A 57,671-nucleotide genomic window follows, 5' to 3' on the forward strand; every position below is an offset into this window, starting at 1 on the left:
CACCCGAGCGGAGCAGCCCGTCCGTCTCCTCTGCCGGGACCTGGACGAGGGCGAGCGGGATGTCCGGCCGGCGCTCGTTCCAGATCCGCGCCCATTTGGCGGGCGTCACTCCGGGTACGTACGCGAGCCGGAACGACGGTGTTTCCTCCGAGCCTGTCACCAGGCCAGGTTACCGGCCGTGGTCGGATCCCTCGCACGCGGCCGATACTCTTGACCTCATGAGTTCGCAGCAGAGCAGCCAGACGATGAAGCCCGCCACCGCGGCGAAGAAGCTGGGTGTGTACCTCCCCGCCACCCCCGCAGCATTCCAGGAGGGTGTCGTCTCGCGCGCCGAACTGAACGAGCTGCAGAGCAACCCGCCCGAGTGGCTGCGCGAGCTGCGGGAGAACGGCCCGCACCCGCGTCCGGTCGTCGCCGCCAAGCTCGGTGTGTCCATCGCCGGCCTGGCGCGCGGCGGTGTCACCGAGGCGCTGACCACCGAGCAGATCGAGGCGATCAAGCAGGAGCGGCCCGAGTGGCTGGAGAAGGAGCGCGCCACCCAGGCCGACGTCCGCAAGGAGACCGTGCGGATCAAGAACCAGAAGAAGGAGCAGCAGGAGAAGGGCTCCGAGCAGGACTGACGCCTCTCGGCTGATCCGGGTGCCCCTTCCCCCACGCGGGGCGGGGGCCCTCGTCTTTTCCCCGGCCGGCGCACTCAGGGGCTTTCCCCGATCGGGGCGCTCAGGGGCTTTCCCCGGGCAGGGCGCTCAGGGTCCTTTCGCGGGGCCGGACACGCACGGTCTCCTCACGGGGCCGGCCGCTCCGGGCCGGTCGCACGCCTTCCGGGCGGAACCCCCGCACGGACGCGCGAAGTTGTGTCCCCCGACCGCACGACCCGCGTCACGCGGAACGGTCCCCACCCCGCTGTGTACGGCGGCACCGGACGGTGATTGGCTGTCCTCGTTCTCCGTCGATCACTCCGTCCATGGGAAGGGCCCGCCAATGAGCAACCCCGCCGCTGTCGAGTACAAGGTCGTCACGTTCCGCGAGTCGTTGATCGGTGACGCGCTGGACAGCGACAAGCTGGAGAAGGTCCTGAACAAGCACGCCGAGGACGGCTGGACCCTGAAGGCGATCACGTCCGCCGACGTCAAGGGCCGCATCGGTCCCGGTGCGGTCGAGGGCCTGCTCCTCACGCTGGAGCGCCCGCGCGGCTGACGGCTCCGGGGCTCGCGCACCTCGTCGGGGACGGCGAGCCCCACCCCCCGTCCGGCAGCAGTGCTGTCCGGCCGTACGGCAGGTGACGGTCACTCCCACGCCCGCGCAGGACCGGCCCTCGCGCGTGATGAAACCGCGCCGCTCGAACAGGCGTCTTGGGTGCAGAACCGAGACCCCGTGGGCCAGTCGAGCCGCCCCGGGGCCGGCCGGACGCAGCAGGAGAGGCCGCTTCGAGATGAGAGTTCGGAACCGCTCCCTCTACCGCACCACCGCTCTGGGCCTGGCCGTCGCCGCCACGACGATGCTGCTCACGAGCTGCACCCACGGAGACGACGACACCGCGCGCGGACGGACCGGCGGCACACCGGACGTGACGCCGAGCGGCAGCCCGGACACGGCGGTGCACAGCCCGGAAGCCACCCGAGCGCCCTCCCCGTCGGCCGCGGCCTCCACGGCGGCCTCTCCCCCGGCCTCGCGCGGCGCCCAGGGTGTTCCGGCCGGGGCCCGCGGCTGCCGGTCGCTCCTGGCGTCGTCGGCCACGAAGGCGACCGTCACAGCGGCCTACCGGGGACAGTCCCGGCCGCCCGTCACCCACATCGCCCCGGTCAAGGGCACCTTCTTCTACGGCAGTTGCGACGGGGTCCGCTACGCGGGGATCCGCTTCCGGCTGACCGCCGGCAGCACGGAGGCGGAGCGGGTCACCCTCCAGGACGAGGGGGCCGGGATGAAGTACTTCGTCGCGCGCCCCGGGGCCGGCTGGCGCTACGTGGCCAGTGACGGTTTCCCCGCGCCCACCCACGGATGTGCCGACGTGTCCCAAATCCCGGACCGCCTGGCGGCCCTGTGGAACGACTGCCACTCCGCGGTGGACATGAGGTGACCCGGCGGCCGGCCCCTCCCCGGCGACCGGCCGGGAAACGACGGACCGCCCGCCGGGCCGGCCTCACCGGCCCGGCGGGCGTCGCGTCCGCGCGCGGCTGGAACCTTTCCAGGGCCCTACGGAGCCTCGATGGACACCGCGACCCCGGCAAGATCCGGAAGGCAGGCTCTAGGGGGCGTCTCTTCGATCTTCGCGGACCCACGAAGATCGGGGAGACGCCCCCTAGGCGCCGCGCCGGATGCGGGCGGCCTTGCGGGCCTCGGCGGTCTGGCGGGCCTCGGCGGCCTTGCGCGACTCGCCGCCGCGGCCGGGGCGTCCCGGCCGGGTGCCCATGCCGCGGAACGGGGCGCCGCCGCGCTTCGGGCGCTCCGTGACCGGCGCGGCGCCGCCGAGGGGAACACCGGAGGGAGCCTGGGCGCCGGTGATGCGGCTCAGCTCGGCCTCGCCGGAGCGGACCTGGGTGATCTTCGGCCTGATGCCCGCGGTGGTCAGGAGGCGGGCCATGTCCCGGCGCTGGTTGGGCAGGACCAGGGTGACGACGCTGCCGGACTCGCCGGCGCGGGCGGTGCGGCCGCCGCGGTGCAGGTAGTCCTTGTGGTCGCTGGGCGGGTCGACGTTGACGACCAGGTCGAGGTCGTCGACGTGGATGCCGCGGGCCGCGACGTTGGTGGCGACCAGGGTCGTGACGTCGCCGTCCTTGAACTGGGCGAGGGTGCGGGTGCGCTGGGGCTGCGACTTGCCGCCGTGCAGCGCGGCGGCCTTCACACCGCTGCCGCGCAGGTGCTTGGTGAACTGGTCGACGGCGTGCTTGGTGTCCAGGAACATGATCACGCGTCCGTCGCGGGCTGCGATCTCGGTGGCGGTGGCGTACTTGTCGGCGCCGTGCACCTCGAGCACGTGGTGTTCCATCGTGGTGACCGCGGCAACGGCCGGGTCCGTCGAGTGGACCACGGGGTCGTGCAGGTAGGCGCGGACCAGCTGGTCGATGTTGCGGTCCAGCGTGGCCGAGAACAGCAGGCGCTGGCCGTCGGGGCGCACCTGGTCCAGCAGTTCGGTGACCTGGGGCATGAATCCCATGTCGGCCATCTGGTCGGCCTCGTCGAGGACGGTGATCTTCACCCGGTCCAGGCGGCAGTCCTTGCGCGCGATGAGGTCGGCGAGGCGTCCGGGGGTCGCGACGACGACCTCGGCGCCGGTGCGCAGCGCGCCGGCCTGCCGGCCCATCGACATGCCGCCGACCACCGTGGCCACCCGCAGCTTCAGCAGCCGGGCGTAAGGGGTGAGCGCCTCGGTGACCTGCTGGGCCAGCTCACGCGTGGGGACGAGGACCAGCGCCAGCGGCTTGCGGGCCTCGGCGCGCTGCCCGGCCGTCCGCACGAGGAGCGCGAGGCCGAAGGCGAGCGTCTTGCCCGATCCGGTGCGGCCGCGGCCGAGGACGTCGCGTCCGGCGAGGGAGTTCGGCAGCGTGGCGGCCTGGATGGGGAACGGCTCGGTCACACCCGAGGTGCTCAGCAGGTTCAGCAGCTCGGCGGGCAGGTCCAGCTCGGCGAAGGACGCGACCGGGGGAAGGGCGGGGGTGACGGTGTCCGGAGCGGCGAACTCTCCCTGCGGCGCGACGGGTCGGCGCTTGGCGCCCGCCGGTGCCGCGCCGGTGCGGCGCTGACCCTGGGACCGGTAACGGTCGTCGGTGCGTCCCGAATTATTCGAACGATTATTCGTGCGGGCGAAACGGTTCATGGAGAAACTTCCTCGACGGGGCACGCATCGAGGAATTCACGGCTAATTGAGCCGAACGAATTGCAAGCACGAGCCGAATGCAGGATGGAGAAGAACGGAACCGGGAAGAAACATGTGCGGAAACAGCAGCAAGCTGGAGCCCCGCCCTGCGGCGGAAGCTCCAGCTACCTCGTACGCCTCGGCGTCAGGCGGGAGTGATGTTCTCCGCCTGCGGGCCCTTGGGGCCCTGCGTGACGTCGAAGCTCACCTTCTGACCCTCCTGAAGCTCACGGAAGCCCTGGGTGGCGATGTTCGAGTAGTGGGCGAAGACGTCGGGGCCGCCGCCGTCCTGCTCGATGAAGCCGAAGCCCTTCTCGGCGTTGAACCACTTGACGGTGCCAGTAGCCATGTCACATCTCCTTCGGGGCAGTGCCCTAGAGCTCACACCGTGTGATCTCCGCGTTGCGACAATGAACCCCGTCCGGATAAGCACCGGAGAAACAAAAATGCCCGACAACTTACAGTCGTCGAGGCACTTCATGTTTCGGGAACCACAACTGCAACTATGGTCAACCCTAGCACGGTACATACTTCACGACGACTTTTCGCCCACCCGCGTCCCGCTGGACATCACCCGCGCGGCACAATCCCGAGCGCGCCGAATACTCGTTGAAGGGTCAATTCCCGGATTGCGTACCGTGCGCCCCGGGCAGGGCGAGGCCGGGGTAGACCTGGTCGAGCACGGTGGGCAGCAGGGCGTTGGCGGTGGCGCGGCCGTCGGGCGCCAGGGTCAGGTTCGTCCAGATCACCAGCGTGACGTCGTGCTCCGGGTCATGTCCGACGAAGGAGTTGAAGCCGGGCAGCTCACCGCCGTGGAAGTACATCGAGGCGTGCGGGCCGAAGCGCTGGAAGGCGATGCCGTACCCGTACTTCTGTCCGTCGGGCGCGGCCGGGTCCTCGGCCTGCGGGCTGTCCAGCCACTTCTGCCGGGAGGCCGCGTCCAGGACCCCGCCGCTCACCAGGGCCCTGATCCAGGTCGCCAGGTCGTCCGCGGTGGAGACGGCGGCTCCGGCGGCCATGCTGTACGACGGGTTCTGGTGCGTGTAGTCCAGGGGCTTCAGTTCCCCCGAGCGCGCCGCCTCCCGCACGTCGGCGGGGTAGGGCCGGTCGACGAGCGCGTAGGCGGTTCCGCCGTACATGTACCCGTGCGCGTAGGGGCGCGGGAGGGAGCGGTCGCGGGCGGCGGGCAGCGAGGTCCCCGTCATGCCGAGCGGGGCGAACAGCCGGTCCCGGAACTGCTGGGCGAGGGGCCGGCCGCCGGCCTTCTCGGCGACCAGGCCGAGCAGCAGGTAGTTGGTGTTGCTGTACGCGTATGCCGTGCCGGGCGCGAAGTCCGGCCGGTGCCGGAAGGCGAGGTCCAGCATCTCCCGCGGGGTCACGGCGCGCCCGGGGTCCGCGTCCAGGGCCGACGCGAGTTCCGGGGCGTCGGTGTAGTTGTAGAGCCCGCTGCGCATCTTCAGCAGCTCCTCGACGGTGATGTGCGCGCCGCCCGGAACGCCGGGCACGTAGGCCGACACGGGGTCGCTCAGCCGGAGCCTGCCGTCCTGGGCGAGGAGGAGTACCAGGGCCGCGGTCATGGTCTTGGTGTTGGAGGCGATCCTGAAGTGGTCGGCCGTGGTGGGCGGCCGGGCCGCGCCCAGCTCGGTCGTGCCGACGGCCGCGCGGAAGGTTCCCTGCGGGGTGCGGAGCAGGACCACGGCACCGGGGACCATGAGCCTCTTCGCCGCGCGCGCCACCGCGTCCCGGAACGCGACCGGGTCCACGTGCTTGAGCTTCGGCTCCGCACGGCCGTACCCGTACGGGGCGGTGGCGGCATAGGTGTCCGGGCCGGTACCGGCGTGCATGTTCGGCCCGGTACCGGCGCTGGGCGCGTACGGTCCGGGGCCGGCGTAGGCGCTGGGCCAGGTACCGCCGTACCGGCTCGTCCTGATCGCGGAGACTGCCCCTGTGTCCAGCGGACCGGCCCACGACGCGGCGGGGGCCGGCCGCTCGGCGGGGCGGTCGGTGAGGCCCGGCGCCGGGGGCAGGGCGAGGCCGGCCAGGAGCAGTGCCACGCAGGGCGCCGGGCCGAGCGCGCGGCGGCCGGGGCGACCCGTCGCGCGACCGGGGTCAGGAAAGGACGGAAGTCCCATCGCCTACTCCTCTCGCAACTCCTCGACCCCTCCCTTGGACAGACCGACCCGCACGAGAGCCGCGGCGAACCGGGCGATGTCGTCTCCCGGCACGAGCGCGGCAAGACCCCGCGGGGTGTGCGGGAGACCGAGTCCGGCGGCGGTCGTACACGCCCGTTCACCGAAGAACGGACGCACCTCGGGCCAGACCGCCTGGACCTCGCGGCAGAAGATGTCCGCGCCCACCGGGCCGATCCGGGGCATCTCCCGCAGCAGCTCGCACAGGCGTGGCACGTCGCCCGAGGCCTGTTCGCGGAGTTTCCTGAGGTCGCCGTGGTACTTGCCGATCACCAGTTCCGCCCCGTCGCCCAGCGCGGTCGCGGTGCTCTCGTCGTACCGGACGTAGTGCGCGCGGCCGAGGAGCACCACGCGCTCCCGGTGGGTCGACCCCGCCATCGCGCGGGGTGTGCGCAGTCCGGCTCCGAACAGTTCCCTGGCCGCGGACGTCGCCACCTCCGCCTTGATCCGGGTGGAGCACAGGACGGTCATCACGAGGAGCTGATAGAGGGGAGCCGGCTCGTCCCGGAGCGTGATCCCCGCCTCCTCGGCGTAGGTCCGCCCGAACTCGCCGAGCAGCCGGGCGACGACCGTCTCGCGTTCCATAGGAGCGCTCCTTCCGCTCCCCCCTCCCCCATTCTCGCGCCGGACACCGGTCGCTTCTCGCGCCGGACGCCGGTCGCTTTCTCGGGCCCGACGCCGGTCCCTTTCTCGGGCCGGACACCCGGGCCGCCGGACCCGGCGCGCCGGATGACCGGGTGCGGCGCGGGGCCCGGGGGGCGGGGCCGGGGGGCGGCACGATCGGCGGCGACGACCCGACGACGGTCGGCGGGGCAGCGGGCAGCGGGCAGCGGGCAGCGGGCAGCGGGCAGCGGGCAGCGGGCAGCGGGCAGCGGGCAGCGGGCAGCGGGCAGCGGGCAGCGGGCGAGATTACCGCGTCCGGTCAGCGCGGATCCGGTGCCGGCCAGTCGCGGGGGTACGGGACGCGCAGCGCATCCGGGGTGACCGGGGTGTGCGCGGCGGCCGCGTGCAGTCGTCCGTCACTCAGGACGACGGCGCCGCTCCCGAGCATCGTGCCGATCAGCTCGGCGGCGAGTGTCTCGGGGGTGCGGCCCAGCAGCCGTGCCGCGTCCGTCAGCCACGCTCGCGCGTGAAGGTACGTCTCGGCCTCGCCCGCCGGGATCCCATCACGGATCATCAGGGCGAAGGCGAAGATCCTGCGGGCCCCGTACCAGACGGCCCCCTCCGGGTCGTCGACCAGGCGCTGGGCGCGGCGCAGCGCCGCGGAGAAGGCCGCGCGGGGGTCGGCGGGGATCGGACCGTGGGAGGGAAGGATCACCCGGGGGTCGAGGTCGGCGATCCGTTTCAGGGAGGCGAGGGCCGTGCCGGCGGCGTCGGGGCCGTCCAGAGCAAGGTCGACCCAGCCCACGTCGTAGTCCGACAGCGCGTCCCCGGCCACGAGGATCCGCTCCTCGGGCTGCCACAGCGCCAGGTGACCGGGAGTGTGGCCCGGGGTGCGTACGACCTCCCAGTCGGTGTCACCGAGCCGCAGGATCTGGCCGTCGTCGAGCGGGATGTCGACCGTGTACGGGGCGACGGGCTGGTCGAGGTACTCCGCGGCGCAGCAGCCCGGGTCCCTGCGGGCGACGGCCTCGGCCTCCGGGGCGCCCGCGGCGACGGCGGCGCCCCTCGCCCTGAGGAGCGCGTTGCCGCCGACGTGGTCGGAGTGCCAGTGCGTGTTCACCACCAGGCCGACGGGCCCGGCCTGCGCGTGCGCCCACTCCGCCGTCAGTTCGGCGTGGCCCACGAACCCGCTGTCGACCAGCGCCGGTCGGCTGCCGTGCAGCAGAAGGAGGTTGGCGTCGGGGAACGGCCTCTCCCGCCAGGTCAGCCAGGACGGCAGCGATTGCGGCGGCTGCGGCTGCGGCTGCGGGCTCACCGTTCGGTCCTGTTGACGCGGATGAGCGTCTGCTGTCCGGCTGCAACGAGCGTGTGCCGGTCGTCCTGGACGCCGAACACCTCCAACTGGCAGACGGTCAGGGTCCGTCCGGACTTCACGACGGTTCCGACCGCCTCGATGCGGTCACCCACGGCCGGCGCGAGAAGGTTGATCTTGTACTCGACGGTGAGGACGTCCGTGTCCTCGGGGAACAGGGTGAAGGCGGCGTAGCCGCCGGCGCTGTCCGCGACGGCGCTGGTGGCTCCGGCGTGGAAGTAGCCGTTCTGCTGGGTCACTTCGGGCCGGTGAGGGAGCACGATCCGCACGCGTCCGGGGGCGATGTGGGTGATCCGTGCGCCGAGATGACTCATCAGACCCTGCCGCTCGAAGCTCTCCAGGATCCGCTTCCGCACGTCGGCGTCGGCCTGTTCGTACTGCTTCTCGTCTTCCACGCGGTCTCCCTTCGGCGGGCGTCGCCTTCCGGCGCGTCCCGAAGCGTACGACTCCCGGTTGACTCCCGGCGCTCGCGCCCCTTGCGTCGATCCGGGCTCCGGCCCCTCCCCCCGGTGGGGTCAGCGGTAGGTGAGCAGCCGGCGCCGGTCGCCGGTGAAGTGGGCGTGGTCGTTGAAGGTCAGCAGGCTGGTGCCGGAACCACCGACGACGAGCGTGGTGACGGCCGCGTTGACCGTGACCCGGTTGAGGGCGACGACTCCGGCGGCCGGGAGCGACAGCAGGGCACCGCAGAGCGCGGCGAGGACACCGCCCGAGGTGACGACGACCGCGTCACGCCCCTGTCCGAGCGCGGCGGACAGCTCGGCCAGCGCGGCCGAGGTCCCGTTCGCGAAGGCCGCCCAGCCGGCGGAGCCGTCCGCGTCCGGGTCCGTGATCCACTTCTCCAGCGCCTCGTCGAGCAGGCCCTGGACGGCGCGTGAGTCCGCCTGCGCCTCGGGGTCCGGTGCGGTGTAGCGGGCCAGTACGGCGACGTGGTCGTACTCGTTCCAGCGCGGGTCCTCCTGCGGGGTCCCCTTGAACCCGGCCGTCTCCGCGAGGAGCCGGGCCGTGTCGCGCTGGCGGTTGAGGGTGCCGGTGACGAGATGCGGTTCGCGCAGACCACGCCGCCCGAGCTCGCGGCCGACGGCCTGGGCCTGCTCCCGCCCCAGGGCGGACAGCACGTCGTAGTCCTCCGCCCCGAACGACGCCTGTCCGTGACGGACCAGCGAGATGAGTGGCATACGAGAGTCCCCACGTCGGTTGCCGGTACGGCCGATCGTCGAACGGCGTCGGTGATCAACATAGTTGACCGCGATCAGGCGGAGAAGGAAGAACAACATCCGCCCGCCGCAGCCCGGCCGGGTCCTCCGCCGGATGAGGGTTCCCGCTTCCGCGCTCCGGCCTATGGCTTCCGGGCTCCTGGTTCGGAGACCGCCCACGCAGCGGGCGAGAGAGCGTCTGGTCCAGCCTCCACAGGATCCGTGTCTTCCTGATGAGCCTCCACCCGCGTCACGATGAGGACTTCGCACGCCAGCTCACGTGCGCGTTCCCACCCCGCGTCGGTGGACAGTGCCTCCCCCGACCACCTGTCGGCGCCCGTGTCCTGGGTCATCCCGTCGAAGACTTCGTCGATCATCCGCAGCAAGGCCAGCGCTCCTTGACCGATCTGCCCGTCCTCGACGAGCCGCTCGGCGAGCCGGAACGCGTCGTCGAAGTACAGGGCGATCTCGTCCGGCTCCACGCCGGCCTGGTGCAGCCACGCCATCTGGACCGAGGGAGCCGCCGCGACCAGCACCACGGACTCGATCAACATGCGGCGGTGGGCGGACGGGCGGGACCTCTCCATGAGGTCATCATGGCACCGGTCCACAAACCGCTTTCGCAGGCGGAGTCGGGATGGTGACGTACAGCCCTCACTGGTGCGGTGCCGTGACGGCGGAGAGGAGCGGGTGGCGGTGGAACGCCCCTTGGCAGAGTTGCAGGAGGGTGAGTACCACCAGGTCTGGGGCCGTTTCGACACGGAGTTCGGCTTTCGTCCCAGTACGGGTTTCATCCAGCGGCCCGGGACCAAGGAGCCTGATATTCGCGGCACCCGGTCCCGCAGGAACTCGGGCCCGTGACAGGCCGACGCAGCACACCGCCGCGACGGTGACGCGGCGACCGGAGCACGGACGGAAGTCGATGACAGGATGACCTCGTGGACCTTGCCCGCATCGCAGCAGAGACCGCGGCCTACTACCGGGCACTGGACGAAAGTGCCACCGTGCGGCTGCACTTCCGTCACGCCGATGAGGAGGGCGGCCTCTGGTTCGTCGAGGCCGTACCCGACGGCGACGAGCTGATCGTCGTCAAACAGGCCGAACTCACCGCGACCGGCAGCCTCCACAGGTACAGCTGGGCCCATCTGGAAGACCGGCACGGCGGCCTGACGGACCAGGCCGTCGAACCCGACGTGGACCCGCTGGAGGCCATCACCGCCGAGGAGTTCGGGCGGGTCTGGACCAGGTGAGCGCTCAAGGCGAGTCCAGGGGGCCGCGCCCCGCCTCTTGCCGCACCCGGCTCCCGTACCCCACTCTTGGCGAGGTTCGCGGCCGGTGATCGGGAACAGGACGCCGGCCGTCCTGACCACCCACGCTTCAGCTCGGCCCAGGGGAGATCCAGTGCCGTACCGGCCTGTGCCACGGTCCGCAGCGCTCGTGTCCGGCCCCTCTCGCGCCGGGCGGCCCCGCCCTCATGCCCCGGCCGCCCTGCGGCACAGCGCCACTGCCGCAGGCGCTTCAGCCGCTCCGGGCGAACCGCGCAACGCACCGCCTCCGGCGACCCGGCGCACCGGCGGCCAGCACAGCTCCCTCGGCGACCCGGGCCGACGCGCCCACCGCCGCCCGAGCTGAACCCACCGCCCAGCCTCACGCACACGCACACGACCCCGCACCCGCACCCGCACCCGCACGACCCTCGAACCCACTCCCCGGACCCACCCCGCCCCCACCCTCGAATTGAACGGGACACGACATGACTCTCTCCCGGCGAAGACTCCTCATGGCAGCAGCCACCAGCGTGGTCGCCGCGGCCATCGACGTCGGCGGACCGCGCACCACCGCAAACGCCGCCCCCATGGCAGCCGCGGGCCAGACCGCCGCGACTTCCGGTTCCGCCTTCGGCCTCACCACCGCGGACGTGACCGTGCAGCGCGGGCCGGACCTGGGCGAGGGCTACCACGGCATCGTCGCGGGCCCCGGCGAGCCCCACATCGTCCGCCGGGATCTCGCGGGGTCCGCGACCGCCCAGGTCACCCGGTCGCTGACCGCGTTCGCGCAGATGTCGGACCTGCACATCGTCGACGACCAGTCACCCCTGCGCGTGGAGTGCCTCGACCGGCTCGCGGACTTCGGCGCCCCGCACTACAACTCCTACCCGACCGCGTCCGCCTACCGGGCCCACGAGTTCCTGTCGACGCACTCCACCGACGCGATGTGCCGGGCCCTCAGAGCGGTCGGCCGGGGCCCGCGCACCGGCGCACCGCTGGCCTTCACCGTGGTCACCGGTGACGCGGTCGACAACTGCCAGTACAACGAGACGCGTTGGTACATCGGCCTCCTCGACGGCAGCACGGTCCGCCCCGACTCCGGCGACCTCACCAAGGACGAGAGCGTGTCGAGCGGCGCGTTCGGTCCGGACGTCAACTACTGGCATCCCGAGGCGCGTCAGAACCCGCCGGACAACAACGACCTCAAGGGCTTCCCGGTGGTCCCCGGACTGCTGGCCTCGGCCCGCGGACCGTACACCGCCACCGGCCTCGGCATGCCGTGGTACGCCGCCTTCGGCAACCACGACGCGATGGTGCAGGGCAACATCCCGCCCGACGCGCTGCCCTTCGACCCGCTCAAGAGCATCGCCACCGGTTCGACCAAGCTGACGCAGGTGACCGGCGTTCCGGACGTCTTCGACTACACGGACCCGTCGTACTACATCGAGTTTCTCGAGGACATCATCACGGGGGACTTCACCCTCAAGACCTCCACGGTGACGAAGGACGCGGGCCGCCGGCTGCTGTCCCGGCAGGAGTTCATCGCCGAGCACTTCAGCACCACCGGGCTGCCGGCCGGCCACGGATTCTCCTCCGGCAGCGACAAGGCGTACTACGCGATACCGTCCGGAGCGAACGACCTCGTCAGGTTCCTGGTCCTGGACACCACCAACGAGAGCGGGGGCGCCGACGGCGCGCTCGACCAGGACCAGTGGAACTGGCTCCAGAACCAGCTGAAGGCCAACAGCTCCCGGTACGAACTCGACGACTCCGACGGCACCCGGCCGCGCACGGTCGTCACTCAACCCGGCGTCACGGACAAGCTGTTCGTCGTCTTCTGCCATCACACCATCGCCTCGATGGGCAACACGGACGACGACCACCCGTACGACGGCGACGACCTGCGCGATCTGCTGCTCCGCTTCCCCAACGTGATCCTCATGGTCGACGGCCACACCCACGCCAACGACATCACCCCGCACGCGCCCGCGTTCCCCTCCACCCTCGGCAAGGGCTTCTGGGAGGTGAACACCGCCTCGCACATCGACTGGCCGATCCAGAGCCGCGTCCTGGAGATCGCCGAGGGCGGCGGCCTGCTGTCCGTCTTCACCACCATGGTCGACGTAGACGCTCCGCTGTCGGCGGGCGGCGACACCGGCACTCCCGGTGCGCTCGCCTCCCTGGCGCGGGAACTCGCCGCCAACGACCCGCAGGAGGTGGCCCGGGGAATCGACATCCGCCGCGGCAGCCCCGAACTCCGCAACACCCAGCTGCTCATCCCCGCACCCTTCACCCTCCCGTCCGCCGCCGGCACCCCGCTCCCCGGCGCCTGCTGGCCCGTGGTCCAGCAGGGACAGAGCGGCGAGCGGGTCAGGACGCTCCAGTACCTGCTGAACGCCCGGGGCGCGAGCCTGACCGTGGACGGCGTCTTCGGTACGGCGACCGCGACGGCCCTGCGTTCCTTCCAGACCCGGATCGCCCTGCCCGCCGACGGCGTCGCCGGCGCCTCCACCTGGCAGGCGCTGGTCCTCACGGTGCAGCAGGGCGGCACCGGGGCGGCGGTGTCGGCGGTCCAGAGCCAGTTGAAGGCGCACGGGGCGGCTCTGGCCGTGGACGGCGTCTTCGGCACCCTCACGGCCTCCGCCCTGCGGTCGTTCCAGAGCGGCCACGGACTCACGGCCGACGGCATCGTGCGTCCACCCACCTGGCAGGCGCTCCTCACCTCGTGACACCGGGTGGCGGGTGGCGGGTGGCGCAGCCGTACACCGGCCACCCCCTGCCACCCGCCGTCCACCCCTCCCCCGGTCACGAAATGATCACGAGGAGGCATATGCGGCCGACCCCTGTGACGGGGCGACCGCAGAATGTCACTCCGCGCACCGCCGGGTTCGCCCGGCGGCCCGTGCACCGGAAGACGCCTCAGGGGCGAGGGGGCTGGGACATGACCGCGTACCGCTTCAATCCTCCGCCGGGATGGCCCGTGCCACCTGCGGGTTGGGCACCGCCGCCGGACTGGCGGCCCGATCCGTCGTGGCCCCCGGTCCCGGCGGGATGGCAGCTGTGGATCCCGGAGGGCGTGCCCGCCACGGACACCCGAGGGGCGGGCATCGCCCCAGGCGCCCCCACGGCGCACGCCGCGACCGACCCCGGGAACGCGGCGTCCGTGCCGCAACCTCGCAGGGGCGGACTCTTCGGGCGCCGGCGTTCGGATGCCGCCTCCGAGGCCGAGGAGCTGCGGGCCTGGATCACCGGCACCCAGGGTCTCGATGCCGCGCGGGTCGCCGATCTCGTACGACGGACCGAGGCCGAGGCGGCGGCGCTGCGCGAGAAGGCGTCCTCCGAGGCCGCTGCCGAGGCGGCGGGGATCCTCAAGGACGCGCGCGACACCGCGAAGGAGATCCTGGACGACGCGCGCCGCACGGCGGAGGAGACCGAGCGGACGCGCACGGAGGCCGAACGCCACCGCAAGGACGTGTTCGACGCCGACCGCCGGCTCGCCGGCCTCCAGGCACGGATCGTCACCGCCGACGAGACCGCCATGCTGCAGGAGGCGGGCATCTACGCCTACCGGCACGCGCTGCACGACGCGATCGCCTACCGGAGCCGGATCGGCACCCTCCAGGAGGAGATCAAGACGCTGGCCCGCGCGGGACGGGCCGTCCAGGCGGCCACCGACTGGACGGTCAACGGCTCCGAGCGCGAGGGCCGGAAGATGGTCCGTGACTTCTCCAAGCTCATGCTCCGCGCCTACAACGCCGAGGCCGACTACGCGGTGCGGACCATGCGCCCCCACCGGCTGGCCTCTCTCGTCGACCGCCTCTACAAGAGCCGCGAGACGATCGCCAGACTCGGCGCGACCATGCACATCCGCATCACCGACGAGTACCACAACGTGCGGGTACGGGAGTTGGAGCTCACCGCCGACTGGCAGCGGAAGAAGGACGAGGAGAAGGAGGCCCAGCGCGAGGCCCGGGCCCGGGAACGCGAGGAAGCGGCCGTACAGCGGGAGCTCGACCGGCAGCGGGAGAAGCTCGACAAGGAACTCGGGCACTACCAGGCGGCGCTCGACCGCCTGCGCGAGCGCGGTGACGAGGCGGCGGTCGAGGAGATGCGGGCCAAGCTGGCCGAGATCGAGGAGGCGCTGCAGGACGTGGAGTCCCGCGCGGCGAACGTCCGCACGGGCTATGTGTACGTCATCTCGAACATCGGCGCCTTCGGCGACCGCATGGTGAAGATCGGCATGACACGGCGACTCGAACCGCAGGACCGGATCTACGAGTTGAGCGGTGCCGCGGTGCCCTTCCGCTTCGACGTGCACGCGTTGATCTTCAGCAAGGACGCGGTGGGCCTGGAGACCGAGCTGCACCGGCAGTTCGCGTCCCGGCGGGTCAACCAGGTGAACAGCCGCAAGGAGTTCTTCTACGCGACCCCGGCGGAGGTGCGCGACGCGCTGCAGCGGTTCGCGGGACAGCATCTGATCGAATTCACCGAGGAGGCCCAGGCACTGGAGTGGCGCGCGGGCCGGCAGCCCGGTGGAACGGGCGGGACCGGTGGGACCGGTGGGACCGGTGCGCCGACAGCCGGCACCGGTGGGGCCTGACCCTGCCGCCGACAACCCCGAAGTGACAAGTCACGTCGTAAAAAGACACAAGAGGAGTGCGGTTGAGCATTTTGCGCGAAATGGCTTGACGGTCCGGACACCATCAGTACTCTCCCCCCTCATTGCACGAAAAGCGCGGGGGCGGTCGACCCGGCCCGCGCCGGGGGACCTGAGGGGGATCTTCCATGGCCGTACCCCACCGCGCGCCGAGCGGCTTTCCGGATGACGAGGGGGCCGACGACTTCGTCCGGGAGTTCCGGCAGGCGGTGGTGCCCGCCGAACGCGAATCGCTGTCGCACACACCGCCGTTGGTGATTCTGGACGTCGGGAGCGAGGGCACCGAGTACGACATCCGCGTACGGCGGATCATCGGCGCGCTGGAGGGCGCGCTGCGCGGCCAGCAGGACGTGAAGCTGGTGCCGTACGCCCTGCCCACGGCGGAGGAGGGATCCGACCTGCTCACCGGGGCGGCGGCCCGGGGACTGGGGCTCGGCCCGCCCAAGCACATGACGCCGGACCGGCTGCCCGGCTTCTGGCCGCTCTGGGACTCCATCGGTTACATCAGGGAGCACGCGCCGGAGCGCCAGGCGCCCGGCGCCGATGTCCTGCGCGACCACGCGCACGCGCAGTTGCGCACCCATCGCCGGCAGCGGCGCGAGGGCCGGCTCCAGGTGTTCCTCTGGGCGCTCGGAGGCGCGGAGTCGCCCCCGGTGGGCGGGATCCGCGGCTGGCTGCTCGGCTCCCTGTGGCACGGCATCACCCGGACCTTCCCCCGATGGTGCTGGGAGCGGGGCAAGACCCGCAGGCTGGTGCGGTCGCCGCGGTTGTTCCGGCAGGCCCGGCAGCGCTGGCTCGGCAGGACGCTGGGGATGTCCGGGGACACCGAGACCCTGTTCGCCGTGATGGACGAGGTCGCCGACCGGCAGATGTCGCGGCTGGTGCTGCCGGAGGACCATCCCCGGCACAAGGAGTCGCTGTTCGCCCTGGAACAGCTGCTCACGCGCGCCCTGCTGGAGGACCTGAGAACTCCCGCGGTCGGCCGGACGCGGCCCATGCGGCGCCGCCGTACCGCACGCCCCGTCCTGCTGGTGCCGCTGCCCCGTCAGGGAAGGCCGGGGACCGAGGCGGTGGAGCGGTTCCTGCGCGCCTTTCAGCGGGAGCGCGACAACACGTCCGGCGCCCCGGGCCCCCTGGTCATCGCCGTCGGCCGGCCGTCGGAGGGGCTGCTGCGGGACCTGGGAGAGCCGTCGGGGAGCAGCCTCACCCAGGCGGGCCGGCTGCTGCACCAGCCCGGCCCCGACGCGATCCTGGTGCGTCTGAGGGACGAGCCCTTCACCAGGGACGGTCTGCACGTCCGCCCGACGTCGCCGACGACATACCGCGTCGGCGGGCGCGCCGTGACCGCGGGTGTGGCCGGCGGGACCGCACTGGCCGTGGGGCTCGCCGGGCTCGCCGGCGTAGTCCTCCTCACCCCGCACGAGCGGGTGTCCACCAAGTGCGTCGCCGGTGACACGCCGGTCGCCGGCAGCAAGTACGACACGCCGCTCCCGCTGCACCCCAAGCAGTGGTACGACGCCACGCTCGCCGAGATCCGGGCGCAGAACAAACGGGCCGAGGGCTTCGCGGCACAGCACAAGACCGTCCGTACTGTCGTCGTGTTCTCCTCGAACGCCCCGACCTCGGAGACGGACACCCTGTTCGACGGGACCATTCCGGAGTTGCGCGGGATCGCCCTGTGGCAGCTGAAGCTGAACGACGACGCGGTCTCCGACGACTCGCGCGTACCGCTCCGGGTGGACGTGCGCCCGACCGGCAAGAACTTCGTGAACGCCGCGAAGATGGCCCAGGAACTCGCCGACCAGGTCGCGCAGGGGACGCCGGAGAAGAACGGCAAGGACTACGAGAAGGTGATCGGGGTCCTCGGCTTCGCCCAGAGCAAGGAGTCGACCCGCAGCGCCCTGAAGATCCTCGAGAAGGCCGACCTCCCCGTGATCGGCACCACCGCCACCGCCGACGAGATGCTCGTCAGCGCCGACTACTGGCCGTTCACCCCGCTCAACAGCACCGAGGCACGGATCGAGGCGAACTTCGCGAGCGGTTCCCCGGTCGTGGCGCGCGCCTCCGGGGGCTGCGAGCCGGCCAAGCAGGCCGTGGTCGTGCAGAGTTCGGCGGATCTGTACAGCAAGAGCCTGGCGAGCAGGTTCCTCGGGGATTTCCACGGCACCACGCAGCTCGTCAACTTCTCCCAGGAGGGCGACTTCACCGACGCGCCGGCGGGCACGCCGAAGGTAAAGAGCGCGCACGATCTCGCCGCCACGGTGTGCGACGCCCTGCGCGGCTCCACGCCGACCGTCGTGTACTGGACCGCGCGCGCCCGTGACTTCGTCGCCTTCGTCAACGCGCTGGACACCCAGGGCACTTGTACGCACCGGGACATCACGATGCTGGGCGGGAACGAGCTCACGAACGTGGCCCTCACCGGCGAGTTCAACGACAAGAACTGGCTGCGGCTGTACTACTCCGCGCACCGGCTGCCCGCCGCGGACAAGAAGGCCGACGACAAGACGAAGCAGTTCACCACGGCGTACGACCTGTTCGTGCCCGGTCCCGCGGCCGCCGACCCCTGGCGCGACGACGGCCACTCCGCGGTGTCCTACGACGCCTTCCACGTACTGTCCCGGGCCGCCGACATGGCTCTGTCCGGCCAGGGCGGTGTCGACCCCAACGCCATGCTCACGGCGCTCAGGAGCGGGATCACCTTCGACGGGGCGACCGGCTACGTGTCGTACGGCGAGGGCAGCAACATGCCGCCGCGCGACAAGACCCTGGTCCTGCTGCGCCAGTCGGAGAAGGGCCCCAAGGAAGCGCTGGCGTGCGGCGCCTACCGGCAGGGGCTGAAGGCCAAGGACAAGGACGCCGTTTGCACCGACAAGGGGACCGGCTGACGGCCCCGGGGCGCGGGGGAAGCCGGTGTCCCGCTGCCCGGCGTGCCATCGTGTCGTGTCCGGCGGTGAGGCGGACTGCCGTGCGTGCGGGACGAGCCCGGCCCACCGGTCCTGACCCCGGGACCGGTCGCGGCGCTCCCCCGCGCCCCCACCCGTGTCCGCTTCCCGTCCTCACCCGGCGGGGTCGTCGGGGCGGGCGCTCACGCCGGACAGTGTCCACTCGGCCGGCGGACGCCGGTTCCGCTCCCGCCACCGCCAAAGCGCCCTGACCCGGTGGTCCTCCTCGAAGTCCCTCTCCAGTGGGCCCACCCGCTCGATCGCCCCGGCGGTGCGCGGGTCGTCCCGCAGGGCCAGGCCGTAGGCGGCCTCCAGGCGCAGGAGCGGGCTGTCGTCGTCGAGCAGCGCGGCCAGGGCGTCGGCGACGGCGGGCGTACGGTCCCTGGAGCCGGACAGCGCCGTCGCGGCGTCGTACCGCACTTCGCTGTCCGTGTCGGCGGTGAGCGACAGCAGGGTCCGGGTGACCTCGGAGAGCTGGGCGTCGTCCCGCGAGCACGCCGCGCAGGCTCCGAGTCTGACCCGGGCGTCCGCGTCGTGCATGAGGGTGAGCAGGACGTCCCTGGCGGCAGGGGTACGCGCGCCCTCGTCCTCGCCGAGGGCTGCGGGCACCTCGCGGCGTACCCGCGGGTCGGGATGGCCCGCGTGGCGAAGGGCGACGGCTTCCCGGTCCGGGTGGTCATGTCCGGCGAACGCCTCCAGCACCTTCGCGAGTACCTCCCCGTCCGTCTCCTCCGCCGCCCACAAGGCCAGGAGTCCGGCCTCCTTCTCCTCGTGACCGTGACGGAGGCCGAGCAGTGCTCGCGTGTTCAGGTGGTCCGCCACGAACAGACGGCGTGCGCGGTCGGGGGCGTGCCGGAAGGCCACCACGGCGGACCAGGTCTCGAAGCTGCGGCGCTCGGTGAGGGTCCAGCAGACCGCGGTCCAGTCGACGTGGGCGGAGTCCGGCCGCCCGACGGCCCGGGCGATCAGTTCGCCGACCGGGGTCAGCACGCGGAACGCCCACTCCAGCGAGGTCAGGACGGCCCCGTGCCCGGCCCGCACGGCGAGGCCCCCGAGCGAGACCTGCTCGACCCAGCCGTGCTCACCGTCCGCCACCCGGACGGTCGTGGCCGGCCCGGACGCACCCGTCCTGCGCCGCAACTCCTCGACGGGGCCCGCCTCGTGACGGCTCCGGGCCAGAGCGAGCAGACGTTCACGGGCCGGTTCGGGTATCCGCAGCCGGGGTTCGCGGCCCAGTACCGCCGAGAGGACGGCCGGTGAACCGCCGTCGACGGCACGCCACAGCGGCGTGGTCCCGTCCGGCAGCACGCTGTCGGGATCCGCGCCGCCGTCGACCAACGCCTCCGCGACCGGCACGTCGTACGCCGCCACGGCCTGACACAGCACCGGCAGCCCGTCCCCGCCCACGGTGTCCGGATCGGCACCTCTCTCCAGCAGATCGCGCACCGCCTCGGCGTTCCCCGCGCGTACCGCCGACCTCAGCAGATCGTCGACTCCGTCGTCGCCCATGTCCGGTCCCGTCCCTCCGCCCCGAAGACCGTTGCGGTCCTGACTCCTGAAACCCCCGCCCGACGGACCGGTCGCTCAAGGCAGTCGGCCGGCGGTCGTGTTCCGAAGGCTAGCCGCACGCGCCTGCGCACCGGCGGCGGCCGGTCAGGCGCGAGACGACCGGCCGAACTCCTCCGCAACGCCGCCTGTTTCAGGGATCGCGTGGGTAGCATCCCCGGCGAGACGTCCCCAGGGGGAGGCGAGCGTGCGCGCCGAGGATCTGACTCCGGTCGAACTCCGCGTCCGGGACGCGTTCTCGCGCGGCGAGAGGCTGGATCTGCGCACCGGTGATCCGGAGCACGACGATCCCGCCACAAGCGACGACTGGGGACCCGAACGCGTCGTCAGGGGAGCCGCGTTGACGTGGTTGCTCCTGGACGGCGCCGTCGCCGAACCGGGTCACGTCCCCGCGTTGCGTCTCGACGGTGCGCGCGTGGACGGTTCGCTGGAACTCGACTACGCCGAGATCCCGTACCGCGTCACCATGGACGGCTGCGACTTCCGGGGCCGGGTCACGCTGTACAGCGCGCGGACACGGCAGTTCAGCCTGAAGCGCTGCCGCCTCGTCCGGTTCTACGCCGCCAACGCCTCGGTCGACGGCACGTTGAGGGTCCGTGAGTCCCGGCTGGACGGTCTGCTCAAGCTGGACGGCATCCACATCACTGGCTCCCTGGATCTCGCCGGGAGCCGGCTGACCCACGCCGACGGCCCCGCCGTGAGCGCCAACCGGCTGCAGGTGGACGACGACGTGCGGATGAGCGACGGATTCACCGCCGAGGGCGAAGTGGACCTGCGCGGCGCCCGCGTCGGCGGCGTCCTGGACCTGAGCGACGCCCGGTTCTCGCATCCCGGACGCGAGGCGCTCAGAGCCGCACGGATCCACGCCGAGGGCGACATGATCTGCGACCGGCTCAGGATCTCGGGCGAGATCGGTCTTCCGGGTGCCAGGGTCGAGGGGGTCGTGCGCTTCTGGGGTGCACGGCTGAGCAACCCCGGCCGCAGGGTGCTGCACGGGTACCACCTGGAGGTCGGCACGAGCCTGCACCTCAACGACGACTGCGCGGTGGAAGGGACCATCGACCTCTCCGGGGCCAGGGTCGACGGCCGGATCACCTTGCGGGACGCGCGGATCAGCGCTCCGGACGGTGTCGCGCTCGCCCTGCCGCACGCCCAGGCGGAGGAGGTGGATCTGCGGATGAGCCGGCCTCCGCAAGGCGTGGTCGACCTGCGGCACGCCGTGCTGGGCGTCATCCGGGACACCCCGCGGACCTGGCCGGACGAGCTGCGGCTCGACGGTCTGCGTTACGGCCGGTTCGAGAACCCGCTGCCCCCGAGGCAGCGCGTACGGTGGCTGCTCCGGGACGGGTCCGGATACGCCCCGCAGCCGTTCGAGCAACTGGCCCTCTCCTACCGGTCCTTCGGCCATGACGACGACGCACGCACCGTCTCGCTGCTCAAGGAGCGCCTGCGGCGGAAGACCCTGCCCCGGTACGCCCGCGTCTGGGGTGCGGTCCAGGACGCCACGGTCGGCTACGGATACCGGCCCATGCGTGCGGGCCTCTGGCTGCTGGGGCTGCTGGTGTTCGGCTCCGTCGTCTTCGGCGTGCGGCATCCCACCCGCACCACGCGGGGAAGCACCGAGGTCTTCAACCCGGTGATCTTCACTCTCGATCACCTGCTGCCCGTCATCGGCCTCGGACAGGGAGAGGCGTTCACTCCGACACCCGGCACCCAGTGGATCGGCTACGTCCTCACCGGCTGCGGGTGGATCCTCGCGACCACGATCGTCACCGGCGTCACGCGTTCCCTGAACCGGCGCTAGACACTGCGAAGTTCTCTGTTGACGGACCGTCATATTCATCCAGACCCACGAGAACCGCCGCGCCCCGGCGCCACAGCCGACGCGACTGCGGTCGTCCTCAGAGAGGAAGCGCCCCGATCGCGCGGCGGCCTCCGTCGAAGAGCATGCGGTCGCGCTTGCGTCTGAACGCGGCACCCGCGCGGTCGAGTTGTCTGCGGCCGGGTTCGGAGTGGCCCAGGACGAGTGAGGCGACGAGGTTCTTGGCGACGACGGGCGGCACGGCCCACGGCAGCCTCACGGGCAGGCGGAGGTCCTCCATGCCTTCCCGGCCGAGCCAGTAGCGCAGCATGCTCAGCAGACGGGCTCGTGCGTACCGCGCGCGAAGCGCGTTCAGGCGGCCGCGATGCAGGTTCCCCTCCCCGTGGACGAGCGCCCCGGCCAGGGCGCCGCCCGCCGGCGTCTGACCGCCCTGGGCGAGGAGCACGTGGTAGTTGAAGACGTTCTGCTCGCGTTCGGTGTCGAACAGCCAGTCCTCGTCGACGCCCAGGAGATGGCCGACGTACTTCCACAGATGCATGACGGCGAGGGAGTCCTCGGCGCTCACCTGCCGGCCGAGGAAGCGGGCCCCGAGAAGCAGCGTGCTGCTGAACAGGCCCAGTGTGCCCGCCTGATCGCTCTGATTCACGGGCAGTCCCCAACGGCCCGTTTCCCAGCGTCCGTTGCGTTCGAAGCGGTCGTTGATCAGCGCGTGCATCACCCGCACGTGGACGGTGAGCCTGAATCCCTCCCCGCGGCGGAGCATCGCGCCCGGCTGGGCGACGGCATGCGTCCACGTCTCCGTCTCGCCCAGCCGCCTCATGGCCGTCGCACCCGACAGGCCGCCCGTCTCCGCCAGCAGGTCGGCCGGCCCGCCGAACCGGTATCCGCCGATCAGGGACAGTTGCAGCAGGACGTCCGCGGCCGTACGGCCCAGTCGCCGTACCACTCCGGCACCCCGCTCGATCAGGTCGGGATCGACCCAGTCGGGGATCTCGTCGACCTGGGCGAAGAACCGCGCCAGGGCGGCCGGTGCGTCGGGGACGGCCGCGATGCCCTCGTCGAGCGCCTTCCCGAACTGGGCCATGGTGACGCGTCCGGAGCCGGGGGCGCGCATGGCGTGGACCAGGGCCGCCCCCGGCTCGTCGCGGGCGTACATGCGCCGGCCGATCAGGTCGAGAAGCTCCTCGTCGACGTGGTCGACGCCGGCCACGTGCCGGAGCACCCTGCCGATCCGCAGACTGCGCTCCGGAGCGCCGCGGAAGCGCTCCGGGTACGGCGACGCGTCCCGCTCTCGCCGTTCGGCTCCGTGGAGCCGGCCGGGTCCCTGGAGTGAGGTCACGTATCGATGCTGGCACGACTGTTCACCCGCGTTCAATGCGTGCGGCGGTGCGCACATGGCCGGCCCGGCGCGGCGTCCCACGACGCGGACGCCAGGCCGGGCCCCTCACCTCGCCGGGCCTCTCACCTCGCCGGGCCTCTCACCGCGCCGCGCCCCGCACCGCGTCGAGTCCCTGACCGCGCCGGGCCCCTGACCGCGACGGATCGCCGCGCCGAGCCCCTCACCGGATCGGGTCCCTCACCTCGGCGTGGAACCGGACGTACCGGCGAACAGGGACAGCATCCGCTCGGCCTCGGCCGCGACGGCCTCGCGTCCGGCCCGCACATAGCGCCGGGAGTCGACCACGTCGGGCTGCGCGTCCAGCGCCTCGCGGATCGAACGGGTGAAGTGACCGTTGAGACGCGTGGAGACGTTGATCTTCGTCATGCCCGCGCGGATCGCCGCGGCGATCGTGCCGTCCGGCACACCGGACGAGCCGTGCAGCACCAGCGGCACGTCCAGCGCGGAACGCAGCCGCCCGATGAGGGCCAGGTCGAGTTCGGCGGTGCGTGTCGACATGGCGTGGGAGGAGCCGACCGCGACCGCGAGGGCGTCGACGCCCGTGGCGGCGACGAAGGCACGTGCCTCACCGGGATCGGTGCGCACGCCGGGTGCGTGGGCGCCGTCCTTGCCGCCGACCTTGCCGAGTTCGCCCTCCACGAAGACACCGGCGTCGTGGGCGCGCGCCGTCACGCGAGCGGTCACGGCCTCGTTCTCGTCGTAGGGCAGCGCAGCGCCGTCGAACATGACCGACCCGAAGCCGAGGGTGATCGCCTCGTCGACGAGTTCCTCGCGCTCGGCGTGGTCGAGGTGCACGGCGACGGGCACGGTCGCGGCGCGGGCGGCGGCCAGGGTGGCGAGGCCGATCGGTTCGAGGCCGCCGTGGTAGTCGGCGCAGTTCTGGGAGATCTGCAGGATCACGGGCAGGCGCGCGTTCTCCGCGGCGGCGACGAGCGCCTCGGCGGTCTCGAGGTGGATGACGTTGAACGCCCCGATCCCCGTGCGCGCGACAGCGGCGGATCGGACGAGGTCGGCGGCGAGGACGAGGGGCATGCGGACTCCAAGCGGTCGGGGGCGATGCCTCGCGGTCGGTGGGTGATGTCTCGCGGTCGGGGCGATGCCTCGCGGTCGGTGGACGATGCCTCTCAAAGGGCTGCGAGGCGCCCGGCGCCGAGGCCGGCGGCACCGCGGCCGAGGCCGGCCTCGCCGGCCCCGGGCGGCCGGGTCACGCGTCGAGGACGACGGACCGGGTGAGCGAGCGGGGGGCATCGGGGTCGAGGCCACCGGCCCGGGCCCGTGCGAGGGCGACGCGCTGCACGCGCACGAGTTCGGCCATCGGGTCCAGGGTGCCGGTCTCGAAGTGCGCTCCTGTCGCGGCCACTTGTGCCGCGAGCCCGTCGGGGGGAGCGCCGAACTGCCAGGTGACACGGCCGGGGGCCGCGATCGCGATCGGCCCGTGGCGGTACTCCATCGACGGGTAGGACTCCGTCCACGACTGGGAGGCCTCACGCATCTTCAGCGCGGCCTCGTGCGCCAGCCCGACGCTCCATCCCTGTCCCAGGAACGTGTACTGCTCGGCGGTGAGGAGGCGGGAATCGAGGTCCTGGGCGAGCACGGCACGCGCGTCGGAGACCGCGGGTTCGAGATTCTCCCCGAGCGACGCGCGCAGAAGGGCGAGCGCGGTCGTCGCGAACCGCGTCTGCACCACCGAACGCTCGTCCGCGAAATCGAGGACGACCGGACGGTCGACGCCGTCCACCATCGGCGACGAGGGGTCGCCGATCACGCCCACGGTCGCGATCCGGCCCGCTACCCGGTCGAGCAGGTCGAGCACCTCGGTGGTGGTGCCCGAGCGCGAGAGGGCGACGACCGCGTCGTAGCCGCGGTCGGTGAAGGCCTCGGACGCCGCGTACGCGTCCGTCTCGCCGAAGCCCCCGCTCTCCCGCAGACAGGCGTACGACTGCGCCATGAACCAGGAGGTTCCACAGCCGACGACAGCGATCCGCGCACCGTGCGCGGGAAGCGCCGCCGCCTCGGCGAGTCCGGCGGCCCGCTCCCACAGGTCGGGCTGGGAGGCGAGTTCGGCGGCCATGTGGGCGCCGACTGGGGGGATGGTCGAGGTCGTCACGAGCACTCCTCACGGTCCGGGTCCTGCCAGGTCTTCACCAACCGGGTTGCGCGAATCTGCTCGGATTATCGGCGAACCGCTCAAGACATTGCAAGGACGTGAGGCTGTGGACAGCCGCACCCGGCCCCGACGGCTCTGCGCTGACGCGTAAGTGATGCCTCGTCAGTACATCGGCACCGCGGGCACCCTGCTGTCGCCCGCACGGCCGACGCCCCGCGCGAAGACGCCGCTGAATGCCCCGGCACGTACTCCCCCAAGCGCGCGACCGGCCCTAACCGATCAGGCGGCGGCGCCAGTCCAGCGGGGTGACGGTGATGGCCTTGCCGGGATCCTGGTCCCACTCGGTGGGGAGGCCGGCCGCTTCGAGGGCGGCCACGACCTCGCGGCCGATGGCCACGGTCGTCTCGGCGGAGCCGTCGAAGCCGCCGTAGAGCAGCGTCAGTCCCTGGCCGGCCGCGGCGGAGTCCGTGCACTGGGTGTGGAAGTAGACGAAGCCGCGGGCGTCGGGGCCGCCTTCGCCGCCGATCTCGGACTGGCCGCAGTTGCGGCAGCAGGTGAAGTTCTCGCGGGCGGTGATGCCGGATTCCTGGAGGGCGCCGAACGCGCGGGTGAGCCGTTCGGGGTCGGTCTCGCCCTGCCATGCGGCCTGCTCCGCGACACGCTCCAGCCACATCCGGTCGGCCAGCGCCTGTGCCTGCTCGCGGGAGACGGGCCTGCGGTCCTTGGTGACCAGGTACTCCTCGGCGAGCTCGGCCAGTTCGGCGCGGGAGTCGTAGCCGCCGACCAATGCCTCACGGACGCGCCGCTCCAACTCCGCACGCTCGTCACTGTCGAGGTCGAGCGGCGGCACCTCGGAGACGGGGCCCATGTCCAGCGGGGACCAGGTCAGGCCCGCGTCCCAGCCGGCCTCCTGGCGGGCCCAGCCGGTGAGCGCCGCGATCACGTCCTCGGGCCCGTCGACCATCACCTGGAAGTGCCGGTCGGCGGCACCGTCACGATGCTCCAGCGTGTAGTCGCCACCGGCCTTGTGCCAGACCTGGGCGAAGACGTCGGGCAGGTCGGGTATCCGCTGGATCACCAGGAACCGGTCGCCGTCATCACCGATGCGCCTGACCAGCCCGGCCAGTTCCTCGGCGGAAACGCGGACGTCGCGCTCCCAGTTCTCCGTCTCCACCACGATCTCGAGCATGTGCAGACTCTGGCACACGCCTCTGACAACGGGCCTCGCCGGCTCGTCTCCGTACGACCCGGTCGGCGCCGCGACGGCCTGCGGCCGCACCGCACGCAGTGGGGTCGCGCCCGGCGCCGGACCTCGGCCGCCCACTGGACGGCACCGGCCCGCGGCGGCGCCCGTTCAGGCCTCTGCGGCCTCTGCGGCGACCGCCCCGACGAGGATCTCGACGCCCGCGGACCGGGCCGCCTCCGCGATGTCGGACGGCGGGTCCGTCTCGGTCACGATCGCCGTGAGATCGGCAATGTCGCAGACGTGCGCGAACGCCGTGGCCGACATCTTCGAGGCGTCGGCCACCACGACGACCTTCTTGGCCCGCCTGGCGAGGAGCCTGTTGACGCTCGCCTCCCCCTCGTCGGCCGTGGTCGCGCCGAAGGCGGGGTGAAGGCCGTCGACCCCGATGAAGGCCCAGTCGACGAGCAGACCCGCCAGCGTGGAGTGCGCGAGGTCGCCGACGAGTTCGAACGACTGCGCCCGGGCCACGCCACCGGTCATGACCACCTTGACCTGCGGCCTGATCGCCATCTCGTAGGCGATGTTCAGCGCGTTGGTGACGATGGTCAGCGACCGCTCACCGGCGGGCGCCTGGAGATGCCGCGCACGGCCCAGTTCCCGCGCGATCTCGGACGTGGTCGTCCCACCGGTCAGCCCCACGACCTCACCGGGCGCGACGAGCCCCGCGGCGAGCCCCGCGATGGCGAGTTTCGCCGGGGCGTTCCGCATGATCTTGTACTGCAGGGGAAGCTCGTAGGCGCTGCCCACGGCCACCGCACCCCCGTGCGTGCGCGTGACGAGCCGCTGCTCGGCGAGGGTGTTCAAGTCCCGGCGAGCGGTGGCGGCCGAGACCCCGAACCGGTCCGCGATGTCCTCGATGCGGGCCGTTCCCTCCTCCGCGACGAGGTCGAGGATGAGGTTGAGGCGTTCCTGGGCGGTCATGCGCACAGTCTCACATCCACCGCGCGGACGACGTCCGACGGGCCTCGCGATGCGCGAGTGGCCTTCCACGGCCACCGCCACCGCCACCGCCACCGCGCGGCGAACAGGTCAGGATGCGGCCTCTGCGACGCCTGGACCCGGACGACGGGGACCTGGCCGAGTACGCCCGCCGCTACTCCCGTCGTCTGGCCTGCCTGCGCCAGTCTTCCGGCAGTACGGCCCTGCGCGCCGAGCTGGACGCCCTCGCCGGCTGGCGCGAGCTTCACGACCCGTCGGCCCCGTCGCTCCTCCGTCGCGTGGCGGCGCTTCTGGACGGACCGGAGCCCGGACACCGCTGATGCCAGGTCACCCCCGCGTCCCGGCCGCCGGCCCGGAGGGACATCAAGACGTCCGCTTCCTCACCGGGCCGGCCGTGTTCAGTGGGAGCACTCGCCCGACCCGATGAGTTCGGGTACGCGGCTGTTCCCCTCGTAGACGGCGACGGACCAGCGGGTGTAGGTCCAGTTCCGGTTGCTGTCGTACTCGGCGGTCAGCCTCGGGCAGAGGGTCCTGGAGACGGCGTCCTGGAAGTTCGACCGTTGGGCCCGGCCGAGGAGCACCCCGTCGGTGTCCCGAGCCCATACGTAGGCGGCCTTCTCGACCGGGTCGAAGCCGAGGTCGATCGCGTCGCCCGCCGCGAAGGGCTCCAGGCCGTCGCCTTGGGCGATCCGGGCGTTCCAGGCTGTGGTGACGGCCTTGTCGGCCGCGTCGGCGACGCGGATCTCGGCCTTGTCGCTGCTCGGTATCGCGGCGGTCGCGATCCCCGACTCGTCGCCCTGCCACTGTCCGGCGATCACGCTGTAGCACCCGTCGGTGGCCTCGCCGAAGCCGAGGACCTGCGGTTCGAGGTCTCCGTCGAAGTTCTTCCAGGAGATGACGAACCGTCCGTAGGGCCAGGTGGTGGGATGGTCCTTGAGCCGGTACGCGAGGGCGGTGCAGGCGGCCACGTCCGCGGCGCGGCGGAAGACCTCCTGGTGGTCCTCGGGTATCTGGGATATCGGACCGCCGGTCACCATCACGGTCTGCGCCCGCTTGTCGAACGTGACCGTGGGCGTCATGAAGTCCATGTCCTTGGTGGCGAGCACGGCCCTCATCCGGTCCTGGATCGCCGTCGCGGCGCCCTTCTCCTCCGAGGTGGCCGCGAGAGTGCTCGCCCTCCACTCGTCGGGCGTCGGCTCGGTCACGTCTCCCGCGCGCGTGAACGCCGGGCCGGCCACCCCGGCCAGCGGGTCCGACGGTACGACGGCACTGCGCGGGTCGGCCGGCGCGTCACCCGCGCCGTCCGCCCCGTCGACCGGGCCGGCCGTGGTGGGGGCGTTCGCGGGCGCGGCGGCGGACGTGGCCGTGGACGTGGCGAGGCCGCCGGGAGAGCTCTTGGCCACGTTCGTCCTGCCCGGGGCGTTCCCGTCGTCCCCGGCGGGGAAGGCGAGGGTCGCCCCGGCGACGCCCCCGACCATGGCCGCGGCGACCAGGACGGCCGCGGCGATGCGCGTGCGCGCGGACCAGGACGGCGTACGCCACGCCGGGTCGTCCAGGGCGGGCAGATCCCATTCGGCCACGACCGGCTCGCCCACGCGGGTGGATCCCTGTCCTCCGTCACCGCCGAGGATCTGAGTGGCCTGCAAGGCGAGGAGCCGTGCGCAGGCCTCCCCCGCCGCGACCGCGGGCAGCCGCTCGGAGGGATCCTTCGCCAGGGCCTTCTCCAGGATCTCCCGCAGCGGCTCGGGGATCCCCGCGAGGTCCGGATCCCCCGACATGACGCGGAAGGCGACCGCGTCCGGCGCACCGCCGCCGAACGGGAGGCGGCCGGTGGCGGCGTGGGCGACGAGCGCGCCCCACGCGAACATGTCCCCCTCCGCCCCGGCCGTACCGTGGCGGTAGTGCTCCGGGCTGATCCACCCCGGGGTGCCGGTCATGATGCCGGTCCGCGTGACGCTGGTGCCGTCGGAGGCATGGGCGATGCCGAAGTCCAGCACGCGGGGTCCGGCGGGACCGAGGATGACGTTCTGCGGCTTCACGTCACGGTGGACGACGCCGGCCCGGTGGACGGCGGCCAGCGCCTGCGCGGTACCGGCCGCGAAGGCGTACAGGGTGCCCCCGGTGAGGGGACCGTGCGCGGCCAGGTGCTGGTCGAGGGTCAACCCGGGGGCGTACGCGGTCGCCAGCCAGGGCTGGGCGGCCTCGGTGTCCGCGCCGAGGAGCGGTACGAGGCAGGGGCCCTGCACACGGGTGGAGAGGTGCACCTCGCGACGGAATCGCGCCCGGAACTCCGGGTCCTCCGCCCGTTCGGGATGGATCACCTTGACCGCGACCCGGACCCCGTCGGCCGTGAGGCCCGCGTGGACGACGCCCATGCCGCCGGAACCGAGGCGGCCGACGATCCGGTAGGGGCCGACGCGGGAAGGATCACCGGGTCGGGCAGGCTGAACCCGTCCCCCGGAGCCGGCAACGTTCACAGACAGTCCGTTCCTTGATGTGTCGTGGAGCCGGGCGGCCGAGCCCGGGGAAATCCCCGGCGCGCCGTCCGACCTCGGCGGTGATGCGCCTGTGTGACAGGTGAAGGAACTGTGAGGTTGCGTTGATCCGGTGAAATTGATCCGATCGTCATCGGACTCGCCGCCAACGGTGCGGCGGGACGGCCGTGTTCGCGTGCGAGCAGCCCTTCGCGATCCGCACCGCGACGAATCAGGCGTACGTCCGGTGCCGTGGGGGTCAGTCCGACTTCGGCGGCTTCCGCGCGTCGAAGGCGAACAGCGTGTTCTCGTCCGCGGCCACGATCAGGGCACGCCCCGCGACGGTCACGCGCGGGCTGGCTCCCTGCTCACCTGTGAGACCGTCGATCCGCGCCCCCGTCGACCACAGAGTTCTGCCGTCGCGCGGCGACAGCGCCACGACGCGGCCGGTGGCCGAGCTGAAGTACAGCGCGCCGGATCCCTCCGTCGGGCCCGAGGCGCCCTCCACGTCCGTGTGCCGCGACCACCTCTTCCGGCCGGTCACGGGGTCGAGCGCCGTGACGAGACCTGACTGCCCGCTCACGTAGACGGTGCCGTCCGCCATGCCGGGCGTTCCCGCGTACACCTCGGCCAGTCGGGTGTACGTGACCTTCCGGGAGGCCGGGTCGACCCGCACCACACCGTCGTACCCGGTCAGCGCCGTTCCCTCCATGTGCTCCCGCAGGAGTACGAGTTCACCGTCGGCGACACCCATCGGCACGTCGGAGCCGTCGACCGCGATGGGCGCGCCCAGGGCGCCCGAGGCCCGGTCGACCGTGTACAGGGTCGGGTGCCGCACCTCGACGGCGTCGACTTCTTCGTTCCTCACGCACATCGCCAGGAGCCGTGCGCCCGCCGGAACGGGTGCGCACTGCGTACCGGCGGGGAACGCCGTCGTCCAGGCGGCCTTGCCGCTGTGCGCGTCCCGCGCCTCGAACCGGGAGTTGGACGCGTCGACGGTCACCACGTCGGAACCGATGACGACGGCGTCCCGTGTCCGGCCCGTGACGGCCTGCGACTGGGCGCCGGAGGGCGCGGACCACCGCTCACGGCCCGTGTCCGCGTCCATGGCCACCACCTCGGTGGAAGGGTCCTGCGGGGCGTCCTGGGCGGCGATGCGGTAGCCGATCACCGTGTCGTCGGTGGCGCCCACCAGATGCATGCCCTGGACGGGGACTCCCGGGCTCTTCACCGTCCACACCTGCCGGCCGTCCGCGGCCCTGATCCGGGTCGCGACGACACCGCCGCCCCCGCAGTACACCGAGTCGCCGTGGGCGACGCAGCGCAGTTCGTCGGGGGCGCCCTCGGGGCCGCCCCGCACGGTCGTGTGCCACGGCTTGAACCCGCCCGGAAGCGCGACTCCCGGCGCCGCGACGCCGACGCCCTTGTCACCGCCACCGCTTCCCTCGTTGCGGACCGCGTTCAGCGCGGCGGCGCCGCCGCCGATCGCCGCCACCACGACCGCGGCGGCGAGGGCGGGGCGCCATCTGCCGCGCGGGCGGCGGGAGGTGAGGGGACCGGCGCCGGGGGTGGCGTTCCCCGGGCCGGGGGCGACGAGGTCGGGGGCCGGGGCAGCCGGCGCCGGGGTGGCGGGGGTGGGGGTGGGGGTGGCTGGTACGGCGGCGCCCGGGGTCGGGAGGGCCGGCACCGAGGTCACTGGCGCTGGGGTCTCTGGTCCCGCGGTCTCTGGTCCCGAGCTCTCCGGTCCCGAGGTGTCTGCTTGCGGGACCTCCGGCGCCGCGGTCGTCGGCACCGGGTCGGCCGAGACGGGGGCAGCCGCCACCGGGGCGGTCGACGCCGGGTCGGCCAGGGCCGAGGTCGCCGGCGCCGGGGTGGCCTCCATCGCGGAGTGATGCTCGGTGATCACATCGCGGGTACGGCCCGGGCAGCCCCGGCTGACCTCGGCCCCGCCCAGGTCCGCCGGCAGGTCCCGCAGGAGCACGAGGAGTTCACCGGCAGAGGGGCGCCCCTGCGGCTCTTTACCGAGGCACGACTCCACGACCGCGCGCAACGCCGTAGGCACACTCCCGAGCGACGGCTCCTCGTGCACCACCTGGTACGCCGTCAGATAGGGACTGTCCGCGTCGAAGGGCCCGCGGCCGGTCGACGCGTACACCAGCAGCGTGCCCAGCGAGAAGACGTCCGACTCCGGCCCCACACCACGCGGGTCCTGCAGCTGCTCCGGCGACATGAAGGGCGGCGTGCCGATGACCCGCCCCGTCATCGTCAGCGTCTCCTGGTCGGCGGCACGCGAAATGCCGAAGTCGATGACGCGCGGGCCCTCGGGCGAGAGGACGACGTTCGAGGGCTTCAGGTCGCGGTGGACGACCCCCACCCGGTGGATGTCGCGCAGGGCCTCCGCCAGCCCGATGGCGAGCCTTCTCAGCTCCACCCCGCTCAACGGGCCCTCCGCGGCGAGGTGCTGGGAGAGCGTGTGCCCCTCGATGTACGTCGTGGCCATCCACGGCCGCTCGGCCTCGGGGTCGGCGTCGACCACGGCGGCGGTGAACGCGCCGCTCACCCGCCGCGCGGCCACCACCTCCTGCCGGAACCGGATACGGAACTCGTCGTCGTCCGCGAACTGCTGGTGGATCAGCTTGACCGCGACGCGGCGCCCCGAACCCGAACGGGCCAGGAAGACGGTCCCCATCCCACCGGAGCCGAGCCGCGCCTCCAGTACATGACCGCCGATCTCGGCTGGATCACCCGCGCGCAGCGACACCGTTCCCGACCTCCCGTTTCCCCGTGCGCTTCCGCAACTACGGGCCCGTACAACCATCCTGCACACAAACTAGCCGCAGGACAGCACGGCACCACGAGGCGGGTGACCATCGGGCACAGGCCGTTCACGTCCGACCAGACATGCGGCGAGGGCCCCGGAGCCCGTCATCGAGGGCTGCTGTCAGTGGGCGCTGCGATCGTGTGCGTCATGGATGAAGTCGTGGAACGCGTCGACGCACAGGACCGCGTACTGGGTCCGGTGAGCCGGAGGGACGCCGTCCGGGAGGGCTGGCTGCACCGGATCGCCGTGGTCGTGTGCCATGACGGGCAGGGTCGGATCCTCGTCCATCGGCGCGCCGAGCGGCTGACCCGGTTCCCGGGACACTACGAACTCGGGGTCGGTGGAGCCCTGGCAGTCGGAGAGTCCTACGAGCAGGCGGCCGCCCGTGAACTGGACGAGGAACTGGGAGTGTCGGCGACCGTGCGCTTCCGCTTCGCATTCCTCAACCGAAGCGGCCTGAGCCCTCACTGGCTCGGGGTGTGCGACGCCGTCGTTCCACGGGCCGTCATGCCGAACCCGGACGAGGTCGCCTGGCACACCTGGCTGAGCCGGTCCGACCTACCACAAACCCTCCAGGAGTGGCCCTTCACCCCCGACAGCCACGAGATCCTGGCCCGGTATCGGGCCTGCCGAGGGTGGCAGTGACAACTCGGGCAGGCGCCACTCCGAGCCGGTGTGCGCCCTGCACAAAGAAGGCGAACTCCGGAAGTGTCGTCCGAGCAACGCCTCACCGGCTGCTCGTCGGTCCAGCCGGACGACACCGACGCCGTCTCACCGTAGCGAATCACTGACCGAGGAAACTCAGCCGTACCTGGCGGTTCGGATTGTCGACGTTCGTGTCGACCAGGCACACCGACTGCCAGGTGCCCAGTTCCAGGTGGCCGGCGATCACGGGCAGGGTCGCGTGGGGTGGGACGATCGCGGGGAGGACGTGGTCGCGGCCGTGGCCGGGGCTGCCGTGGCGGTGTTGCCAGCGGTCGTCCGAGGGGAGCAGGGTGTGCAGGGCGGCGAGGAGGTCGTCGTCGCTGCCGGCGCCGGTCTCGATGACGGCGATGCCGCAGGTCGCGTGGGGGACGAAGACATTGAGCAGGCCGTCGCGGCCGGCGGCGACCTCGGCCAGGAAGTTCTCGCAGTCGTCGGTGATGTCGACGACCCGTTCGCGGGTCCCGGTGGCCACGTTCAGGGTTCGCGTGGTGAAGGCGTCTGGCATGGACCTATCCTGACGCATGCGGCCGGTCACGCCCGCCCGGCGCGACCGGTGCCTGGTACCAGCGCGGTCCACTGGACGAGACACCGTTGACCGCCGGGCGGCAGGCTGGCTACTTTCACCCGCATGTCTCGTTCAGCCCTGCTCACCACGCGCGGTCACATCGACCTGCTGCGGGTGGCTTCCGCCGCTTGTCGTCGCGGCCGCTGACGCCTTCTTCTCAGCTCGTCCGCCGATCTCCGGCGTTCTGCCGCATGCCCGCACCGCATCTCCCCTCGGTGACACACACCTGAGGTGGGAGGGGCGGTGGTGGCGGCGTATCCGCGCACCCTCGCTCTCGCATCCCGTGGAGCATCCATGAGCATCAGCCATGCCCCGCCAGGCTCCCCCGAACCCGATGTTTCCGGCCTTCCCGGCCTTTCCGGTGTCGCCGACGTACCGGAGACCGCCGGAAGCGGAACAGGCTCGACCGGTCTCGAATCTCCTGACCGCAAGCCCCGCGGCCACGTCGGTTCCGACTCCCCGCACCCCAGCTCCCCCAGCCGCAGTGCCTCCGGCCCTGGCTCGCCCGGCATCGACACCCCCACCCTCGACTCCCCCGAGCTCGTACACCTCACCTCCGTCTCCGGCCGCCGCACCCGCGTCCCGCGCTGGCTGCGTCGGACCACCGGGCCGCTGCTGCTGCTCGCCCTGTGGCAACTTCTCAGCTCCAGCGGGGTGTTGGCCTCGGACGTGCTCGCGTCGCCCGGCCGGATCGCGCAGGTCGGCGGGGATCTGATCGGTGACGGTTCGCTGCCGTCGGCCATGGGAGTCTCGCTCGGGCGCGTCGCGGCGGGGCTGCTCGTCGGCACGGTCGCCGGGGCCGGACTGGCCCTGGTGGCGGGGCTGTTCCGGGTCGGCGAGGATCTGGTGGACGCGCCCGTGCAGATGCTGCGCACGGTGCCGTTCGTCGGCCTCATCCCCCTGTTCATCATCTGGTTCGGCATCGGCGAGGCGCCGAAGATCGCGATCATCTCGCTCGGGGTGACCTTCCCGCTCTACCTGAACGTGTACGCCGGGATCCGCGGCGTCGATTCCCAGCTCATCGAGGCGGGAGAGTCGCTGGGTCTCTCCCGGTGGGGGCTGGTCCGCCATGTCGTGCTGCCGGGCGCGCTGCCCGGCGCCCTGACCGGACTGCGCTACTCGCTGGGCGTCGCATGGCTGGCGCTGGTGTTCGCCGAACAGGTCAACGCCGACGCCGGGATCGGCTTCCTGATGGTCCAGGCGCGTGACTTCCTGCGGACCGACGTGATCGTGGTGTGCCTGGTCGTCTACGCCTTCCTCGGCCTGATCGCCGACTTCATCGTCCGCTCCCTCGAAAGGCTGCTGCTGCAATGGCGACCGACGTTCACGGGCCGCTGAGCCCCCACGCTCCGCGCATCGGGCAGATCGTGCACGCCGAGGGGCTCACCCGGTCCTTCGACGGCCACGCCGTCGTGGACGACCTCCATCTCGACATCTCCCAGGGCGAGTTCGTCGCCCTGATCGGCCGCAGCGGCTGCGGCAAGTCCACTCTGCTGCGCATCCTCGCGGGGCTGGACCGGGACATCGAGGGGACCGTCCTCGTCCCGCGCCGCAGGGCGGTCGCCTTCCAGGCACCCCGGCTGATGCCGTGGAAGAGAGTGTGGCGCAACGTGCTGCTCGGCCTGCCCGGGAAGCCCGAACGTGCCGTCGCACAGCAGGCGTTGGAGGAAGTGGGGCTCGGTCACCGTACGGGCGCGTGGCCGAGGACCCTGTCGGGCGGCGAGGCCCAGCGCGCCTCACTGGCCCGTGCCCTGGTGCGCGAACCCGATCTCCTGCTGCTCGACGAGCCGTTCGGCGCGCTCGACGCCCTCACCAGGATCAAGGCCCAGCGGCTGGTCGGGGAGTTGTGGCGACGGCGCGGCTGCGCCGTACTGCTCGTCACCCACGACGTCGAGGAGGCCGTGGCTCTCGCGGACCGGGTCCTGGTGATGGACGGCGGGCGCATCGCCCACGAGCAGCCCATCGATCTCGACCGGCCGCGCGACATCACCGACCCCCGGTTCGCCGCACTCCGCGCGGAGCTGCTGGAACGGCTCGGTGTCGACACGGCCGCGGAAGCCGTCTGAGCCACTCGCTCATCCCCGGCGGCTCGGCGTCGGGTTCCGCCGCCGCCCACTCGCCTGTATCCCGGCACCTCCCGCGCTCCCCTTTCCCCCGATTCTCCTGATTCCTCTGATCCTCCTGATCCCTCCGACCTCCGACCTCTGACCTCTGCGACACGAACGGAAACCGTCATGCGACGACGCCTCGTCCCGGCCGCCCTCCTCCTTCCCCTCTCCCTCCTGCTCACGTCCTGCGGCGGGAGTTCCTCCGCGAGTACGGGTACGGACACCGACGGCTCGGGCTCCGTCACGCTCAACGTGGGTGATCAGAAAGGTGGTTCGGAGGCAATCCTGCGGGCCGCCGGCGAACTCAAGAACCTGCACTACAGGATCAAGTGGTCGACCTTCACCTCCGGCCCGCCGTTGCTGGAGGCGGTCAACGCCAAGGCCGTCGACATCGGCGGCGTCGGCAACACACCACCCGTCTTCGCGGCCGGCGCGGGCTCGAAGATCGCGGTGGTCGCGGCCTGGCACGGGGCGTCCAAGGGCGACGCCGTTCTCGTACCGAGCGGCTCGAAGCTGACCCGGCCCGAGCAGCTCAAGGGCAGGTCGGTCGCCGTGGCCCAGGGCTCGTCCGCGCACTACCAGCTGGTCGCCTCCCTGAAGGCCGCGGGGCTGAGCCTGAAGGACGTCAAGGTCAAGTACCTGCAGCCCGCCGACGCACTCGCCGCGTTCACCTCAGGCAAGGTCGACGCCTGGGCGGTCTGGGATCCGTACACCTCACAGGTCCTCCGGAGCGGGCGGGGCCGCGTGCTCACCACCGGGGACGGCATCACCAACGGGCTCAGCTTCCAGGTGGCCGCGCCCTCCGCGCTGAAGGACGGCGGCAAGACCGCCGCCATCCGTGACTACCTCGCCCGGCTGCGGCGCGCCCAGACCTGGGTCTTCGGCCATCAGGAGGAGTGGGCCAAGGTGTGGGCGAAGGAGACCGGGCTGCCGTACGACGTGGCCCTGGCGTCTGTGAAGCGGACCAACGCCACCCGTGTGCCGGTCGCCGTCGACAAGCCGCTCGTCGCCTCCGAGCAGCGGATCGCCGACACCTTCACCGGTCTGAAGCTCATCCCCGGGAAGGTGGACTTCGGCGGGTTCGTGGACACGCGGTTCAACGGCGACCTCCCTGCTTCGACGACGCCGGCCAGAGGCTGAGCGGGATCAGGAGGGCGGTCTCCCACCGGCGGCATGGACGGAGAGAGGGGTGCGGGAAGAGCGACGGCCGGTCCGCTGTTGGTGGAATCGTGAACGATGTGAGTGAGGTCGAGGTCGTCGTCGCCGGCGCCGGCCAGGCCGGTCTGTCCAGCGCCTACCACCTGCTGCACAGCGGCTTCGAGCCCGAGCGCGACTTCGTGGTCCTCGACCACTCCCCCCGGCCCGGGGGCGCCTGGCAGTTCCGCTGGCCGTCGCTGACCTACGGCAAGGTGCACGGGATGCACTCGCTGCCCGGTATGGAGCTGACGGACGCCGACCCGGCGCGGCCTTCGGCCGAGGTGATCGGCGAGTACTTCGACCGCTACGAGCGGACCTTCGGGCTGCGGGTACGGCGGCCCGTCGACGTGCGGTCCGTCCGCGAGTACGCGGGAGCTCACGCCGGGACGGCGCCCGACGGGGTTCCGGGAGCGGGCCGACTGCTCTTGGAGACCTCGGCCGGCACCTGGTCGGCGCGGGCGCTGATCAATGCGACAGGCACCTGGGACCGGCCTTTCTGGCCGCGCTACCCGGGCCAGGAGACCTTCCGGGGGCGGCAGTTGCACACCGCCCGCTACGCCGGGCCCGAGGAGTTCGCCGGGCTGCGCGTCGTGGTCGTCGGCGGCGGGGCGTCCGGCACCCAGCACCTGCTGGAACTGGCGCCGTACGCGGCCGCGACCACCTGGGTCACACGGCGGCCGCCCGTCTTCCGGGAGGGCCCCTTCGACCAGGAGGCGGGGCGCGCCGCCGTGGCGCTGGTGGAGGAACGGGTACGGCAGGGGCTGCCGCCGAGGAGTGTGGTCTCCGTCACCGGGCTGCCTCTCAACGACGCCGTCCGGCAGGGTCTGGCCGACGGCGTCCTCGACCGGCTGCCGATGTTCGACCGGATCACCCCGGACGGCGTGGAATGGCGGGACGGGCGGCACATCGAGGCCGACGTCATCCTGTGGGCGACCGGTTTCCGGCCCGCCCTCGACCACCTCGGGCCCCTGCGGCTGCGCGAGCCGGGCGGCGGGATCCGGCTGGAGGGGACCCGGGTGGCCGCCGACCCGCGGATCCACCTCGTCGGCTACGGCCCCTCTGCCAGCACCGTCGGCGCCAACCGGGCGGGGCGCGCGGCCGTGCGGGACATCAGGCGCCTGCTCGCGGCCGAGGACCCGGTCGCAGCCTGAGGCACCGGCCGAACCGTCGTCCGCCCGGCGATCGGTCCGTGGCCGGCCGAGCGCCGCGCGAGCGACTACCCCGCGGGGCTGGGCCCCTGGCCATCGCTCTCGCCCGGGCCACTGCTCTGGTTCCGGCCCGGCCCGGGGTTCTGGCTCTGTCCCTGGTTCTGCGACCCCTCCGTGGCGGCCTGCGCGGCGTTGAAGTCGGCCACGTTGCGCATGTGCACGGAGTAGTCGGAGGTGAAGCGGGTGTCGCCCGGCTTCACGGTGACGAAGTAGAGCCAGTCGCCGGACGCCGGGTGGAGCACGGCGTGCATGGCGGCCTCGCCGGGATTGTCGATCGGGGTCGGCGGCAGGCCCATGCGCTGGTAGGAGTTGTAGGGGCTGTCGAGCCTGATGTCGTCCATGGTGGTGCGCAGCGTGCTGCGGTTGAGGGCGTAGTTGAGGGTGGAGTCCATCTGCAGCGGCATGCCGCGCTGCAGGCGGTTCAGGACGACCCGGGCCACCTTCGCCATGTCGGTGCCGGTCGCGGCCTCTGCCTGGACGATGCTCGCGACGGTGACGGTCTGGTAGGCGTTCATCGTGTCCCGCTGGGCGCCCGCCGCGACCGGTACGGCGTCGAACCGCTTGTTGGCGGTGTCGACCATGAACCGCAGCAGCGACTCGGGGGTGGTGCCCTCGACCAGGGGGTAGGTCGCCGGGAAGAGGTACCCCTCCGGGTTGCCCCCGGCGTCGCCCGGCAGTTTGAGGCCGGCCTTGCCGACGGACTTGCGGGTGCTGCCGACGGGCAGGGCGAGGGCCTTGTCGACGGCGTCGTAGATCTGGCCGGCTCGCCATCCCTCCGGGACGACCAGGGTGGGGGGATCCGATTCTCCGAAACCGCCCAGGCCCAGCAGGGGCACCGCCACGGCGGTGCCGGCCAGGACGGTGCCGGCCGCGACGAGGGCGAGCTTGCCCCGGCGCGTCAGTTGCATCGCGCTCCGTGACGGAGTGTTCGTCTGCATGCGGGAACGGTAATACGTATATCACCGCGAATCCGACATATCGTCAGCTTGTCGTCTCCGATGCCGCGTCGGGCCGCCGGCGCACCGGCGTGGACCGCGTGCGAGTGCGTGGCGCCCGGCCTCGCCTCGGCGCGCGGGCCCGGGTGCTTCACCGGCAGGACGATTCCGGTCCCCACGGCCGAACGGCCCGGTGCCGTGCCGACGCACCGGTTATGGCCGCGTACCGACGTGCCGGTTGCGGCCGCGCGCCAACATGCCGGTTCCGGCCGCATGTCAACGCACCGATTGCGGTCGCGTGTCAGCGTGCCGGTTCCAGGTGCGCGTCCCGTCGCACGAGGCCCGCGTAACGTCCGTCCAGGCTCAGCAGCTCCTCATGGGTGCCCTGCTCGGCGATCCGCCCGGAGTCCAGTACGACGATCTGGTCGGCGTCACGGACCGTGGACAGGCGGTGGGCGATGGTGAGGGTGGTCCGGTTCGCGGAGAGGGCGTCGATGGCGTCCTGCACCGCGGCCTCGGTGCGGGTGTCCAGCGCGCTGGTCGCCTCGTCGAGAATCAGCACCGGCGGGTCGCGCAGGATGGTCCGGGCGATGGCGAGGCGCTGCTTCTCGCCGCCCGAGAAGCGGTGGCCGCGTTCGCCGACGACCGTGTCGTAGCCGTCGGGCAGCGCGGCTATGTGGTCGTGGATCTGGGCAGCGCGAGCGGCGGCGTGCAGCTCCTCGTCGGTGGCCTCCGGCCTGGCGAAGCGGAGGTTCTCGGCGACCGTGGCGTGGAAGAGGTAGGTCTCCTGCGAGACCACGCCGACCGCTCGGGCGAGGGTGTCGAAGTCGAGGTCGCGGACGTCCACGCCGTCCAGGGTGACGCGGCCGCCGGTGACGTCGTAGAGCCGGGGCACCAGGCAGCCGAGCGAGGACTTGCCGGCACCGGTCGGGCCGACGACGGCGAGACTGCCCCCGGCGGGGACGGTGAGGTCGATGCCGTCGAGCACCGGGTCGCCCCTGTCGTCGTAGCGGAACTCGACGCCCTCGAAGCGGATCTCGCCCTTCACCTGGTCGAGGCGCACCGGGCTCGGGCGTTCGGTGATGTCGACGGGGAGGTCCAGGTATTCGAAGATGCGCTGGAACAGCGCCAGCGAGGTCTGGATCTGGACCCCGGTCGCCAGCAGGCTCACGGCGGGCCGGAACAGGCCCTGCTGGAGCGAGACGAAGGCGACGATGGTGCCGAGCGAGACCTCGGGGCCGCCGAACCGGAGGGCGATGCCCGCGGTCCAGTAGATGACGGCGGGCATGGCGGCCATCACGATCGTGATCACGGCCATGCGCCAGCGGCCGGCCATGCTCGACCTGACCTCCAGGTCGACCAGACGCTCGGACTCGGCGGCGAAGCCGTCGGTGAGGGCCCCGGCGCGGCCCATGGTGCGGCCGAGCAGGATGCCGCTGACGGACAGCGACTCGGTGACGGTGGCGGCCATCGCGGCCATCTGCTTCTGCCGCTGGGTCGTGATCTTCTTGCGCTCGTTGCCGACGCGGCGGCTTATCCAGACGAAGACCGGGAGCAGGACGAGGGAGACGAGTGTCAGACGCCAGTCGAGGGCGATCATCGCGACGATCGTGGCGACGACGCTGGTGGCGTTGGACACCAGGGAGGTGGCGGTCGAGGTGACCGTCGCCTGCATGCCGCCGATGTCATTGGCGATGCGGGACTGGACCTCGCCGGTGCGGGTGCGGGTGAAGAAGGCCAGCGACATGCGCTGCAGGCGGCCGTAGACGGCCGTGCGCAGGTCGTGCATGACGCGCTGGCCGACGGTGGTCGAGATCAGCGTCTGCAGCACGCCGAAGACACTGGACAGGACGGCGCTGAGGATCATGCCGAGCGCGAGCAGGCTCAGCAGGCCGGTGCGGCCCTGCGGGATCGCGACGTCGAGGGTCTCCTTGAGCAGGAACGGTGTGGCCACCGAGACCAGCGAGGAGGCGCCGACCAGCAGGCCGACGACGGTGAGGCGCCCGCGGTAGGGGCGGAAGAGCTTCAGGATGCGGCGCACCTGACGTGGCTGTTCGGCGGCATCGGCAGGTGGCGTCCAGGACGGTTCTCGGTCGGGATGCATGGGCTCCTACGTGGTGAGCGGGCGGCGGACCGGGGGCCGGCCGACGACGGAAACGGATCGCAGTTCATTGTTACCCATACTCACAATGAACGGCATCCTGATATTGTTCCCGCATGACCACCCCGGATCCAGACGGCCTGCTCGCCGAGCAGCTGCTGCGGCTCACCCGCCGCGTGCACCGCATCCAGAAACGCCATCTGGAGCGGCACGACCTGGGGGTCACACCGGCCCAGTCCCGGCTGCTGCGCACCCTCGCCCATTACGGTTCCCCTCCGCGCATGACCGACCTCGCCGAGCGCCTCGAAGTGGTGCCCCGGGCGGTGACGACGCTGGTGGACGGGCTGGAGGCGAGCGGCCGGGTGCGCCGGGTGCCGGATCCGACGAACCGCAGGGTCACCCGGATCGAGCTGACGGACGAGGGCCGGGCGACCCTGCGCGAGCTGCGCGGCGCTCGCCGCTCGGCGGCGGAGGAGATCCTCGCTCCGCTGACGGAGAAGGAGCGGGAGGTCCTCGGCGTGCTCCTGGACAGCCTGATCGATGGAGGCGACCCGCCGGTCAAGGGCTGCTGAGCACAGCCGGAGCGGCGGCGCGGCACCGGACTCCGTACCGGCCGTGCTCAGCCTGCGCATCGGCTCGGGCGCAGACCTCCGTCCCGGCCCGGACCTGCGTATCGGCTCGGGCGCAGACCTCCGTCCCGGCTCGGGCGTAAACGTCGCAGTCCCGGCCCGGGCGTAAACGTCACCGCGCGGCTCGGGCGCATACGTCGCCGCGCCGGCTCGGGCCTCCGCCGCCGCTCCGGCTCAGGCCCCCAGTTCCGCCTTGTCGCCCATGACCACCACCGGATGCCGGGCCGGGTCCAGGGTGCGCAGCAGGTACCTCATCGCCGCCCTCGGTACGCCGACGCAGGCCGAGGTGCCGCTGCCGTGGTCGAGATGCAGCCAGATGCCGCCGCCCTTGGCCGCCCCCTCCGGGCGCCTGGGGTCGTGCGGCGGAGTTCCTCTGACGCGGTTGTAGTCGATGGCGATGACGTAGTCGAAGTCGTGCCGTCGCGAGGGACCCCACTCCCGCGGGATGGCGTAGGCGCCGCCGTCCTGGCCGTAGGGCAGCCTGGCGCCCGGGTCGGGAAGTGCGCCACCGGCGTCGGAGAGGGTGAACACGCCGACCGGGCTGCGTTCGTCGCCCATCCGGTGGTCCGTGGTCCAGCCGTCGCGGCCGTTGTGCGCGGCCCAGCCGTCCGCCCGGCGCCACGCGTCTCCGTGCCGCGTGTACAGCACGAGCGTGGCGCGCGGTGAGTTCCTCCCCTCCCCGTAGACGACCACGGCCTGGCGCGAACCGACCGGGATCCGCCGGGACATGCGGGCCCCGACGCCCGGGATCCGGTCCGGATAGGCGCCGGTGCCAGTGCGGGCGCCGGGGCCCGCGGCAGCACCGGCGCCGGCATCGGTATCGGCACCGGCCGTACCGGCATCGCCGTGTGCGCTCCGCCCGTCCGGAGTCGTCGCCCCGGCGGCGCCGGACGAGGCCGGACCGGCCGGAGCGCCGCAGGCGGAGAGCGCGCCGAGAGGGACGAGGAGGGCACCGAGGGCCGCCAACAGCACCCTCGTCCGCCGCGGTTGATCGATCTGCATCCGGTCAGCGTGACACCACGATCCGGCCGACAAGGCGGTTTCCGGACACTCGGTGCACGGAGGGGCAGAAACGTCGAAGGTGTGCCCGCCGGGCGGTCCGGCCGGCCCGGAGCCGGTGGATTTCATCCGTCAGCGGGAAAAACCGCTTGAAATTCACCGTCGCACGACGCGACCCTTTCACCGCCGTCCGGTTTCACCTCCGTGCGGCCACGACGCCGTGCGACGCGCTCGTCCATGGCTCGCCGCCGTCTGCCCGCTTCCCGCCCACCGTTCCGCACCCGGCCTCAAAGCCTTCCTCACCCGGGCATTCGGCCCTGGCGCACCGATTCCGCTGATCCCCCGACACCGTCGACCTCTCTGATCCGAGCCGCTGGGACGTCATGCAGATTCAAGATCTTCCGTACCCCGACCCGGGCGTGCCGGACGCGCGTTCAGGTCCTCATCTCCTGTGGTGGCTCTGGCGCAACCAGACGGGCGGCCAGCTCAAGGCGCTGGCCTGGGGAGTGCTCCATTTCGTCTCCGTGTCCGCGCTGCCCTTCTGCGTCGGCCTCGCCGTCGAGGCGGTCGTCGAGCGCTCCGGCGCACGGCTCGCCCTGACAGGGGTCCTGATGCTGGTGTGCGGCGTCGGCATCACCGTGGGCGACACCTTCCTGCACCGGACGGCCGTCACCAACTGGATCACGGCCGCCGCCCGGGTCCAGCAGCTGCTGGCGCGCAAGGCCGCCGAACTGGGCTCCGCGCTGACCCGTCGGGTGGCGGCGGGCGAAGTGGTGGCCGTGTCCACCGGTGACGTGGAGAAGATCGGCTGGTTCGTCGAAGCCGTCTCCCGGTTCACCGCGGCCGCGTTGACGGTCGTCGTGGTCAGCGTGGCACTGCTCGTCTACCAGCCCGCCCTGGGAGTGGTCGTCGCAGCGGGCCTGCCCTTCGTGGCGCTCGCCGTGCTGCCACTGCTGCCCCGGGCCACACGGCGCGCCGATGTCCAGCGAGAGAAGGCGGGCCGGGCGACCGAGCTGGCCTCGGACACGGTCGCCGGACTCCGGGTGCTGCGTGGCATCGGCGGCGAGGAACTGTTCCTGGACCGCTACCGCCGCGCTTCCCAGGAGGTGCGGCAGGCCGCGGTGCGCAGTGCCCGCATGTGGTCGCTGATCTCCGCGCTCCAGGTGCTGGTGCCGGGGCTGCTGCTGATCGCGGTGGTCTGGTACGGGGTCCGGCTGGCGGGCCAGGGCCGCATCGAGGTCGGTGAACTGGTCACCGTCTACAGCGCGGTGATGGTGCTCAACTACCCGTTGCGGCACTTCGAGGAGATCGCGATGGCGTACTCCTTCTCGCGTCCGTCGGCGAAACGGGCGGCGCGGGTGCTGTCCCTGCGGCGGGCTCCGGACGCCGGAGAGCGGCCGGGCGAGCGGGAACCGGACGCCGGAGACCGGCCGGGCGAGCGGGCTCCGGATGCCGAAGAGCGGCCCAGCGAACGGGAACCGGCACCGCAGCGGGAGAGGGAGACGGCCGGCGTGCCGGCCTCCGGGAACACGCAGGTCCCGCCGAAGGGCGACCTGTACGACCCTGCCACCGGGCTGCTCGCGCCTGCCGGCCGGCTGACCGCCGTGGTCTGCGGCGACCCCGACGCGGCGGGACGGCTCGCCGAGCGTCTGGGCGGCCATCCGGCCGAGGCGGGCCCCTCGGTGCTGCTCGGCGGCGTGCCGCTCGACGACCTCACGCTCGACGGCGCACGCACCGCCGTGCTCGTGCAGGACAAGGATCCCGTGTTGCTGTCCGGCACTCTGCGCGAGCTGCTCGACGTGCCCGCCTCCGGTGCCGTACGGGCGGCGGACGCGCTGGCGGCGGCGCAGTGCGGGGACGTGCTGGACGCGCTGGTGCAGGGTTCGCTGGACGCCGCCGACCCGATGGACGCGCGGATCACCGAACGGGGGCGGTCGCTGTCGGGCGGCCAGCGCCAGCGCCTCGCGCTCGCCAGGTCGCTGATCACGGACCCGGAGGCGCTCGTACTGGACGAACCGACCTCGGCCGTCGACTCGCACACCGAGGCGCGGATCGCGGACGGGCTGCGGCACCTTCGTACGGGGCGTACGACGGTGGTCCTCACCTCGTCGCCGCTGCTTCTGGACCGCGCGGACGGGGTCGCGCTCGTCCACGAGGGCAAGGTCGTCGCCGTGGGCGGTCACCACGAACTGATGGACACCGAGCCGCGCTACCGGGCCGTGGTGACGCGGGAGACCGAGGAGGAGCGGGCGGCGCCGCGCCCCGGTGACGGACAGGCCCACGCCGCGGCCGGTCCGGACACCGCGACCGGGAAGGGCATCGCGGCCCGCGCGGTCGTCGCCCCCTGTCCGGAAGCCGCGAACCACCCGGAGACCGCGGTCCGTTCCGTTCTCGCCGCCCGTACGGACGCGGCGGACCGGCCGCACGGCTCCGCCGAGGGTGCCGTACCGGGCGCGCTCGGACCGCTGGACGAGATCGAGGAGAGCGCATGATCGGCGTCGCGCCACCGGCGTACGACCCGGCGGCCCCGAAGACCGCCACCACCCTGCCCGTCGGCGCCGCGTCGACCGTGCGCGCCTACGTGGGCGAGCTGCTGCGGCGGCACCGCCGTGCCTTCCTGCTGCTCGTCGCCGTCAACACCGTGGCCGTCATCGCCTCCATGGTGGGCCCGTACCTGCTCGGCGGCCTCGTCGAGCGGGTGTCCGACCGGTCACCTCACCTCCAGCTGGACCGGACGATCGCCCTGTTCCTGATCGCGCTGCTCGTGCAGGCGGTGTTCGTACGGCAGGTGCGGCTGCGCGGCGCGACGATCGGCGAGCGGATGCTGGCCGACCTGCGCGAGGACTTCCTCGTCCGCTCGGTCGGGCTGCCGCCGGGTGTGCTGGAGCGCGCGGGCACCGGCGACCTGCTCTCCCGCATCACCACGGACATCGACCGCCTGGGCAACGCCATGCGGGAGGCCGTGCCCCAGCTGACGATCGGGGCCGTGTGGGCGCTGCTGCTGCTCGGCGGACTCGTCGTGACGGCGCCGCCGCTGGCGGCCGCCGTGCTGCTCGCGGTACCGGTGCTGGTGGTGGGCTGCCGCTGGTACTTCAAGCGGGCGCCCGCCGGCTACCGCTCCGAGTCCGCCGGGTACGCCGCCGTCGCCGCGGCCCTCGCCGAGACCGTGGACGCGGGCCACACCATCGAGGCGCACCGTCTCGGCGCGCGCCGGACCGCCCTGTCCGAGCGGCGGATCAAGGAGTGGACCGCATGGGAGCGGTACACGCTCTGGCTGCGTTCGGTGCTCTTCCCGGTCATCAACGCCGTCCATCTCATCGTGCTGGGCTCGGCCCTGATGGTCGGCGGTGTCTGCGTCCTGCGGGGCTGGATCGACGTCGGGCAGCTGACCACGGGCGCGCTCATCGCCCAGATGCTGGTCGACCCGGTCAACCTCATCCTGCGCTGGTACGACGAGGTGCAGGTGGCCCAGGTCTCGCTGGCCAGGCTGGTCGGGGTGCGGCACATCGAGCCGGACGCCGGGGACGGCTCGCTCGCCCCGGAAGGCCGGGACGTCCACGCGGAGCGGGTCCGCTTCGGCTACCGCGAGGGGGTCGACGTGCTGCGCGAGGTGTCGCTGGAGGTGCCGCCGGGCACCCGGCTGGCGCTGGTCGGCCCCTCCGGCGCCGGGAAGTCCACGCTGGGCAGGCTGCTCGCCGGGATCTACGCCCCCGGGAAGGGCCGCGTCACCCTGGGCGGCGCCGAACTGTCCCGGATGCCGGCCGAGCGCGTACGGTCGCACGTCGCCCTGGTGAACCAGGAGCACCACGTCTTCGTCGGCTCCCTGCGCGACAACCTGCTGCTGGCCCTGCCCCACTCCCGGCTTCACGCGAGCGGGGGGACCTCCGACGGGGCACGGGACGCCGAGCTCTGGGCCGCGCTGGGTGCCGTGGACGCCGACGTCTGGGCACGCGCGCTGGACGACGGTCTGGACACCGAGGTGGGTTCGGGCGGCCTCGCCCTCACACCGGCCCAGGCCCAGCAGATCGCCCTGGCCCGGCTCGTCCTGGCCGACCCGCACACCCTGGTCCTCGACGAGGCGACCTCGCTCCTCGACCCGCGCGCGGCCCGCCATCTGGAACGTTCCCTGTCGCGTGTCCTCGACGGACGCACGGTCGTCGCCATCGCGCACCGCCTGCACACCGCCCACGACGCCGACGTGATCGCGGTCGTGGAGAACGGCCGCATCAAGGAGCTGGGGAGCCACGACGAGCTGGTCGCCGCGGGCGGGGCGTACGCGGCGCTGTGGCGGTCCTGGCACGGGTGAGCGGCCGGGCGGCAGGGCGCGCCCACAACCGACCCGGCACAGGTGGCGGCCGGGCGCGCCCACAACCGGCCCAGCGCGGGTGGGCGGCAGGGCGCGCCGGCAGCCGGCCCGGCCGTGAGTGGCGATCGAGGGGCCGGACCTTGAGGTACGGACCCGGATGAGCGGCCCGGCACGAGTGGAGGCGGCGACGGGCGGACCGGGCGGCCGTGGGCCCGGACCGGGCGGCCGGCCGGTCCGTCGCCTGCCGCCGCCGTGGGCTCAGCCCCAGGCCAGGCCCTGTGCCGTTGCGCGGTGCCGAACTCGGGTGGAAGGCTGGATAGCGGCACCGGTTCGGGGAGCACCGTGGGACCTCTCGGTCCATGCCGGAGGTGGCCCGTGCCCGGCGTGCCGACGGCCCACGCCGTCGCTCGCGGCGGCGTCCGGCCGCGCTCATCACCTGGAGGTTCCCGTGGACAGCTCCGACGGATGGGGGGATGACGTCTACCAGCCCGACTCGGCGGAGATCCGCGAGGACTCGGGAGTGCTCGACGTCGAGGACACGCTGGACTTCGACGGCGTCGGCGACCCGCTCGACCGGGGCTGGTCCCCGCCGGAGCGGCCGTGGGCGGTGGAGCACGACGGGGTGACGGCGGCGGAGGCCAGGACCGGGGAGACGCTGGACCAGCGGCTCGCCGAGGAGGTTCCCGACGTCACCGCCCCGGACGGCGACGGTATCGGCGACTGTTCCGGCAGCGACGGCGAACTGCTGGACAACGAGGTGGGCGACCGGCGCTCCGGCCGGCTCGTCGCTCCCGACGAGGGGGCGCACGAGGACGACGAGAGCGCGCTCGTGGCCACCGATGTCGGCATCGACGGCGCGGCGGCCTCGGCCGAGGAGGCCGCGATGCACATCGTCGACGAGGACTCGCTCCTGGGCTGATCCGGGCCGCCACGGCCCACCCGCAGTCACCCGTCACCGGCCGCCCCGGACCCACCGACGCCCGACGCCCGACGCCCCCCTGACGCCCCCAGCGAGGAGCTGTCATGCAGCAGGACAAGCACCCCGAGTACGGCCCCGTCGTCTTCCGCGACCGGGCGGCCGGCTACGCCTTCCTCACCCGGTCCACCGCGACCAGCGGGGAGACCATCGAGTGGGACGACGGCGAGACCTACCCGGTGGTCGACGTGGAGATCTCCGCCGAGAGCCACCCCTTCTACACGGGCAAGGCCCGCACGGTGGACACCGAGGGGCGCGTCGCCCGGTTCGAGCGCCGGTACGGCGGGACCGAGCCGGACAGCACCGCCTGACGACACGTACCCGCGCGGCCCGGCGTACGACGACGCGGGGCGCCGCCCGCCTCTCGGCGAGTGGCGCCCCGCGGGCACGCGTCGTCCCGGACGGCGTCCGGACGGTCGTCGGACTCAGATGAAGTTGAGGGCCGCCGCGGCGCCCACTCCCCCGAGCACCATGAAGACGGGCATGAGCACCTTCAGCTCGACCCAGCTGCCCGCGCGGAACCGCATCGCCTTGGGCGGTCCGATCGGGTACCAGCGCTTGCGGCCCACCGGGATGGGCCACAGGACCGGGCAGCCGGAGACGGTGAGCGCGTCCCCGAGGCAGTGCACCAGCGCGCCGAGCACGATCGGCAGCCCCAGCCACAGGTACTGCTGCCCGGGCTGGTCGAAGAACCAGTGGGAGCCGTTGCTGGGCTTGTCCAGTATCCCGGCGAGGATCCAGGCGCTGGTCGCGGCGAGCAGCCAGACCAGGACGTCGCTGCTGGAGCCGCGCGCCGCCCGCCAGAGCAGGCCTTCGATCGCCAGCACCATGTGCACGAACAGGATCGCCAGGACCGCCCAGCGGCCGCCCACGAGGGCGAGGGCCGAGCTGCCCGCGCCGATGAGGACGGCCCACACCCAGGTGTGCGTGAGCGTACGGTGACCGCCCGAGCGGCGCGGGTCACCCGGCTTCCTCGTCGACTTGTAGACGGCGTACGACAGCTTGTCCACGATCTCGCAGAACCACCGGGATACGGGTCCGAAGGCCCGCGAGATGGTGGCCGCCTTGTGGTCGAGGTCCGGGGCGAGCGCGGCACCGGCGCAGATCAGGGCGCCGACCAGGACGACGGGCCAGGGCATCGGGTGTCCGGTCGCGGCGGCGGCCGCTCCGACGCCGAGCCAGGCCGCGGCCCCCGACAGTGAGTGTGCTGGTCCCATCATGGCCGGATTCCGCCCCATTCTTCTTGTGCCGCTGTCCAGTTGACCTGGTGCGCTGACGTTCTGTCGGCGCCACAGCGTAGCGGTCATGATCTTCCTCGCCACAGCCGATTCCCCGCTCGGCCCCCGGGCCAGGCAAGATGGGGGCGTGACCCTCATCGATCAGCTGCCGGCGACCGCCGATCCCGACGCCCTGTACGAAGCCTTCGAGTCGTGGACTCAGGAGCGCGGCCTCACCCTGTACCCGCATCAGGAGGAGGCTCTGATCGAGGTGGTCTCCGGGGCGAATGTGATCGTCTCGACGCCCACCGGGTCGGGCAAGAGCATGATCGCGGCAGCCGCGCACTTCGCGGCGCTGGCCCGGGACGAGGTCACCTTCTACACGGCGCCGATCAAGGCACTGGTGTCGGAGAAGTTCTTCGAGCTGTGCAAGATCTTCGGTACCGAGAACGTGGGCATGCTCACCGGCGACGCCTCGGTGAACGCCGACGCGCCCGTGATCTGCTGCACCGCCGAGGTGCTGGCGTCCATCGCGCTGCGCGACGGCAAGGGCGCGGACGTCGGCCAGGTCGTGATGGACGAGTTCCACTACTACTCCGAGGGCGACCGCGGCTGGGCCTGGCAGATCCCGCTGCTGGAGCTCCCCCAGGCACAGTTCATCCTGATGTCGGCCACGCTGGGCGACGTGTCGTTCTTCGAGAAGGACCTCACGCGCCGCACCGGCCGCCCCACCTCCGTGGTGCGCTCCGCGACCCGCCCGGTGCCGCTCTCCTACGAATATCAGCTCACGCCCCTCACCGAGACGCTCACCGACCTGCTGGAGACCAAGCAGGCCCCGGTGTACATCGTGCACTTCACGCAGGCGCAGGCCGTGGAGCGGGCGCAGGCGCTGATGAGCATCAACATGTGCACGCGTGAGGAGAAGGAGAAGATCGCCGAGCTGATCGGCAACTTCCGCTTCACCACCAAGTTCGGCCGCAACCTCTCCCGTTACGTCCGGCACGGCATCGGCGTCCACCACGCCGGCATGCTGCCCAAGTACCGGCGCCTGGTGGAGAAGCTCGCGCAGGCCGGTCTGCTGAAGGTCATCTGCGGCACGGACACCCTCGGCGTGGGCGTCAACGTGCCCATCCGTACCGTGCTGTTCACCGCTCTGACCAAGTACGACGGCAGCCGCGTGCGCACGCTGCGGGCCCGCGAGTTCCACCAGATCGCGGGCCGTGCCGGGCGCGCGGGCTTCGACACCGCGGGGCTCGTGGTCGCGCAGGCGCCGGAGCACGTCATCGAGAACGAGAAGGCGCTCTCCAAGGCGGGTGACGACCCGAAGAAGCGCCGCAAGGTGGTGCGCAAGAAGGCTCCCGAGGGCTTCGTCGGCTGGACGGACAACACCTTCGAGAAGCTGATCGCCTCCGAGCCCGAGCCGCTCAGCTCCCGCTTCCGGGTCACGCACACGATGCTGCTGTCGGTCATCGCCCGGCCCGGCAACGCCTTCGAGGCGATGCGCCACCTCCTGGAGGACAACCACGAGCCGCGCAAGCAGCAGCTCAGGCACATCCGGCGGGCGATCGCGATCTACCGCTCGCTGCTGGACGGCGGGATCGTCGAGAAGCTGGAGACGCCGGACGCCGAGGGCCGTATCGTCCGGCTCACGGTCGACCTCCAGCAGGACTTCGCGCTCAACCAGCCGCTGTCCACGTTCGCGCTCGCCGCGTTCGAACTCCTCGACCCCGACTCGCCGTCCTACGCCCTCGACATGCTGTCCGTGGTCGAGTCCACTCTGGACGACCCCCGGCAGATCCTCGTCGCCCAGCAGAACAAGGCCCGCGGCGAGGCCGTGGCCGCGATGAAGGCCGACGGCGTGGAGTACGAGGAGCGCATGGAGCGTCTCCAGGACATCAGCTACCCGAAGCCGCTGGAGGAGCTGCTCTTCCACGCGTACAACACCTACCGCAAGAGCCACCCCTGGGTCGGTGACCACCCGCTGTCGCCCAAGTCGGTGGTCCGGGACATGTACGAGCGCGCCATGTCCTTCACCGAGCTGGTGTCCTTCTACGAGCTGGCCCGCACCGAGGGCATCGTGCTGCGCTACCTCGCGAGCGCCTACAAGGCCCTCGACCACAACATCCCGGACGACCTGAAGTCCGAGGACCTCCAGGACATGATCGAGTGGCTCGGCGAGATGGTGCGCCAGGTCGACTCCAGCCTGCTGGACGAGTGGGAGCAGCTGGCCAACCCGGCGGAGATGACCGCCGAACAGGCCCAGGAGAAGGCCGACGAGGTCAAGCCGGTCACCACCAACGCGCGCGCCTTCCGCGTCCTGGTCCGCAACGCCCTGTTCCGCCGTGTGGAGCTGGCCGCCCTGGACCAGGTCGACGCGCTCGGCGAGATGGACGCCGAGTCCGGCTGGGACGCGGACGCGTGGGGCGAGGCCATGGACGCCTACTGGGACTCGTACGAGGACCTCGGCACCGGCCCCGATGCCCGCGGCCCCAAGCTGCTGGTCATCAAGGAGGAGCCGGAGAACGGTCTGTGGCGGGTGCGGCAGATCTTCGACGACCCGAACGGCGACCACGACTGGGGCATCAGCGCCGAGATCGACCTGGCCGCCTCCGACGCCGAGGGCCGCGCGGTCGTCCGCGTCACCGAGGTCGGCCAGCTGTGAGCACAGGAGAGAACCACCCCATGACGAACCCGGCCGAGCGACTGGTCGACCTCCTCGACCTGGAGCAGATCGAGGTCAACATCTTCCGCGGACGGAGCCCGCAGGAGTCCCTGCAGCGGGTCTTCGGCGGGCAGGTGGCGGGCCAGGCGCTGGTCGCCGCCGGCCGCACCACGGAGGGCGACCGGCCCGTGCACTCGTTGCACGCGTACTTCCTGCGCCCGGGCCGCCCGGGCGTGCCGATCGTGTACCAGGTGGAGCGGGTCCGTGACGGACGGTCGTTCACCACGCGCCGCGTCACGGCCGTGCAGCAGGGCCGCACGATCTTCAACCTGACCGCCTCCTTCCACAAGCCCGAGGAGGGCCCGTTCGAGCACCAGCTGCCGCCGGCCCGCGAGATCCCGGACCCGGAGTCGCTGCCGACGGTCGCCGACGAGATCCGCGCGCACCTGGGCGCGCTGCCCGAGCAGCTGGAGCGGATGGCGCGCCGCCAGCCCTTCGACATCCGGTACGTCGACCGGCTGCGCTGGAACGCCGATGACATCCAGGGTGCCGAGCCGCGCAGCGCCGTGTGGATGCGCGCGGTCGGCCCGCTCGGTGACGACCCGCTGGTGCACACCTGCGCGCTGACGTACGCGAGCGACATGACGCTCCTGGACGCGGTCCGCATCCCCGTCGAGCCCCTGTGGGGAGCGCGGAACTTCGACCTGGCCTCCCTGGACCACGCGATGTGGTTCCACCGCCCGTTCCGCGCGGACGAGTGGTTCCTGTACGACCAGGAGTCCCCGATCGCCATCGGCGGCCGCGGACTGGCCCGGGGCCGGATCTACAACCGCGAGGGCCGGCTGCTCGTGTCCGTGGTGCAGGAGGGGCTGTTCCGCAAGCTGGACTGACCTGCGGTTCCACCGGTCGTCGGCCTGCCCGCGGAGCGTCGCACGATGCTCCGCGGGCGGGCCGTTACGACGTTCCCGCCGAGAACGAAGCAGGGGTCGTGGCCAGAGGCGCAGCCGGCCACGCGGGAAAGCCGCGGGGCAGACAGCGCCACTGACCGCGCCACCCGGTCCTGCTACAGCGTTCTACCCGTTCACTCGCTCGCCGCCGGGCGTGGGCGCCTGGCCTCCCTGAGGGGGCGGCCCTGGCGGCGCAGCGTCCGCGGGGCGCGCAGCTCATGGGTGAGGAGTCGGTCGGCCAGCGCGGTGCGCCGGTCCGGGGCGAGCGCCCTCAGCCTCGTGAGCAGCTGTACGACGGTCGCCTGGTCGAGGCTCTCCGGCGAGGCCGTCGGCTGGTCGTCGTCGCGCCGGTGACCGAGGAGGACGGCGGTCTCGGTGTCCAGCGGAGTGGACGCGTCGATGTCCTCCTGTCCGGCTCCGGCCGCACGGCGCAGCAGTTCACCGGTCTGCTTCGGGAGCAGGGCCGCGTACTGGGACAGCTCGTGGTCGTCGGCGACGAGCAGCAGGTGCTTGGCCGTCAGCGACATCTCCGGGAACGGAGTGCGCACCGCCAGCGGAGCGAGGGTGTCGGGGGGCAGCACGAGGACGCAGCCGGCGTGCAGCAGGATCTCGCGCACCCTCTCGGCACCGGGCGCGTCGGGCAGCAGGGCCGCCGTGCGCCGCAGGAAACGGCTGATCAGGCTGCGGGCGTCCGCCACGTCGCACTGGTCGCCGCCTCGGTAGTACAGCGCCAGATAACTCTGCCACCAGGCCAGCTGGACCCCGTACAGGTCGGCCACCACGGACTCGTAGGCGTCGGAGCCGATGAGACCCTCGTCGGCGAGGGCCCGCAGGGCGGGGACGAGATCGCGGTACACCAGACGCATCCAGGTGTGCGGCGACCGCTGGATGCCCCAGCATTCGTCGGACGCGTGATCGGTCAGCAGCTCCGCGAGGCTGATCTCCCCGGCGTTGAACTCGGTCCGGACACCCGTCGCGGTGGTCTCGAAACGGTAGAGGTGATCGGAGTCGAGCGGCGCTCGTGGTGTGGGCAGCGCCTGGTCGATGAACCGCTCCAGCTCCTGGTACCGCTGATGCAGCTGCCCGTGGTCGAGGTGGAGGCCCGGGTACAGGGGGTCGGCGAAACGGACCTTGATCTTGGCGATCTCCTCGGACAGCGCCTGGTAGAGGAAGATCTTGTCGAAGCGGTAGCTGAAGGAGAGCCCGATGTAGGGGAAGACCGTGCAGCTGCGGCACTCCGACCGGTGGCCGACCTCCTCGTCCCGTACCCGCAGGAACTCGGGATCCCGCACCAGCTCGCGCAGTGGCCGGTCCCACTGCACCGAGTTGTCGAAGGCGTGGTAGCAGGGCAGGACCAGGCGACCGTCCGGGCCGACGGTGAGGATGCGCTTGTTGGCGAAGCAGTCCGTCGGCGCGGTGGGGTCGAGGGACGCCATGTACTTGCGGAAGTGCAGGTTGATCAGCGCGTACGGCTGGTAGAGCAGCCGCATCAGTTCGGCGGCGATCGGCCCGCCGGTCGGCTCCGAGGCGTCCAGGCGGTCGGAGCGGCCGGCGTCTGCCAGCGGCTTGCCGTTCTGCTCGATCAGCTTCAGCTTGCGGGCCGTCCGGTTCATGTCCCGGACGGTGTCCTGCTCGTCGAAGTACTCGAACATCCCCGAGAAGTAGATGGTGATCCGGTTCTCGTGAGCGAACCGCAGCAGGTCCGGTATCTCGTCCACGTTCTCCCGGGTGACCACGCAGATCAGCTTGAGGTTGCCGGACCCGGTGGCGACGACCCGCTGGATGACGTCCAGGGCCCGGTCCAGGGTGGGTACGCCGCGGATCTCCCGGTAGCGCTCGGGACGGAGGGTGTCCAGTGAGACGTTCATGGTGTCGACGTAGGGCACGATCGCGTCGATGTGCTTGGCGAAGCGGATGCCGTTGCTCGTGATCTCCACGGTCATCCCGAGCGACTTGGCGTACTGCACGATCCCGTCGATGTGGGGGTGCAGCACCGGCTCGCCGCCCGTGAAGTCGACGTACCGCACGCCGAGTTCGTACAGCTCGTCGAGGATCTGCCGGGCTCGTTCCAGGGTCAGTTCCTCGTACCCCTTGAACTTGTCGTCCTGCCAGACGTTGCAGTAGCCGCAGAGCGAGTTGCAGCGGAAGGTGATGTAGAACCGGGCCGACTGCAGGAGGCCGGGGCCTGCGGCGGTGGCTACGGTGGTGGCGGTCACTGTGTTTCTCCGTCCGTACAGCATGGGTGAGCGGAACCTCCGGCCCACGCCATGCGGTGCCGCCAAGGCGGCGGCGCGGGGCGCGGACCGGGGTGATGTGCGCGATGCGGATCAGGGCAGAGGAGCGCCGCGGGCGGCGATCCACAGCTCGTACCACTCCTCGTCGCCGAGCCCGGGCTCGCGCACCACGGCGTCCCGGCAGGCGCGGATCCGGTCGGGACGGCTGGTGCCGACGACGGGCACCACACGCGCCGGATGGCGCTGGATCCACCACAGCAGCACCGTCTCCGGGGTGGTGTCGTGGCGGCGGGCCAGCCGCTGGAGCACCTCACCCGCCGGGGACGGCTCGTCGCCCGTGTAGCGGCCCCGGGCCAGCGCTCCCCAGGCCTGCAGTTCGATGTCGTGGTCCGTGCAGTGTTCGAGGGTTCCGGCCGGGAAGCCGCACTGGGCCGCGGCGGAGGTGTTCACCAGAACACCTGCCTCGACCCAGTCCCGGCGGGCGAGGCTCATCTCCAGTTGGTCGACCGTCAGCGGCACGTCGAGGCGCGCCTGGAGGTGGGCGATCTGCGCGGCGCTCATGTTGGAGACGCCGAACCGCCGTACCAGGCCCTGCCCGTGCAGGGCGTGCAGGGCCTTCGCGATCTCCTCGGGAGCGGCCAGCGGATCGGGGCGGTGCAGCAGCAGGGTGTCGATGACATCGGTGCGCAGCCGGGTCAGGCTCTCCTCCACGCGCCGCAGGATGGTGTCGGCCCGCAGGTCGTACCGGCCCGGCCGGTCTCCTTGGGGCAGCCGGATGCCGCACTTGGTCTGCAGCACGATCCGCTCGCGCAGCCCGGGCGCGCGGGACAGCACCTCGCCGAAGACGGCCTCCGACTTGCCGAACCGGTAGATGTCGGCGTGGTCGAACGTGGTGATCCCGCACTCCAGGGCGGCCTCGACCGCGGCCTGGGCGTGGTCGATGTCGGCGGCCGTGTACGGGGTCTCGTCCCAGCCGCCGCCGAGGCCCATGCAGCCGTAGACCACGCGGCCGTTGTCTCCCGCGCCGGGCACCTCCGGCAGCGTCCTGCCTGTCGGTCCGGTCATCACGCACCAGCCTCCTTCAGCACATCGGCGAGCAGTTCGGCCAGGGCCAGCACCGGGAGCTGGGTGTTGGCCGCGGGAACGGTGGGCAGGACGGAGGCGTCGGCCACACGCAGGTTGGACACGCCTCGTACCCGGGCCTCGCCGTCGACGACGGCCAGGGGATCGCCGGGCCGGCCCATGGCGCAGGTGCCCACGGGGTGCCAGTAGGTGCCCAGCCGGGCGCGCAGCTGATCGTCGGTCAGGTCCCGCGAGGGCCGGCCGGACGGCGGCCCGGCGAGCGGCTCGAGCGCGGCCGTCGCCGCCATCCGCTCGACGATCTCCAGTCCCGAGCGCAGCGCGGCCAGGTCCCTTCCGTCCGGGTCGGACAGGAAGGCCGGGTCGATGTCCAGGGGGGTGGTGGGATCGGCGGAGCGCAGCCGGACCGTGCCCCGGGAGGCGGGTTTCATCAGGAAGGCGGAGATGCCCGCCTCGTACTCCCCGGGCGGCAGCGAGCCGAAGAGCGGATTGCCCGCCGAGGGCAGGATGTGCAGGTCGGTGCCGTCGGAGCAGACGGCGCTGGCTGCCCGGACCAGCATGCGGCTGACGTAGAGTTCGCCGGCCTTCTCCTTGGCCGCCAGTGCCGCGTTCAGCTCCGGCGTCGGTGTGAGCGGTACGAACACGCCGGGCTGGTCGGTGAGGTTGGCGCCGACGCCGGGGAGGTCGGCCTCGGGCTGGATGCCGTACCGCCGCAGGTCCGCGGTGGGGCCGAGGCCGCTGCGCAGCAGCAGCCCGGGCGAGCCGAAGGCGCCGCAGGCGATCACGTAGGTGTCCGCGGTCAGGGTCTCGCGCCGGCCGTCCACGACGACCTCGGCGCCCCGGACCCGACCGTCCCGGACCACCAGCCGGTCCGCCAGGGTGTCGGCGAGGATCGTCAGGTTGGAACGGGTGCGGGCGGGGGCCAGGTAGGCGAAGGCCGCGTTCCAGCGGACGCCGTCGAGGGCGTTGATCAGCGGGGTGCCGCAGCCCGGCCCACCGCTGGTGCCCATGTCGACTTCCGGGTAACCGAGTTCGCGTGCCGCGGCCAGGGCGGCCCGGCTGAAGGAGTTGAACTCCCGTTCGGGCACGCTTCTCAGCCTCATCTGCCGTACGGCCTTCTGCCGGTACGGCTCCATGGCCGCGGCCGACCAGCGGGGTCCGCCCGCGCCGGCCCACTGCTCGTGGTCGGCCGCCGAGCCCCAGGTGTGCCAGCAGCCGTTGACGCAGGAGGAACCGCCGAGGACCCGGGCCCGGATGCGGTGTACCTCGGTGCGGCGCTCCCAGACGTCGTCGCGTGGCAGAGCGCGCGCGTCGAGCAGCTTGGGCGGCCATGACCGCCAGTCGGCCC

General features: G+C 72.2%; 47 protein-coding genes (2 of these 47 cut by a window edge). 22 read left to right on the forward strand and 25 right to left on the reverse strand.

Features of this window, described 5'->3' with window-relative positions; all coding sequences use genetic code 11:
• A protein-coding gene (locus ACIPRD_RS13160) for a LysR family transcriptional regulator substrate-binding protein (RefSeq protein WP_401562679.1) crosses the window boundary here: on the reverse strand, positions 1 to 160 show its 5' portion. The gene continues 674 nt to the left of window position 1, outside the view; the window shows 160 of its 834 coding nt (coding positions 1-160); the start codon lies at positions 158 to 160; its stop codon lies beyond the left edge, outside the window.
• A gap of 58 nt (positions 161 to 218) precedes the next feature.
• Between ACIPRD_RS13160 and ACIPRD_RS13165 the strand changes: the two genes are divergently transcribed.
• From ACIPRD_RS13165 to ACIPRD_RS13175, 3 genes are all read left to right on the forward strand, one after another.
• Positions 219 to 620 (forward strand): DUF5997 family protein, encoded by a 402-nt coding sequence (locus ACIPRD_RS13165; RefSeq protein WP_356401533.1) that lies wholly within the window; start codon positions 219 to 221, stop codon positions 618 to 620.
• Between the two features lie 361 nt (positions 621 to 981).
• Positions 982 to 1,197 carry a DUF4177 domain-containing protein gene (locus ACIPRD_RS13170; protein ID WP_356401531.1) on the forward strand — a complete coding sequence of 72 codons (216 nt, stop codon included), beginning with the start codon at positions 982 to 984 and terminating at the stop codon, positions 1,195 to 1,197.
• 235 nt (positions 1,198 to 1,432) lie between these two features.
• Positions 1,433 to 2,077: a hypothetical protein gene (locus ACIPRD_RS13175; protein ID WP_401562681.1), complete on the forward strand. Its 645-nt coding sequence runs from the start codon at positions 1,433 to 1,435 to the stop codon at positions 2,075 to 2,077.
• A 222-nt stretch (positions 2,078 to 2,299) separates the two neighbouring features.
• On the opposite strand, the gene ACIPRD_RS13180 is transcribed toward ACIPRD_RS13175, so the two are convergent.
• From ACIPRD_RS13180 to ACIPRD_RS13215, 8 genes are all read right to left on the reverse strand, one after another.
• On the reverse strand, positions 2,300 to 3,814 hold the full coding sequence (locus ACIPRD_RS13180) for a DEAD/DEAH box helicase (RefSeq protein ID WP_401562682.1): 1,515 nt from the start codon (positions 3,812 to 3,814) through the stop codon (positions 2,300 to 2,302).
• 184 nt (positions 3,815 to 3,998) lie between these two features.
• On the reverse strand, positions 3,999 to 4,202 hold the full coding sequence (locus tag ACIPRD_RS13185) for a cold-shock protein (RefSeq protein WP_356401525.1): 204 nt from the start codon (positions 4,200 to 4,202) through the stop codon (positions 3,999 to 4,001).
• A 268-nt stretch (positions 4,203 to 4,470) separates the two neighbouring features.
• Positions 4,471 to 5,907: a serine hydrolase domain-containing protein gene (locus tag ACIPRD_RS13190; RefSeq protein ID WP_401562684.1), complete on the reverse strand. Its 1,437-nt coding sequence runs from the start codon at positions 5,905 to 5,907 to the stop codon at positions 4,471 to 4,473.
• 81 nt (positions 5,908 to 5,988) lie between these two features.
• On the reverse strand, positions 5,989 to 6,627 hold the full coding sequence (locus tag ACIPRD_RS13195; protein ID WP_401562686.1) for an endonuclease: 639 nt from the start codon (positions 6,625 to 6,627) through the stop codon (positions 5,989 to 5,991).
• Positions 6,628 to 6,964: 337 nt separating this feature from the next.
• Complete coding sequence (locus ACIPRD_RS13200) at positions 6,965 to 7,960, reverse strand: MBL fold metallo-hydrolase (protein ID WP_401562687.1); 996 nt, start codon at positions 7,958 to 7,960, stop codon at positions 6,965 to 6,967.
• Complete coding sequence (locus ACIPRD_RS13205) at positions 7,957 to 8,412, reverse strand: PaaI family thioesterase (RefSeq protein WP_401562689.1); 456 nt, start codon at positions 8,410 to 8,412, stop codon at positions 7,957 to 7,959. The genes ACIPRD_RS13200 and ACIPRD_RS13205 overlap by 4 nt, the downstream gene beginning before the upstream one ends.
• A gap of 120 nt (positions 8,413 to 8,532) precedes the next feature.
• On the reverse strand, positions 8,533 to 9,192 hold the full coding sequence (locus tag ACIPRD_RS13210) for a histidine phosphatase family protein (RefSeq protein ID WP_401562691.1): 660 nt from the start codon (positions 9,190 to 9,192) through the stop codon (positions 8,533 to 8,535).
• Positions 9,193 to 9,353: 161 nt separating this feature from the next.
• On the reverse strand, positions 9,354 to 9,797 hold the full coding sequence (locus tag ACIPRD_RS13215; RefSeq protein ID WP_401562693.1) for a hypothetical protein: 444 nt from the start codon (positions 9,795 to 9,797) through the stop codon (positions 9,354 to 9,356).
• 351 nt (positions 9,798 to 10,148) lie between these two features.
• On the opposite strand from ACIPRD_RS13215, the gene ACIPRD_RS13220 reads away from it, so the two are divergent.
• The 4 genes from ACIPRD_RS13220 (at position 10,149) to ACIPRD_RS13235 (ending at position 18,023) form a co-directional block, all read left to right on the forward strand.
• A complete protein-coding gene (locus ACIPRD_RS13220) occupies positions 10,149 to 10,460 on the forward strand; it encodes a hypothetical protein (RefSeq protein ID WP_401562695.1) in 312 nt (103 codons plus the stop codon).
• Positions 10,461 to 10,990: 530 nt separating this feature from the next.
• The gene (locus ACIPRD_RS13225) at positions 10,991 to 13,207 is read left to right on the forward strand and encodes a TIGR03767 family metallophosphoesterase (RefSeq protein ID WP_401562696.1); all 2,217 of its coding nucleotides are present in this window, start codon (positions 10,991 to 10,993) and stop codon (positions 13,205 to 13,207) included.
• Between the two features lie 347 nt (positions 13,208 to 13,554).
• Positions 13,555 to 15,078, forward strand: coding sequence for a DUF4041 domain-containing protein (locus ACIPRD_RS13230; RefSeq protein ID WP_401562698.1), 1,524 nt, complete (start codon positions 13,555 to 13,557; stop codon positions 15,076 to 15,078).
• Positions 15,079 to 15,263: 185 nt separating this feature from the next.
• A complete protein-coding gene (locus ACIPRD_RS13235) occupies positions 15,264 to 18,023 on the forward strand; it encodes an ABC transporter substrate-binding protein (protein WP_401562700.1) in 2,760 nt (919 codons plus the stop codon).
• A gap of 171 nt (positions 18,024 to 18,194) precedes the next feature.
• Here the strand turns inward: ACIPRD_RS13235 and ACIPRD_RS13240 are convergent, their stop codons facing one another.
• Entirely contained in the window at positions 18,195 to 19,589 is a 1,395-nt protein-coding gene (locus ACIPRD_RS13240; RefSeq protein ID WP_401562702.1) for a HEAT repeat domain-containing protein, read from the reverse strand.
• Between the two features lie 244 nt (positions 19,590 to 19,833).
• Between ACIPRD_RS13240 and ACIPRD_RS13245 the strand changes: the two genes are divergently transcribed.
• Positions 19,834 to 21,450: a hypothetical protein gene (locus ACIPRD_RS13245; RefSeq protein WP_401562703.1), complete on the forward strand. Its 1,617-nt coding sequence runs from the start codon at positions 19,834 to 19,836 to the stop codon at positions 21,448 to 21,450.
• Between the two features lie 97 nt (positions 21,451 to 21,547).
• Here the strand turns inward: ACIPRD_RS13245 and ACIPRD_RS13250 are convergent, their stop codons facing one another.
• From ACIPRD_RS13250 to ACIPRD_RS13270, 5 genes are all read right to left on the reverse strand, one after another.
• Positions 21,548 to 22,807 carry an oxygenase MpaB family protein gene (locus tag ACIPRD_RS13250; protein ID WP_401562704.1) on the reverse strand — a complete coding sequence of 420 codons (1,260 nt, stop codon included), beginning with the start codon at positions 22,805 to 22,807 and terminating at the stop codon, positions 21,548 to 21,550.
• A 237-nt stretch (positions 22,808 to 23,044) separates the two neighbouring features.
• Entirely contained in the window at positions 23,045 to 23,899 is an 855-nt protein-coding gene (locus tag ACIPRD_RS13255) for a ketose-bisphosphate aldolase (RefSeq protein ID WP_401562705.1), read from the reverse strand.
• Between the two features lie 172 nt (positions 23,900 to 24,071).
• Entirely contained in the window at positions 24,072 to 24,938 is an 867-nt protein-coding gene (locus ACIPRD_RS13260; RefSeq protein ID WP_401563180.1) for an SIS domain-containing protein, read from the reverse strand.
• 307 nt (positions 24,939 to 25,245) lie between these two features.
• Complete coding sequence (locus tag ACIPRD_RS13265; protein WP_401562707.1) at positions 25,246 to 26,163, reverse strand: DUF6891 domain-containing protein; 918 nt, start codon at positions 26,161 to 26,163, stop codon at positions 25,246 to 25,248.
• 165 nt (positions 26,164 to 26,328) lie between these two features.
• Positions 26,329 to 27,141 carry a DeoR/GlpR family DNA-binding transcription regulator gene (locus ACIPRD_RS13270; protein WP_401562709.1) on the reverse strand — a complete coding sequence of 271 codons (813 nt, stop codon included), beginning with the start codon at positions 27,139 to 27,141 and terminating at the stop codon, positions 26,329 to 26,331.
• Positions 27,142 to 27,254: 113 nt separating this feature from the next.
• On the opposite strand from ACIPRD_RS13270, the gene ACIPRD_RS13275 reads away from it, so the two are divergent.
• Positions 27,255 to 27,479, forward strand: a complete 225-nt coding sequence (locus ACIPRD_RS13275) for a hypothetical protein (protein ID WP_401562710.1) — start codon at positions 27,255 to 27,257, stop codon at positions 27,477 to 27,479.
• 78 nt (positions 27,480 to 27,557) lie between these two features.
• Here ACIPRD_RS13275 and ACIPRD_RS13280 read toward each other — a convergent pair whose 3' ends face one another.
• Complete coding sequence (locus tag ACIPRD_RS13280; RefSeq protein ID WP_401562712.1) at positions 27,558 to 29,636, reverse strand: serine/threonine-protein kinase; 2,079 nt, start codon at positions 29,634 to 29,636, stop codon at positions 27,558 to 27,560.
• A 256-nt stretch (positions 29,637 to 29,892) separates the two neighbouring features.
• Positions 29,893 to 32,394, reverse strand: coding sequence for a PQQ-binding-like beta-propeller repeat protein (locus ACIPRD_RS13285; protein WP_401562714.1), 2,502 nt, complete (start codon positions 32,392 to 32,394; stop codon positions 29,893 to 29,895).
• A gap of 207 nt (positions 32,395 to 32,601) precedes the next feature.
• Here ACIPRD_RS13285 and ACIPRD_RS13290 point away from each other — a divergent pair, with 207 nt between their 5' ends.
• Positions 32,602 to 33,099 (forward strand): NUDIX domain-containing protein, encoded by a 498-nt coding sequence (locus ACIPRD_RS13290; RefSeq protein WP_401562716.1) that lies wholly within the window; start codon positions 32,602 to 32,604, stop codon positions 33,097 to 33,099.
• 139 nt (positions 33,100 to 33,238) lie between these two features.
• Here the strand turns inward: ACIPRD_RS13290 and ACIPRD_RS13295 are convergent, their stop codons facing one another.
• Positions 33,239 to 33,664, reverse strand: coding sequence for a secondary thiamine-phosphate synthase enzyme YjbQ (locus tag ACIPRD_RS13295; RefSeq protein WP_401562717.1), 426 nt, complete (start codon positions 33,662 to 33,664; stop codon positions 33,239 to 33,241).
• A gap of 123 nt (positions 33,665 to 33,787) precedes the next feature.
• On the opposite strand from ACIPRD_RS13295, the gene ACIPRD_RS13300 reads away from it, so the two are divergent.
• From ACIPRD_RS13300 to ACIPRD_RS13320, 5 genes are all read left to right on the forward strand, one after another.
• Entirely contained in the window at positions 33,788 to 33,871 is an 84-nt protein-coding gene (locus tag ACIPRD_RS13300) for a putative leader peptide (protein ID WP_356129427.1), read from the forward strand.
• A gap of 147 nt (positions 33,872 to 34,018) precedes the next feature.
• On the forward strand, positions 34,019 to 35,062 hold the full coding sequence (locus ACIPRD_RS13305) for an ABC transporter permease (RefSeq protein ID WP_401562719.1): 1,044 nt from the start codon (positions 34,019 to 34,021) through the stop codon (positions 35,060 to 35,062).
• A complete protein-coding gene (locus ACIPRD_RS13310; protein WP_356401434.1) occupies positions 35,035 to 35,790 on the forward strand; it encodes an ABC transporter ATP-binding protein in 756 nt (251 codons plus the stop codon). The genes ACIPRD_RS13305 and ACIPRD_RS13310 overlap by 28 nt, the downstream gene beginning before the upstream one ends.
• Before the next feature lie 168 nt (positions 35,791 to 35,958).
• Positions 35,959 to 36,972 (forward strand): ABC transporter substrate-binding protein, encoded by a 1,014-nt coding sequence (locus ACIPRD_RS13315; protein WP_401562720.1) that lies wholly within the window; start codon positions 35,959 to 35,961, stop codon positions 36,970 to 36,972.
• Positions 36,973 to 37,061: 89 nt separating this feature from the next.
• The gene (locus ACIPRD_RS13320) at positions 37,062 to 38,180 is read left to right on the forward strand and encodes an NAD(P)-binding domain-containing protein (protein WP_401562722.1); all 1,119 of its coding nucleotides are present in this window, start codon (positions 37,062 to 37,064) and stop codon (positions 38,178 to 38,180) included.
• Between the two features lie 65 nt (positions 38,181 to 38,245).
• On the opposite strand, the gene mltG is transcribed toward ACIPRD_RS13320, so the two are convergent.
• Together mltG and ACIPRD_RS13330 are read right to left on the reverse strand one after the other, a co-directional pair.
• Positions 38,246 to 39,175, reverse strand: a complete 930-nt coding sequence (gene mltG, locus ACIPRD_RS13325; RefSeq protein ID WP_401562724.1) for an endolytic transglycosylase MltG — start codon at positions 39,173 to 39,175, stop codon at positions 38,246 to 38,248.
• A gap of 298 nt (positions 39,176 to 39,473) precedes the next feature.
• A complete protein-coding gene (locus ACIPRD_RS13330; protein ID WP_401562726.1) occupies positions 39,474 to 41,276 on the reverse strand; it encodes an ABC transporter ATP-binding protein in 1,803 nt (600 codons plus the stop codon).
• Between the two features lie 113 nt (positions 41,277 to 41,389).
• Between ACIPRD_RS13330 and ACIPRD_RS13335 the strand changes: the two genes are divergently transcribed.
• Positions 41,390 to 41,845: a MarR family transcriptional regulator gene (locus tag ACIPRD_RS13335; RefSeq protein ID WP_356401424.1), complete on the forward strand. Its 456-nt coding sequence runs from the start codon at positions 41,390 to 41,392 to the stop codon at positions 41,843 to 41,845.
• A gap of 231 nt (positions 41,846 to 42,076) precedes the next feature.
• Here ACIPRD_RS13335 and ACIPRD_RS13340 read toward each other — a convergent pair whose 3' ends face one another.
• A complete protein-coding gene (locus tag ACIPRD_RS13340; protein WP_401562728.1) occupies positions 42,077 to 42,904 on the reverse strand; it encodes a hypothetical protein in 828 nt (275 codons plus the stop codon).
• Positions 42,905 to 43,284: 380 nt separating this feature from the next.
• On the opposite strand from ACIPRD_RS13340, the gene ACIPRD_RS13345 reads away from it, so the two are divergent.
• From ACIPRD_RS13345 to ACIPRD_RS13360, 4 genes are all read left to right on the forward strand, one after another.
• Positions 43,285 to 45,393 carry an ABC transporter transmembrane domain-containing protein gene (locus ACIPRD_RS13345; RefSeq protein ID WP_401562730.1) on the forward strand — a complete coding sequence of 703 codons (2,109 nt, stop codon included), beginning with the start codon at positions 43,285 to 43,287 and terminating at the stop codon, positions 45,391 to 45,393.
• Complete coding sequence (locus ACIPRD_RS13350) at positions 45,390 to 47,207, forward strand: ABC transporter ATP-binding protein (RefSeq protein WP_401562731.1); 1,818 nt, start codon at positions 45,390 to 45,392, stop codon at positions 47,205 to 47,207. The genes ACIPRD_RS13345 and ACIPRD_RS13350 overlap by 4 nt, the downstream gene beginning before the upstream one ends.
• Positions 47,208 to 47,655: 448 nt before the next feature.
• Positions 47,656 to 48,126 carry a DUF5709 domain-containing protein gene (locus ACIPRD_RS13355; RefSeq protein ID WP_356401416.1) on the forward strand — a complete coding sequence of 157 codons (471 nt, stop codon included), beginning with the start codon at positions 47,656 to 47,658 and terminating at the stop codon, positions 48,124 to 48,126.
• Positions 48,127 to 48,230: 104 nt separating this feature from the next.
• Positions 48,231 to 48,494 (forward strand): type B 50S ribosomal protein L31, encoded by a 264-nt coding sequence (locus ACIPRD_RS13360; protein WP_401562734.1) that lies wholly within the window; start codon positions 48,231 to 48,233, stop codon positions 48,492 to 48,494.
• A 114-nt stretch (positions 48,495 to 48,608) separates the two neighbouring features.
• Here ACIPRD_RS13360 and ACIPRD_RS13365 read toward each other — a convergent pair whose 3' ends face one another.
• Positions 48,609 to 49,403, reverse strand: coding sequence for a metal-dependent hydrolase (locus ACIPRD_RS13365; protein WP_401562735.1), 795 nt, complete (start codon positions 49,401 to 49,403; stop codon positions 48,609 to 48,611).
• 145 nt (positions 49,404 to 49,548) lie between these two features.
• On the opposite strand from ACIPRD_RS13365, the gene ACIPRD_RS13370 reads away from it, so the two are divergent.
• Both ACIPRD_RS13370 and ACIPRD_RS13375 read left to right on the forward strand, forming a co-directional pair.
• Complete coding sequence (locus ACIPRD_RS13370; RefSeq protein WP_356401408.1) at positions 49,549 to 52,062, forward strand: DUF3516 domain-containing protein; 2,514 nt, start codon at positions 49,549 to 49,551, stop codon at positions 52,060 to 52,062.
• 20 nt (positions 52,063 to 52,082) lie between these two features.
• A complete protein-coding gene (locus tag ACIPRD_RS13375) occupies positions 52,083 to 52,952 on the forward strand; it encodes an acyl-CoA thioesterase II (protein WP_356401406.1) in 870 nt (289 codons plus the stop codon).
• Positions 52,953 to 53,143: 191 nt separating this feature from the next.
• Here ACIPRD_RS13375 and ACIPRD_RS13380 read toward each other — a convergent pair whose 3' ends face one another.
• From ACIPRD_RS13380 to ACIPRD_RS13390, 3 genes are all read right to left on the reverse strand, one after another.
• Entirely contained in the window at positions 53,144 to 55,225 is a 2,082-nt protein-coding gene (locus ACIPRD_RS13380; protein WP_356401405.1) for a radical SAM protein, read from the reverse strand.
• A 111-nt stretch (positions 55,226 to 55,336) separates the two neighbouring features.
• Positions 55,337 to 56,308, reverse strand: coding sequence for an aldo/keto reductase family oxidoreductase (locus ACIPRD_RS13385; RefSeq protein WP_401562737.1), 972 nt, complete (start codon positions 56,306 to 56,308; stop codon positions 55,337 to 55,339).
• A protein-coding gene (locus ACIPRD_RS13390) for a GMC family oxidoreductase (protein ID WP_401562739.1) crosses the window boundary here: on the reverse strand, positions 56,308 to 57,671 show its 3' portion. 145 nt of this gene lie beyond the right edge of the window; the window shows 1,364 of its 1,509 coding nt (coding positions 146-1,509); its start codon lies off the right edge, out of view; its stop codon occupies positions 56,308 to 56,310. Before ACIPRD_RS13390 ends, ACIPRD_RS13385 begins: the two co-directional genes overlap by 1 nt.

This window comes from Streptomyces sp. NPDC090108, assembly GCF_044747185.1.
GTDB lineage: Bacteria > Actinomycetota > Actinomycetes > Streptomycetales > Streptomycetaceae > Streptomyces.

Bases quoted from the DNA above. Each gene is read 5' to 3' on its own strand.
- ACIPRD_RS13165 (WP_356401533.1), top strand. From the start codon at position 219: ATGAGTTCGCAGCAGAGCAGCCAGACGATGAAGCCCGCCACCGCGGCG.
- ACIPRD_RS13170 (WP_356401531.1), top strand. From the start codon at position 982: ATGAGCAACCCCGCCGCTGTCGAGTACAAGGTCGTCACGTTCCGCGAG.
- ACIPRD_RS13175 (WP_401562681.1), top strand. From the start codon at position 1,433: ATGAGAGTTCGGAACCGCTCCCTCTACCGCACCACCGCTCTGGGCCTG.
- ACIPRD_RS13180 (WP_401562682.1), bottom strand. From the start codon at position 3,814: ATGAACCGTTTCGCCCGCACGAATAATCGTTCGAATAATTCGGGACGC.
- ACIPRD_RS13185 (WP_356401525.1), bottom strand. From the start codon at position 4,202: ATGGCTACTGGCACCGTCAAGTGGTTCAACGCCGAGAAGGGCTTCGGC.
- ACIPRD_RS13195 (WP_401562686.1), bottom strand. From the start codon at position 6,627: ATGGAACGCGAGACGGTCGTCGCCCGGCTGCTCGGCGAGTTCGGGCGG.
- ACIPRD_RS13210 (WP_401562691.1), bottom strand. From the start codon at position 9,192: ATGCCACTCATCTCGCTGGTCCGTCACGGACAGGCGTCGTTCGGGGCG.
- ACIPRD_RS13215 (WP_401562693.1), bottom strand. From the start codon at position 9,797: ATGGAGAGGTCCCGCCCGTCCGCCCACCGCCGCATGTTGATCGAGTCC.
- ACIPRD_RS13225 (WP_401562696.1), top strand. From the start codon at position 10,991: ATGGCAGCAGCCACCAGCGTGGTCGCCGCGGCCATCGACGTCGGCGGA.
- ACIPRD_RS13235 (WP_401562700.1), top strand. From the start codon at position 15,264: ATGGCCGTACCCCACCGCGCGCCGAGCGGCTTTCCGGATGACGAGGGG.
- ACIPRD_RS13240 (WP_401562702.1), bottom strand. From the start codon at position 19,589: ATGGGCGACGACGGAGTCGACGATCTGCTGAGGTCGGCGGTACGCGCG.
- ACIPRD_RS13255 (WP_401562705.1), bottom strand. From the start codon at position 23,899: ATGCCCCTCGTCCTCGCCGCCGACCTCGTCCGATCCGCCGCTGTCGCG.
- ACIPRD_RS13260 (WP_401563180.1), bottom strand. From the start codon at position 24,938: ATGGCCGCCGAACTCGCCTCCCAGCCCGACCTGTGGGAGCGGGCCGCC.
- ACIPRD_RS13265 (WP_401562707.1), bottom strand. From the start codon at position 26,163: ATGCTCGAGATCGTGGTGGAGACGGAGAACTGGGAGCGCGACGTCCGC.
- ACIPRD_RS13270 (WP_401562709.1), bottom strand. From the start codon at position 27,141: ATGACCGCCCAGGAACGCCTCAACCTCATCCTCGACCTCGTCGCGGAG.
- ACIPRD_RS13275 (WP_401562710.1), top strand. From the start codon at position 27,255: ATGCGGCCTCTGCGACGCCTGGACCCGGACGACGGGGACCTGGCCGAG.
- ACIPRD_RS13290 (WP_401562716.1), top strand. From the start codon at position 32,602: ATGGATGAAGTCGTGGAACGCGTCGACGCACAGGACCGCGTACTGGGT.
- ACIPRD_RS13295 (WP_401562717.1), bottom strand. From the start codon at position 33,664: ATGCCAGACGCCTTCACCACGCGAACCCTGAACGTGGCCACCGGGACC.
- ACIPRD_RS13300 (WP_356129427.1), top strand. From the start codon at position 33,788: ATGTCTCGTTCAGCCCTGCTCACCACGCGCGGTCACATCGACCTGCTG.
- ACIPRD_RS13305 (WP_401562719.1), top strand. From the start codon at position 34,019: ATGAGCATCAGCCATGCCCCGCCAGGCTCCCCCGAACCCGATGTTTCC.
- ACIPRD_RS13310 (WP_356401434.1), top strand. From the start codon at position 35,035: ATGGCGACCGACGTTCACGGGCCGCTGAGCCCCCACGCTCCGCGCATC.
- ACIPRD_RS13315 (WP_401562720.1), top strand. From the start codon at position 35,959: ATGCGACGACGCCTCGTCCCGGCCGCCCTCCTCCTTCCCCTCTCCCTC.
- mltG (WP_401562724.1), bottom strand. From the start codon at position 39,175: ATGCAGACGAACACTCCGTCACGGAGCGCGATGCAACTGACGCGCCGG.
- ACIPRD_RS13330 (WP_401562726.1), bottom strand. From the start codon at position 41,276: ATGCATCCCGACCGAGAACCGTCCTGGACGCCACCTGCCGATGCCGCC.
- ACIPRD_RS13335 (WP_356401424.1), top strand. From the start codon at position 41,390: ATGACCACCCCGGATCCAGACGGCCTGCTCGCCGAGCAGCTGCTGCGG.
- ACIPRD_RS13340 (WP_401562728.1), bottom strand. From the start codon at position 42,904: ATGCAGATCGATCAACCGCGGCGGACGAGGGTGCTGTTGGCGGCCCTC.
- ACIPRD_RS13345 (WP_401562730.1), top strand. From the start codon at position 43,285: ATGCAGATTCAAGATCTTCCGTACCCCGACCCGGGCGTGCCGGACGCG.
- ACIPRD_RS13350 (WP_401562731.1), top strand. From the start codon at position 45,390: ATGATCGGCGTCGCGCCACCGGCGTACGACCCGGCGGCCCCGAAGACC.
- ACIPRD_RS13360 (WP_401562734.1), top strand. From the start codon at position 48,231: ATGCAGCAGGACAAGCACCCCGAGTACGGCCCCGTCGTCTTCCGCGAC.
- ACIPRD_RS13365 (WP_401562735.1), bottom strand. From the start codon at position 49,403: ATGATGGGACCAGCACACTCACTGTCGGGGGCCGCGGCCTGGCTCGGC.
- ACIPRD_RS13375 (WP_356401406.1), top strand. From the start codon at position 52,083: ATGACGAACCCGGCCGAGCGACTGGTCGACCTCCTCGACCTGGAGCAG.
- ACIPRD_RS13385 (WP_401562737.1), bottom strand. From the start codon at position 56,308: ATGACCGGACCGACAGGCAGGACGCTGCCGGAGGTGCCCGGCGCGGGA.